The 57,671-nt window shown below is 55.9% G+C and carries 52 protein-coding genes, 1 pseudogene and 1 riboswitch (1 of these 54 only partly in view); of the genes and pseudogenes, 31 read left to right on the top strand and 22 right to left on the bottom strand.

All coding sequences use genetic code 11. The features are described from left to right. Positions 1-1,552 carry the 5' portion of a TonB-dependent vitamin B12 receptor BtuB gene (btuB, locus tag K2184_RS23595; RefSeq protein ID WP_163525546.1) on the bottom strand. 317 nt of this gene lie to the left of the window's left edge, so the window shows 1,552 of its 1,869 coding nt (coding positions 1-1,552); its start codon is at positions 1,550-1,552; its stop codon lies beyond the left edge, outside the window. Positions 1,553-1,619: 67 nt separating this feature from the next. After that, positions 1,620-1,800, bottom strand: a riboswitch (cobalamin riboswitch). A gap of 116 nt (positions 1,801-1,916) precedes the next feature. Between btuB and trmA the strand changes: the two genes are divergently transcribed. Beyond that, a complete protein-coding gene (gene trmA / locus K2184_RS23590) occupies positions 1,917-3,017 on the top strand; it encodes a tRNA (uridine(54)-C5)-methyltransferase TrmA (protein WP_047720468.1) in 1,101 nt (366 codons plus the stop codon). Between the two features lie 46 nt (positions 3,018-3,063). Here the strand turns inward: trmA and K2184_RS23585 are convergent, their stop codons facing one another. Then, positions 3,064-3,423 carry a YijD family membrane protein gene (locus tag K2184_RS23585; protein ID WP_004107583.1) on the bottom strand — a complete coding sequence of 120 codons (360 nt, stop codon included), beginning with the start codon at positions 3,421-3,423 and terminating at the stop codon, positions 3,064-3,066. Between the two features lie 15 nt (positions 3,424-3,438). Further along, complete coding sequence (gene fabR, locus K2184_RS23580) at positions 3,439-4,074, bottom strand: HTH-type transcriptional repressor FabR (protein WP_004107582.1); 636 nt, start codon at positions 4,072-4,074, stop codon at positions 3,439-3,441. 196 nt (positions 4,075-4,270) lie between these two features. Here fabR and sthA point away from each other — a divergent pair, with 196 nt between their 5' ends. After that, the gene (sthA, locus tag K2184_RS23575) at positions 4,271-5,671 is read left to right on the top strand and encodes a Si-specific NAD(P)(+) transhydrogenase (RefSeq protein ID WP_004116922.1); all 1,401 of its coding nucleotides are present in this window, start codon (positions 4,271-4,273) and stop codon (positions 5,669-5,671) included. Here sthA and oxyR read toward each other — a convergent pair. The 4 genes from oxyR to argC all read right to left on the bottom strand — a co-directional run bounded on the left by oxyR (position 5,654) and on the right by argC (position 10,077). Continuing rightward, positions 5,654-6,571, bottom strand: coding sequence for a DNA-binding transcriptional regulator OxyR (gene oxyR / locus K2184_RS23570; RefSeq protein WP_004107578.1), 918 nt, complete (start codon positions 6,569-6,571; stop codon positions 5,654-5,656). The genes sthA and oxyR overlap by 18 nt on opposite strands. Before the next feature lie 267 nt (positions 6,572-6,838). Next, positions 6,839-8,212, bottom strand: a complete 1,374-nt coding sequence (argH, locus tag K2184_RS23565) for an argininosuccinate lyase (protein ID WP_004116920.1) — start codon at positions 8,210-8,212, stop codon at positions 6,839-6,841. Positions 8,213-8,289: 77 nt separating this feature from the next. Further along, positions 8,290-9,066 carry an acetylglutamate kinase gene (gene argB / locus K2184_RS23560; RefSeq protein WP_094298910.1) on the bottom strand — a complete coding sequence of 259 codons (777 nt, stop codon included), beginning with the start codon at positions 9,064-9,066 and terminating at the stop codon, positions 8,290-8,292. Positions 9,067-9,072: 6 nt separating this feature from the next. Beyond that, on the bottom strand, positions 9,073-10,077 hold the full coding sequence (gene argC, locus K2184_RS23555) for an N-acetyl-gamma-glutamyl-phosphate reductase (RefSeq protein WP_004116918.1): 1,005 nt from the start codon (positions 10,075-10,077) through the stop codon (positions 9,073-9,075). Positions 10,078-10,261: 184 nt separating this feature from the next. Between argC and argE the strand changes: the two genes are divergently transcribed. Then, positions 10,262-11,413, top strand: coding sequence for an acetylornithine deacetylase (gene argE, locus K2184_RS23550; protein ID WP_004107566.1), 1,152 nt, complete (start codon positions 10,262-10,264; stop codon positions 11,411-11,413). Between the two features lie 254 nt (positions 11,414-11,667). Further along, the gene (gene ppc / locus K2184_RS23545; RefSeq protein WP_004107564.1) at positions 11,668-14,319 is read left to right on the top strand and encodes a phosphoenolpyruvate carboxylase; all 2,652 of its coding nucleotides are present in this window, start codon (positions 11,668-11,670) and stop codon (positions 14,317-14,319) included. A 98-nt stretch (positions 14,320-14,417) separates the two neighbouring features. On the opposite strand, the gene zinT is transcribed toward ppc, so the two are convergent. Next, a complete protein-coding gene (gene zinT / locus K2184_RS23540; protein ID WP_163525544.1) occupies positions 14,418-15,065 on the bottom strand; it encodes a metal-binding protein ZinT in 648 nt (215 codons plus the stop codon). Between the two features lie 594 nt (positions 15,066-15,659). Here zinT and K2184_RS23535 point away from each other — a divergent pair. The 5 genes from K2184_RS23535 to K2184_RS23515 all read left to right on the top strand — a co-directional run bounded on the left by K2184_RS23535 (position 15,660) and on the right by K2184_RS23515 (position 20,156). Then, complete coding sequence (locus tag K2184_RS23535) at positions 15,660-16,067, top strand: DUF1090 domain-containing protein (RefSeq protein WP_142478905.1); 408 nt, start codon at positions 15,660-15,662, stop codon at positions 16,065-16,067. Positions 16,068-16,369: 302 nt separating this feature from the next. After that, positions 16,370-17,233: a helix-turn-helix transcriptional regulator gene (locus K2184_RS23530; protein WP_163525542.1), complete on the top strand. Its 864-nt coding sequence runs from the start codon at positions 16,370-16,372 to the stop codon at positions 17,231-17,233. Between the two features lie 204 nt (positions 17,234-17,437). After that, complete coding sequence (gene fsa, locus K2184_RS23525) at positions 17,438-18,100, top strand: fructose-6-phosphate aldolase (RefSeq protein ID WP_004107558.1); 663 nt, start codon at positions 17,438-17,440, stop codon at positions 18,098-18,100. Between the two features lie 56 nt (positions 18,101-18,156). Next, positions 18,157-19,260 carry a bifunctional L-1,2-propanediol dehydrogenase/glycerol dehydrogenase gene (gene gldA / locus K2184_RS23520; protein ID WP_004107557.1) on the top strand — a complete coding sequence of 368 codons (1,104 nt, stop codon included), beginning with the start codon at positions 18,157-18,159 and terminating at the stop codon, positions 19,258-19,260. Between the two features lie 128 nt (positions 19,261-19,388). Then, positions 19,389-20,156, top strand: a complete 768-nt coding sequence (locus K2184_RS23515; protein WP_142478904.1) for a DeoR/GlpR family DNA-binding transcription regulator — start codon at positions 19,389-19,391, stop codon at positions 20,154-20,156. Positions 20,157-20,186: 30 nt separating this feature from the next. Here K2184_RS23515 and K2184_RS23510 read toward each other — a convergent pair whose 3' ends face one another. From K2184_RS23510 to K2184_RS23500, 3 genes are all read right to left on the bottom strand, one after another. Beyond that, positions 20,187-21,083, bottom strand: a complete 897-nt coding sequence (locus K2184_RS23510) for a DMT family transporter (protein WP_004107555.1) — start codon at positions 21,081-21,083, stop codon at positions 20,187-20,189. Positions 21,084-21,227: 144 nt separating this feature from the next. Then, complete coding sequence (metF, locus tag K2184_RS23505; protein WP_004107554.1) at positions 21,228-22,115, bottom strand: methylenetetrahydrofolate reductase; 888 nt, start codon at positions 22,113-22,115, stop codon at positions 21,228-21,230. Positions 22,116-22,281: 166 nt separating this feature from the next. Next, the gene (locus K2184_RS23500) at positions 22,282-23,187 is read right to left on the bottom strand and encodes a LysR family transcriptional regulator (protein WP_163525540.1); all 906 of its coding nucleotides are present in this window, start codon (positions 23,185-23,187) and stop codon (positions 22,282-22,284) included. Positions 23,188-23,278: 91 nt separating this feature from the next. On the opposite strand from K2184_RS23500, the gene K2184_RS23495 reads away from it, so the two are divergent. Then, complete coding sequence (locus K2184_RS23495; protein ID WP_004107552.1) at positions 23,279-23,680, top strand: carboxymuconolactone decarboxylase family protein; 402 nt, start codon at positions 23,279-23,281, stop codon at positions 23,678-23,680. Positions 23,681-23,685: 5 nt separating this feature from the next. Here K2184_RS23495 and K2184_RS23490 read toward each other — a convergent pair. Continuing rightward, positions 23,686-24,222: pseudogene (locus tag K2184_RS23490) on the bottom strand (5'-nucleotidase C-terminal domain-containing protein); the annotation flags it as partial. 22 nt (positions 24,223-24,244) lie between these two features. On the opposite strand from K2184_RS23490, the gene K2184_RS23485 reads away from it, so the two are divergent. Then, positions 24,245-25,381, top strand: coding sequence for a hypothetical protein (locus K2184_RS23485; RefSeq protein WP_053064499.1), 1,137 nt, complete (start codon positions 24,245-24,247; stop codon positions 25,379-25,381). Here K2184_RS23485 and K2184_RS23480 read toward each other — a convergent pair. Together K2184_RS23480 and metB are read right to left on the bottom strand one after the other, a co-directional pair. Continuing rightward, positions 25,356-27,788, bottom strand: coding sequence for a bifunctional aspartate kinase/homoserine dehydrogenase II (locus K2184_RS23480; RefSeq protein ID WP_004107549.1), 2,433 nt, complete (start codon positions 27,786-27,788; stop codon positions 25,356-25,358). The genes K2184_RS23485 and K2184_RS23480 overlap by 26 nt on opposite strands. Positions 27,789-27,790: 2 nt before the next feature. After that, positions 27,791-28,951: a cystathionine gamma-synthase gene (gene metB / locus K2184_RS23475; protein ID WP_049128819.1), complete on the bottom strand. Its 1,161-nt coding sequence runs from the start codon at positions 28,949-28,951 to the stop codon at positions 27,791-27,793. 265 nt (positions 28,952-29,216) lie between these two features. On the opposite strand from metB, the gene metJ reads away from it, so the two are divergent. The 3 genes from metJ (at position 29,217) to K2184_RS23460 (ending at position 30,660) form a co-directional block, all read left to right on the top strand. Continuing rightward, the gene (gene metJ / locus K2184_RS23470) at positions 29,217-29,534 is read left to right on the top strand and encodes a met regulon transcriptional regulator MetJ (protein WP_004107547.1); all 318 of its coding nucleotides are present in this window, start codon (positions 29,217-29,219) and stop codon (positions 29,532-29,534) included. A 64-nt stretch (positions 29,535-29,598) separates the two neighbouring features. Then, positions 29,599-29,970 (top strand): YiiX/YebB-like N1pC/P60 family cysteine hydrolase, encoded by a 372-nt coding sequence (locus K2184_RS23465; RefSeq protein ID WP_053064498.1) that lies wholly within the window; start codon positions 29,599-29,601, stop codon positions 29,968-29,970. Positions 29,971-29,994: 24 nt separating this feature from the next. Next, on the top strand, positions 29,995-30,660 hold the full coding sequence (locus K2184_RS23460) for a TIGR02117 family protein (RefSeq protein ID WP_049128818.1): 666 nt from the start codon (positions 29,995-29,997) through the stop codon (positions 30,658-30,660). 43 nt (positions 30,661-30,703) lie between these two features. Here the strand turns inward: K2184_RS23460 and rpmE are convergent, their stop codons facing one another. After that, a complete protein-coding gene (gene rpmE, locus K2184_RS23455; RefSeq protein ID WP_004107543.1) occupies positions 30,704-30,919 on the bottom strand; it encodes a 50S ribosomal protein L31 in 216 nt (71 codons plus the stop codon). Positions 30,920-31,149: 230 nt separating this feature from the next. On the opposite strand from rpmE, the gene priA reads away from it, so the two are divergent. The 7 genes from priA (at position 31,150) to rraA (ending at position 39,259) form a co-directional block, all read left to right on the top strand. Then, the gene (priA, locus tag K2184_RS23450) at positions 31,150-33,345 is read left to right on the top strand and encodes a primosomal protein N' (protein ID WP_032729193.1); all 2,196 of its coding nucleotides are present in this window, start codon (positions 31,150-31,152) and stop codon (positions 33,343-33,345) included. Positions 33,346-33,495: 150 nt separating this feature from the next. Beyond that, on the top strand, positions 33,496-34,524 hold the full coding sequence (cytR, locus tag K2184_RS23445) for a DNA-binding transcriptional regulator CytR (protein ID WP_004107539.1): 1,029 nt from the start codon (positions 33,496-33,498) through the stop codon (positions 34,522-34,524). A gap of 91 nt (positions 34,525-34,615) precedes the next feature. Further along, entirely contained in the window at positions 34,616-35,584 is a 969-nt protein-coding gene (gene ftsN / locus K2184_RS23440; RefSeq protein ID WP_071530263.1) for a cell division protein FtsN, read from the top strand. A 91-nt stretch (positions 35,585-35,675) separates the two neighbouring features. Beyond that, entirely contained in the window at positions 35,676-36,206 is a 531-nt protein-coding gene (hslV, locus tag K2184_RS23435; RefSeq protein WP_004107530.1) for an ATP-dependent protease subunit HslV, read from the top strand. A 9-nt stretch (positions 36,207-36,215) separates the two neighbouring features. After that, positions 36,216-37,550, top strand: a complete 1,335-nt coding sequence (hslU, locus tag K2184_RS23430) for an HslU--HslV peptidase ATPase subunit (protein ID WP_004107529.1) — start codon at positions 36,216-36,218, stop codon at positions 37,548-37,550. Positions 37,551-37,754: 204 nt separating this feature from the next. Beyond that, positions 37,755-38,681, top strand: coding sequence for a 1,4-dihydroxy-2-naphthoate polyprenyltransferase (gene menA / locus K2184_RS23425; protein ID WP_004107525.1), 927 nt, complete (start codon positions 37,755-37,757; stop codon positions 38,679-38,681). Between the two features lie 92 nt (positions 38,682-38,773). Continuing rightward, positions 38,774-39,259 carry a ribonuclease E activity regulator RraA gene (gene rraA / locus K2184_RS23420; RefSeq protein WP_105889438.1) on the top strand — a complete coding sequence of 162 codons (486 nt, stop codon included), beginning with the start codon at positions 38,774-38,776 and terminating at the stop codon, positions 39,257-39,259. 58 nt (positions 39,260-39,317) lie between these two features. On the opposite strand, the gene pfkA is transcribed toward rraA, so the two are convergent. From pfkA to cpxP, 3 genes are all read right to left on the bottom strand, one after another. Beyond that, positions 39,318-40,280 (bottom strand): 6-phosphofructokinase, encoded by a 963-nt coding sequence (pfkA, locus tag K2184_RS23415; RefSeq protein WP_004107521.1) that lies wholly within the window; start codon positions 40,278-40,280, stop codon positions 39,318-39,320. A gap of 202 nt (positions 40,281-40,482) precedes the next feature. Then, the gene (gene fieF / locus K2184_RS23410; protein WP_004107519.1) at positions 40,483-41,379 is read right to left on the bottom strand and encodes a CDF family cation-efflux transporter FieF; all 897 of its coding nucleotides are present in this window, start codon (positions 41,377-41,379) and stop codon (positions 40,483-40,485) included. Positions 41,380-41,528: 149 nt separating this feature from the next. Then, positions 41,529-42,032, bottom strand: coding sequence for a cell-envelope stress modulator CpxP (gene cpxP / locus K2184_RS23405; RefSeq protein WP_004107516.1), 504 nt, complete (start codon positions 42,030-42,032; stop codon positions 41,529-41,531). A 149-nt stretch (positions 42,033-42,181) separates the two neighbouring features. Between cpxP and cpxR the strand changes: the two genes are divergently transcribed. After that, positions 42,182-42,880: an envelope stress response regulator transcription factor CpxR gene (gene cpxR / locus K2184_RS23400; protein WP_004107514.1), complete on the top strand. Its 699-nt coding sequence runs from the start codon at positions 42,182-42,184 to the stop codon at positions 42,878-42,880. Further along, a complete protein-coding gene (cpxA, locus tag K2184_RS23395; protein ID WP_004107505.1) occupies positions 42,877-44,250 on the top strand; it encodes an envelope stress sensor histidine kinase CpxA in 1,374 nt (457 codons plus the stop codon). The genes cpxR and cpxA overlap by 4 nt, the downstream gene beginning before the upstream one ends. A 92-nt stretch (positions 44,251-44,342) precedes the next feature. Here the strand turns inward: cpxA and yiiM are convergent, their stop codons facing one another. Together yiiM and sodA are read right to left on the bottom strand one after the other, a co-directional pair. Then, positions 44,343-45,017 (bottom strand): 6-hydroxyaminopurine reductase, encoded by a 675-nt coding sequence (yiiM, locus tag K2184_RS23390; protein WP_004107502.1) that lies wholly within the window; start codon positions 45,015-45,017, stop codon positions 44,343-44,345. Between the two features lie 71 nt (positions 45,018-45,088). After that, complete coding sequence (sodA, locus tag K2184_RS23385) at positions 45,089-45,709, bottom strand: superoxide dismutase [Mn] (protein ID WP_004107495.1); 621 nt, start codon at positions 45,707-45,709, stop codon at positions 45,089-45,091. Positions 45,710-46,000: 291 nt separating this feature from the next. Here sodA and rhaT point away from each other — a divergent pair, with 291 nt between their 5' ends. Continuing rightward, positions 46,001-47,035: an L-rhamnose/proton symporter RhaT gene (gene rhaT / locus K2184_RS23380; RefSeq protein ID WP_004107493.1), complete on the top strand. Its 1,035-nt coding sequence runs from the start codon at positions 46,001-46,003 to the stop codon at positions 47,033-47,035. A 5-nt stretch (positions 47,036-47,040) separates the two neighbouring features. On the opposite strand, the gene rhaR is transcribed toward rhaT, so the two are convergent. Then, positions 47,041-47,889 (bottom strand): HTH-type transcriptional activator RhaR, encoded by an 849-nt coding sequence (gene rhaR, locus K2184_RS23375; protein WP_004107490.1) that lies wholly within the window; start codon positions 47,887-47,889, stop codon positions 47,041-47,043. Between the two features lie 73 nt (positions 47,890-47,962). Then, a complete protein-coding gene (gene rhaS, locus K2184_RS23370; protein WP_004107487.1) occupies positions 47,963-48,799 on the bottom strand; it encodes an HTH-type transcriptional activator RhaS in 837 nt (278 codons plus the stop codon). Between the two features lie 311 nt (positions 48,800-49,110). Between rhaS (K2184_RS23370) and rhaB the strand changes: the two genes are divergently transcribed. From rhaB to K2184_RS23335, 7 genes are all read left to right on the top strand, one after another. Beyond that, positions 49,111-50,577 carry a rhamnulokinase gene (gene rhaB / locus K2184_RS23365; RefSeq protein ID WP_064344072.1) on the top strand — a complete coding sequence of 489 codons (1,467 nt, stop codon included), beginning with the start codon at positions 49,111-49,113 and terminating at the stop codon, positions 50,575-50,577. After that, positions 50,574-51,833 carry an L-rhamnose isomerase gene (rhaA, locus tag K2184_RS23360; RefSeq protein ID WP_023321844.1) on the top strand — a complete coding sequence of 420 codons (1,260 nt, stop codon included), beginning with the start codon at positions 50,574-50,576 and terminating at the stop codon, positions 51,831-51,833. Before rhaB ends, rhaA begins: the two co-directional genes overlap by 4 nt. Before the next feature lie 135 nt (positions 51,834-51,968). After that, positions 51,969-52,799, top strand: a complete 831-nt coding sequence (gene rhaD, locus K2184_RS23355; protein WP_004107477.1) for a rhamnulose-1-phosphate aldolase — start codon at positions 51,969-51,971, stop codon at positions 52,797-52,799. Between the two features lie 81 nt (positions 52,800-52,880). After that, complete coding sequence (gene rhaS / locus K2184_RS23350; protein ID WP_004107475.1) at positions 52,881-53,867, top strand: rhamnose ABC transporter substrate-binding protein; 987 nt, start codon at positions 52,881-52,883, stop codon at positions 53,865-53,867. A gap of 137 nt (positions 53,868-54,004) precedes the next feature. Beyond that, entirely contained in the window at positions 54,005-55,516 is a 1,512-nt protein-coding gene (locus K2184_RS23345) for a sugar ABC transporter ATP-binding protein (RefSeq protein ID WP_163525538.1), read from the top strand. Next, positions 55,516-56,520, top strand: coding sequence for an ABC transporter permease (locus tag K2184_RS23340; RefSeq protein ID WP_004107471.1), 1,005 nt, complete (start codon positions 55,516-55,518; stop codon positions 56,518-56,520). Before K2184_RS23345 ends, K2184_RS23340 begins: the two co-directional genes overlap by 1 nt. Next, on the top strand, positions 56,517-57,521 hold the full coding sequence (locus K2184_RS23335; protein WP_064373348.1) for an ABC transporter permease: 1,005 nt from the start codon (positions 56,517-56,519) through the stop codon (positions 57,519-57,521). The genes K2184_RS23340 and K2184_RS23335 overlap by 4 nt, the downstream gene beginning before the upstream one ends. The last annotated feature ends 150 nt before the right edge of the window (positions 57,522-57,671 follow it).

Genomic DNA, 57,671 nt, shown 5'->3' with positions numbered 1-57,671 from the left:
CATCGTTACGCGGATCAACATACTGCAACGTTACGCGATGGCTAAAAATACCGGTATCAATACTTCCCGTCCATTCCACGCCTTTAATCGTGGCGGCATTGATATTGTCGTACTCCCCCTCATAGGTAACAGGATCGGAGTAATAGGTAATCAGATTACTAATCTTGTAATGGTACGCGGATAAGCGCCAGTCAACAGGGCCGGTAAGCCCCTCCAGCCCCGCCTCCCACTGTTTCGACTCTTCAGGTTTCAGATTAGGATTCGCGTTGATACCAAATCGGGTTGAGCCAAACTGTTGTCCTAAAGAAGGCGCAAGGAAGCCGGTACCGTAACCGATAGTCAGGCGATAATTTTCAACAAACTCCCATCCTGCGGTAGTCTGCCAGGTACCGTGCCAGCCAAACTGCTCATCGTGATCTTCACGTCCGGAAGCTTCGAGGGTGACATCACCCACTTGCTGCTGGCCCGTCAGATACAGCCCCGTGTTATCACGCTTGTAGGTATCCGACAGCGCCGTATCTGACGACGTTAAACGCTGCTGCTGCCAATCGACCCCTGCGCTGACCGAGCCGTGACCGACAATAACGTTATTGCCCCATTGAAGATTACGCTGCGTCATCCTGTCGAGCGTCGTCCCATCATTATAACGACCATAAATACTGCTGTAGTTATAGTCCTTTACCTTCTGATAGCTGGCGATAAGCTGAGAGGAGTAAATACCGGAATTGAAGTTCAGCCCGGCATCCCAGCTTTGGTTATAGAGCTGGTTTTCATCTGCGCTGTTGGCCGGACTATACGGCGGGCTTCCAAGATCGTAATCAGAGTTGTTGGTGTAGCTGTGTCCGCGGAAGAAACCGTCAAAATTCTCGTTAAATTTATGCTCAAGACCGCCCCAAAACGTTTTATTACGGAAACCATCGCGATCGCCGTCGTGATCCCAGGTTGAATCAGGCTGAACGTTAAAGCCTTTATTGCCCTCATAAGAGCCCGCAACTGTCGCGACCGTATCGCCAAAGCGATGGCGCAGAGTACCGTCATATTGTTGGTACCCTTTAGAACCCACCCCAGCGGTAATTTTGGATTGTTCTTTATCGGAATGCGTAATGACGTTAATCACGCCGCCCATTGCGCCGGAACCATAAATCGCCGAACGCGGGCCGCGGATATATTCAACTCTCTGCACCAGCGATAGCGGAATCTGGTTCAGGTCAGGATTATTGGTGATACCCGGTCGAGCCATGGGAACGCCATCAACCAGAACCAGCACCTGTTTGGCTTCAGTACCACGGATGAAGAGCGAGGAAGATTGTCCCATCCCCCCATTTTGCGCGACGTCCACGCCAGGCAATCGGCGCATTACATCGTTCAAATCTTTCGCCTGCCAGCGATCGATCTCTTCCCGCGTCACAACATCGGTCGGCGCAAGGACCGTGTTGACCGGTTGTTGAAAACGATTTGCTGTCACCACTAACGTATCTGAATTGCTGTCCTGCGCCCAGCCGGAAAAAGCCGTGACGGAGAGCGCCGTCATCAGCGAAGCTTTTTTAATCATTTTAAAAGCATCCGTAATATGCAAAGGATGCCGCCGGCTCTATCAATAGCACGCGATGATAGAAACCAAATGCGACGTATTCCGGCAGGTCTTCGGGCTTGGGGTGTTTAATGGATGAGGACTTCCCGCTAAATAACTGCAGTGTCTGCACTATGCGCTCATCCCACTTTTCCTTACCGCTGCGCGTCAGCTCCAGATTTGCACTGGATTCCCTATTAACTCATAGGACCGGTAACACGATGCTATAATTAGAAACATATAGATGTCCAGACTTCTACGGTGATATTTCCTGATATCATCAGGGCTGGACATCCCCAGCGCTTTCCCTACAATCCCCGCGTACTTATTTTATTCAGGATACATCATGACCCCCGAACACCTTCCTACCGAACAATATGAAGCGCAGCTGGCAGAAAAAGTCGTCCGTTTGCAGAAAATGATGGCGCCTTTCAGCGCCCCGGTTCCGGAAGTGTTTCGTTCGCCGGTCAGCCACTATCGCATGCGCGCAGAGTTCCGCCTGTGGCACGATGGCGATGACCTGTACCACATTATGTTTGATCAGCAGACCAAATCCCGTATTCGCGTCGATACCTTCCCGGCCGCCAGTGAACTCATTAATCAATTGATGACTGCCGTGATTGCCGGCGTACGCGATAACCCGGTACTGCGCCATAAACTGTTTCAGGTGGATTATCTGACCACCCTAAGCAACCAGGCGGTGATATCGCTGCTGTATCATAAAAAGCTCGACGACGAGTGGCGCCAGCAGGCGGAGCGTTTGCGCGATGCGCTGCGGGGGCAAAACCTGAATGTGCATCTGATTGGCCGCGCAACGAAGACGAAAATCGAGCTGGATCAGGATTATATTGATGAACGCTTACCGGTTGGCGGGCGTGAAATGGTCTATCGCCAGGTAGAGAATAGCTTCACCCAGCCGAACGCAGCGATGAACATCCAGATGCTGGAGTGGGCTATTGATACCACGAAAGGCGCAACCGGCGACCTGCTTGAGCTGTATTGCGGCAACGGCAACTTTTCGCTGGCGCTGGCGCGTAATTTCGATCGCGTGCTGGCAACAGAGATTGCTAAACCATCCGTCGCAGCAGCGCAATACAACATTGCCGCGAACCACATTGATAATGTGCAGATTATCCGCATGTCGGCGGAAGAGTTTACTCAAGCGATGAACGGCGTGCGGGAGTTTAATCGCCTGCAGGGCATCGATCTGAAGAGCTATCAGTGCGAGACGATTTTCGTCGATCCGCCGCGCAGCGGGCTGGATAGCGAAACGGAGAAAATGGTGCAGGCGTATCCGCGTATTCTGTATATCTCCTGCAATCCGGAGACCCTATGCCAGAACCTGGAAACGCTCAGTGATACCCACGAGGTCACGCGCCTGGCGCTGTTCGACCAGTTCCCGTATACCCACCATATGGAATGCGGCGTACTGTTAACGAAGAAGTAAAGCTGCGGCAGGAAACCCGGCAACAGCGCTGTTGCCGGGCGATAGATTATTCAGCGATCGCGCTCTTGCGGTTGCGCACTTTGTAGCCAATCCAGAACACCATAATCACCGACAGAACCGCCGGGAAGAAGTTAGAGCCGATGTCCGGATATTCCGCGCGCACAACGGTGCTATAAACCAGCACGCCGAGAATAAAACAGGCGGCGGCAAGCCCCGGCAGACCCACGGGCATACTACGATTTTGATAGCGCTGATGCAGACAGTAAACCGTCAGCACCAGCGACAAAACAGGGAAAATGGAAAAAGGGACAATTGAACTGAATAGCGCAGCGAAGGTTCCATTAATGGATAAACCTGCGATCAGCGCCAGCAGCAGCGTGCCTCTATCTTGTACTGAGTGTTTCATTGCTCGTCCTTCACGTTATTCGGAATGATTTGAAATTTTTTCTTGTTCACGGCGATACCAATAATACGCGCCTTTCGAGATCATTCTGAGCTGCAGCACCAGGCGCTCTTCCAGCTGCCGACGCTGCTCCGGACCTACATCCAGGGCCTCGGCGCCGGCGCTAAATACGATGGTGACCATAGCTTCAGCCTGCGCTTCGGTAAAGGCGCGCGGCATATGGTTTTCGATTTCTAAATAGTCGGCAAGTTCCGCGATGAAATGCTGAATTTCACGCGCCACGGCGGCACGAAACGCCGCGGATGTACCGGAGCGTTCACGCAGCAGCAGACGGAAGGCATTCGGGTTGTTACCGATGAATTCCATAAAGGTGGAAACAGAGGTACGAATGACGCTACCCCCTTTGGCGATACGCTGCCGCGCCTGACGCATCAGCTGACGCAGCATCAGCCCGCTTTCATCCACCATGGTCAAACCCAGCTCATCGACATCGCGGAAATGGCGATAGAAGGACGTTGGGGCGATCCCGGCTTCCCGCGCCACTTCGCGCAGGCTCAAGCTGGCAAAACTTCGTTCAGCACTTAGCTGGCTAAATGCTGCTTCCACCAGCGAACGCCGGGTTTTTTCTTTTTGTTGCGCTCTTACGCCCATCACGTTGTCTGAATCCTTCCATAAGCCCTTCCGGCACTATACCAGAGATTAGAACCAATCGGTTTACACTGGATTGTGAATGATTGTTTACGAGCTGATTCTGCTTTTATGCCGCAAAAAAGCACAACGATAATTGGGTTAAAGCGCGGCGAATGTTATCATCGTGTTTATTTTATGTATAAAACAGGTGAGTAATGCCATGTCACACTCTTGGGATTATGATGCAATTGTGATTGGTTCCGGTCCGGGCGGAGAAGGTGCCGCCATGGGGCTGGTGAAACAGGGAGCACGCGTTGCCGTCATCGAGCGCTACCATAACGTCGGCGGCGGTTGTACCCACTGGGGTACCATCCCGTCAAAAGCCCTCCGCCATGCCGTCAGCCGTATTATCGAGTTTAACCAAAACCCCCTCTACAGCGACCATTCCCGTCTTCTTCGTTCTTCCTTCGCCGACATCCTGAACCATGCCGACAGCGTCATTAACCAGCAAACCCATATGCGTCAGGGTTTCTATGAGCGCAACCACTGTGAAATCCTGCAGGGCAACGCCCATTTTGTCGATGAACACACTATCGCGCTGGAATGCCACGACGGTACCGTGGAGACGGTGACGGCGGAAAAGTTCGTCATTGCCTGCGGTTCACGCCCCTATCACCCGGCAGACGTCGACTTTCATCATCCGCGCATTTATGACAGCGACTCGATCCTCAGCCTGCATCACGAACCGCGCCATGTGATCATTTATGGCGCCGGGGTGATCGGCTGCGAATATGCGTCGATCTTCCGCGGGATGGAGGTCAAAGTGGATCTGATCAACACCCGCGATCGTCTGCTGGCGTTTCTCGATCAGGAGATGTCTGATTCGCTCTCCTATCACTTCTGGAACAGCGGCGTGGTGATTCGTCACAACGAAGAGTACGAAAAGATTGAAGGCGTTGATGACGGCGTCATCATGCATCTGAAATCCGGCAAAAAGCTCAAGGCGGACTGCCTGCTCTACGCCAACGGCCGTACCGGGAATACCGACTCTCTGGCGCTGGAAAATATCGGTCTGCAGACCGATAGCCGCGGTCAGCTAAAGGTCAACAGCATGTACCAGACCGCCCTGCCGCACATCTATGCCGTCGGCGATGTGATTGGCTATCCGAGCCTGGCCTCCGCCGCGTACGATCAGGGGCGCATTGCGGCCCAGGCGCTGGTGAAAGGCGAAGCATCTGCGCATCTGATTGAGGATATCCCTACCGGGATTTACACCATTCCGGAAATCAGCTCGGTCGGCAAAACCGAGCAGCAGCTGACGGCAATGAAGGTGCCTTATGAGGTCGGGCGCGCGCAGTTCAAGCACCTGGCGCGAGCGCAGATTGTCGGTATGAGCGTCGGTACGTTGAAGATCCTGTTTCATCGCGAAACGAAAGAGATCCTCGGCATTCATTGTTTCGGCGAGCGCGCGGCCGAAATTATTCACATCGGCCAGGCGATAATGGAGCAGAAAGGCGGCGGTAACACCATTGAGTACTTCGTTAACACCACCTTTAACTATCCGACAATGGCGGAAGCCTATCGGGTAGCTGCGTTGAATGGCTTAAACCGCCTGTTTTAACGCCGCGTCGAAATGGCCATCCATTTTACTGCGGATGGCCTCCGCCAGATGTTCATAACGGCTACGCAGCGGAGAACCCGGGCGATAAACCAGCCCAACGGTACGTCTCGGTTCCGGCTTAATGCAAGGCACATAGACCACGCCATCGCGCTTTCTCTCCTGCGGCACGGCTAAGGCGGGCAACAGGGTGATGCCGCTACCGGCAGCCACCATGTTACGCAGCGTTTCGAGACTGGTCGCGCGGAAGTGGGTGTCTTCATCGGCGCCGGCTTCAAAGCAAAAGCCCATCGCCTGATCGCGCAGGCAGTGGCCATCTTCCAGCATCAGCAGTTTTTCACCGGCCAGATCCGACATCGGCACGCACTCGCGGTTTGCCCACGGATGATCTTCATAGATAGCCAGCATCATTGGCTCATCAAACAGCGGCACCTCAATAAAAGCTTCGCTCTCTTTGACCAGCGCCAGAATTGCGCAGTCGAGCTTACCGCTATCAAGCTGGGCCAACAGCTGATGGGTTTGCGCTTCATGCAGATACATTTCCAGCTTCGGAAAGGTCTGGTGCAGCATGGGGATAATCAGCGGCAGCAGATAAGGGCCAATGGTCGGGATCAGTCCGATATGCAATGGCCCGGACATGGTCTCTCCCTGCTGGCTCGCCATTTCCTTAAGCACTTTGACTTCGCGTAGCACGGTACGCGCTTGATCCACCAGCAGCAGCCCTGCCTGGGTGAACAGAACCTTACGGCTGGTGCGCTCCAGCAACATCACGCCGAGTTCATCCTCCAGCTTACGGATCTGCCCGCTAAGCGTAGGTTGACTGACGTGGCAAGAATCCGCCGCACGGCGGAAGTGGCGGTGTTCAGCTAGCGCTACCAGATATTCAAGATCGCGAATATTCATTATTCATCCTCCATCGCCACGATAGTCCATGGCGATAGATAGAATAGCAACGAACGATTATCCCTATCAAGGTTTCTGTTCAATAATAAACCCATAAATGAGGAAAACTGCAGAAAATCATTGAGCTTCCTCATCAGTTCTCTACCCGGATAACTAAAGCCAACGTGAACTTTTGCGGACCTTGTGTCCGCTTTTTTTTTGCATAAAAAAGCCCGGAGTTACCCGAGCTTCCTTTATTTAATACCTTTCAGGCAGCGAACAGATAGCTCAAACCAGGCGCGATTTAGCGTCGGCAATCGCCTGAGCAACCTGCTGCGGAGAAACGCCGCCTTTAGCCGCTCGCTTATCCAGACACGACTGCAGCGAAAGAATCGGATAGACGTCATCAGCAATAACGCCGCTAAATTTTTGTAAATCGGCCAGAGGGAGATCTTCCAGCGGTTTGCCCTGGGCAATGGCTTCTACTACCGCTTCACCCACAATATGGTGCGCCTCACGGAACGGTACGCCTTTAGCTACCAGATAGTCCGCCAGCTCGGTGGCATTCGCGTATCCCTGCTGCGCGGCTTCTTCACAGCGCGGGCGTTTCACCTGAATACCGTCAAGCACCAGCGCCGCCATATGCAGGCAGTCGAGCCAGGTATCAAGCGCGTCAAACAGGCCTTCTTTATCTTCCTGCATATCTTTGTTGTAGGCCAGCGGCAGCCCTTTAAGGGTCATCATCATGCCGGTCAGGGCACCCTGCACGCGGCCGCATTTACCGCGGATCAGCTCCAGCGCATCCGGGTTTTTCTTCTGCGGCATCAGGGATGAACCCGACGTCACGCGGTCAGAAAGCTCCACAAAGCCCGCTTCGCCGGTATTAAAGAAGATCAGATCTTCGGCAAAACGCGACAGGTGGACCATGCCGATTGAGGCATCGGACAGCAGTTCCAGGACGTGATCGCGATCGGACACGCTGTCCAGGCTATTGCGGGTCGCCGTTGCGAAACCCAGCCAGCCGGCAAGCTGTTCGCGATCGATTTCATAGGCGGTCCCCGCCAGCGCGCCGCAGCCCAGCGGGCTGACGTCCAGACGCTTCAGCGCATCCTGCAGGCGGCTTTCATCACGCGCCAGCATTTCGACATAGGCCAGACACCAGTGAGCGAACGTCACCGGCTGCGCGCGCTGCAGGTGAGTATAGCCCGGCATGACCGCGTCCTGATTAGCCTCCGCCGTCTCAACCAGCGCGCTTTGCAGCTGACGATTCGCCGACAGCAGCTCCACCACGGTATCTTTGCACCACAGCTTCAGGTCCGTTGCGACCTGGTCATTACGGCTGCGCCCGGTGTGCAGCTTTTTGCCCAGTTGGCCAACCTTGTCGATCAGTTTACCTTCTACCCAGCTATGAATATCTTCCGCATCGCTTTCGAGGATCTGCTGCGGATTAGCCCGTACTTCTTCCAGCAGAATGTTCAGCGCCTCTTCCAGCTTCTGCTGTTCATCAGCGGTCAGTACGCCCACCGTCACCAGCGCTTTGGACCAGGCAACAGAGCCAACGATATCCTGCTCCGCCAGGCGATAGTCAAAGCGCAAAGAGTCGTTGAACTGTTTGAACCGCTGATCCGCTGCCTGAGTAAAACGCCCACCCCAAAGTGCCATAACATGCTTCCTTAATATCTTTGAATTTTATTGCCCGGCGGCGCTGCGCTTACCGGGCCGACAAAATGATAAATTGATTATGCCAGAATACGCGTGCCGATCGGCGTACCGTTAAACAGTGCAGGGAGCTGCTCTGCGTGCCGCCAGGAGGCGATATCGACCGGGCGGCCTAATGTCCGCGCCGCGTCCAGAGCCGCATTCACTTTGACGATCATTCCGTCGGTGATAATGCCCTGCTCGATCAGTTGTTCAGCTTTCCCGGCGGTCATTTCAGCAATACGCTGACCTTTGCCATCGAGAATGCCGCTCACGTCTGACAGCAGAATCAGGTCTGCGCCAAGCGTTGCCGCCAGCGCGGTCGCCGCCTGGTCGGCGTTGACGTTCATTAACTTACCGTCATCGGTAACGCCGATGGAGCTGACAACCGGCAGATAACCGCCCGCCAGCAGCGTGTTAATCAGCGCCGGAGAACCCGGCTGAGCAAATCCGACATGGCCAAGCTCTTCATCAAGCTGCGTCACTTTGACGCTATCGCCATCGCCGAGGAATAGCCCAACGGAAGCCAGGCCGTGTTTCTTCGCCCACGCCAGCAGCGTTTTATTGGCGGTTCCCGCCAGCGCGCCGGTAATAATGTCGATCTGATCCGCCGGGGTGACCCGCAGACCATTTTTCTTGTTCACCGGCAGATTAAGCTGCTTCATCAGTTCATCCACCACGCAGCCGCCGCCGTGCACAATAATTAGCGGGCGCTGATGTGATTCACGGTAGTTCACCAGGGCAGTAAACAGGCGCTCCAGCGCTTCTTCGCTGTCCAGCAGGACGCCGCCGAGTTTGATAATTAAAGGATTCATCATCACACCTTAAATAAGAGACTGCGTCTCAGCGAAGCCGAAACGAATGTTAGCGCACTGTACGGCCTGCGCGGCCGCACCTTTCAGCAGGTTATCTTCCGCCGCCACCACGATGATATGTTCATCCTGGACTGCAAAACCGATATCACAGAATGGCAGACCCACGACATTTTTCAATGCAGGGACCCCGCGATCGTATAAACGTACCAGCGGTTTATCCGCATAGGCCTGCTGGAACACCGCCGCGACCTGTTCTTTACTGACGCCGGGCTTCAGACGGCAGGTAATGGTTTCCAGAATCCCACGCTTAAAATTGCCCAGATGCGGGGTAAAAATAACGTCCGCGCCCAGGTGGGTGGAGATTTCCGGGTGATGGCGGTGATTGAAAACGCCGTAGGGTTGCAGGCTGACTTCGCAGAAGCTGTTACCGAGAGAGGCTTTACGCCCGGCGCCGCTGACCCCGCTGGTCGCGTTGATCACCGGCCACTGGTTAAGATCCAGCAGTCCCGCATCGATCAGCGGTTTTAACGATAGCTGAGCCGCCGTCGGGTAGCAGCCGGGTACGGCAATCAGATTTGCTTCTTTTAGCTTTTCGACGCTCCACTCGGCCAGGCCGTAAACCGCCTGTTCAAGCAGTTCAGGGTGCTGATGAGTGAAACCATAATATTTTTCATAGAAGGCGCCGTCATTCACGCGGAACGCCCCGGAGAGATCGAACACCACGCAGCCCGCCGCGAGAAACTGCGGCGCCAGATCGTGGCTCACTTCATGGGCGGTAGCCAGAAAAACGACATCGACTCCGGCGCTAAACTCGCTGATATCAGACATCGGCTGCAGCGGCAGATCGACAATCCCTTTCAGTTGCGGATGCAAATCGGAAACTAATTTTCCCGCATCATTGCTTTGCGCGGAGACCGTCAAAGCGGTTATGGTCATATGAGGATGGCGATTTACATAGGCCACTAGCTCTGCGCCGGCATAACCGCTGGCGCCCACAATCAGCGTGTTCAACATTGGGGCTCTTCACCTTCTTGCTTACGTATATTTGCCCTGGAAGACCGTTGCCTTCCCCACCCTGTTGAGCCGTAAGCGCATCATCCTTACGTTCGATGGGTTTCCTTACGCTCAACGATAATGTATTTTTATTCACAAATAATGCATGAATATTGATACTATCACGACCCGAGGTGTGTCAACAATGAAAAACAATTTACCGCCCTTTATCGAGATTTACCGCGCGCTGATCGCCACACCTTCCATCAGCGCAACCGAAGAGGCGCTGGATCAAAGCAATGAGTCTTTAATCAATTTACTGGCGGGCTGGTTCCGTGATATCGGCTTTAATGTTGAAGTTCAGCCGGTGCCGGATACGCGTAATAAATTCAACCTGCTGGCGAGTACCGGCCACGGCGCAGGCGGCCTGCTGCTTGCCGGGCACACCGATACCGTCCCGTTTGATGATGGCCGCTGGACTCGCGATCCTTTTACCCTGACCGAGCACGACAATAAGCTATACGGCCTGGGCACTGCGGATATGAAAGGCTTCTTCGCCTTTATTCTCGATGCCCTGCGCGACGTCGATGTGGCTAAACTGAAAAAGCCGCTCTATATTCTGGCGACGGCCGATGAAGAGACCAGCATGGCCGGCGCGCGCTATTTCGCCGAAACGACCCAACTGCGGCCGGACTGCGCCATTATCGGCGAACCGACTTCGCTGCAGCCGGTACGCGCGCACAAAGGCCATATGTCTACTGCCGTTCGCGTTCAGGGGCAGTCTGGCCACTCCAGCGACCCGGCACGCGGCGTCAACGCCATTGAGCTAATGCACGATGCCATCGGCCGCATCATGCAGCTGCGCGATGACCTGAAAGAGCGTTATCACTACGCCGCATTTACCGTCCCGTATCCCACACTTAACCTTGGGGCCATTCACGGCGGCGATGCCTCCAACCGCATTTGCGCCTGTTGCGAACTGCATATGGATATTCGCCCGCTGCCCGGAATGACCCTCAACGATCTTAACGGGCTGCTGAACGAGGCGCTGGCACCGGTGAGTGAGCGTTGGCCTGGTCGCCTGACCGTTGCTGAACTGCATCCGCCGATCCCTGGCTACGAATGCCCACCGGACCATAAGCTGGTTGAGGTAGTCGAAAAACTGCTCGGCGCGCAGACCGACGTGGTCAACTACTGCACCGAAGCGCCGTTTATTCAGACCCTCTGTCCGACGCTGGTATTAGGCCCGGGCTCGATTAACCAGGCCCACCAGCCGGATGAGTATCTGGAAACGCGCTTTATTAAGCCAACCCGCGAGCTCATTACCCAGGTGGTCCACCATTTCTGCTGGCATTAAAACGCGCGCCCTCTGGTGATTTTTTTCCGCACGAGAGGGTGACAATTATCACGTTTTCATAAGCAACACTTATCAAGCGACCTCTGAGTTAAATTTCGCAAATTGCCGCTATTTATTCGTTTGCTGAAGCGATTTCGCAACAATTGACGCGGGGGGTTTTACGTGGCTTTATAAAAGACGGTTGCTTATCCACTGCTCAAATTTTCGAGCGCCGGATATAACAAAATAAAATGAGATGGGGTGTCTGGGGTAACATGAACGAACAATATTCCGCTTTGCGTAGTAATGTCAGTATGCTCGGTAAGGTGCTGGGCGACACCATCAAGGATGCGCTAGGAGAAAACATTCTTGATCGTGTCGAAACTATCCGTAAGTTGTCCAAATCTTCTCGCGCTGGCAATGAAGCCAACCGCCAGGAGCTGCTCACCACGCTGCAAAACTTGTCCAACGACGAGCTGCTGCCGGTGGCGCGCGCCTTTAGCCAGTTTCTGAACCTGGCTAATACCGCTGAGCAATACCACAGCATTTCGCCAAAAGGCGAAGCGGCCAGTAATCCTGAAGTGATTGCCCGCACCCTGAGAAAGCTCAAAGAGCAACCGAATCTCAACGAAACGATTATTAAACAAGCCGTTGAATCCCTGTCGCTGGAACTGGTGCTGACCGCGCACCCGACAGAAATCACGCGTCGTACGCTGATCCACAAGATGGGCGAGATCAACAACTGCCTGAAGCTGCTCGATAATAACGATATTGCTGACTATGAGCGCCACCAGGTCATGCGCCGTCTTCGCCAACTGATTGCCCAGTCCTGGCATACCGATGAAATCCGTAAGCATCGCCCTACCCCGGTGGATGAAGCCAAATGGGGCTTCGCGGTTGTCGAAAATAGCCTGTGGGAAGGTGTACCAAACTACCTGCGTGAGCTGAATGAGCAGCTGGAAGATAACCTCAACTATCGGCTGCCGGTGGATTTTGTCCCGGTCCGCTTTACCTCGTGGATGGGCGGTGACCGCGACGGCAACCCGAACGTAACCGCCGACATTACCCGCCACGTCCTGCTGCTCAGCCGCTGGAAAGCCACCGATCTGTTCCTGAAAGACGTGCAGCTGCTGATTTCCGAGCTGTCAATGGTCGAGTGTACCGACGAGCTTCGTGAACTGGCAGGCGCGGAAGGCGCGCAGGAACCCTATCGTTACCTGATGAAAAAACTGCGCACGCAGCTGATGGAGACGCAGGCCTGGCTGGAAGCGCGCCTGAAGGGGCAGAAGCTACCGAAACCGGCGGGCCTTATCACGCAAAACGAGCAGCTATGGGAACCGCTCTACGCCTGTTACCAGTCGCTCCAGGCCTGCGGTATGGGGATTATCGCCAACGGCGAGCTGCTCGATACCCTGCGCCGCGTAAAAGCCTTTGGCGTACCGCTGGTGCGTATCGATATCCGTCAGGAAAGCACCCGTCACACCGAAGCGCTGGGCGAGATGACCCGCTACCTCGGCATCGGCGACTATGAAAGCTGGTCAGAAGCTGACAAACAGGCCTTCCTGATCCGCGAACTGAATTCCAAACGTCCTCTGCTGCCGCGTCAGTGGGAGCCGAGCGAAGAAACCCGCGAAGTGCTTGAGACCTGCAAAGTCATCTCCGAAGCGCCGCGCGGCTCTATTGCAGCCTATGTGATTTCGATGGCCAAAACGCCGTCAGACGTCCTGGCAGTACATCTGCTGCTGAAAGAAGCCGGTATCGGCTTTGCGCTGCCGGTCGCTCCGCTGTTCGAAACCCTGGACGACCTGAATAACGCCGACGACGTTATGACCCAACTGCTGAATATCGACTGGTATCGCGGCTTTATCCAGGGCAAGCAGATGGTCATGATCGGCTATTCCGACTCGGCGAAAGATGCGGGCGTAATGGCCGCCTCCTGGGCGCAGTACCAGGCGCAGGACGCGTTAATTAAAACCTGTGAAAAGGCCGGCATTGAGCTGACGCTGTTCCACGGCCGCGGTGGTTCTATCGGTCGCGGCGGCGCGCCGGCGCACGCGGCCCTGCTCTCTCAGCCTCCGGGAAGCCTGAAAGGCGGCCTGCGCGTCACCGAACAGGGCGAGATGATCCGCTTTAAATACGGTCTGCCGGAAGTCACCATCAGCAGCCTGTCGCTCTACACCAGCGCGATTCTGGAAGCCAACCTGCTGCCGCCGCCAGAGCCAAAAGCGCAATGGCGCGACATCATGGCCGAGCTGTCCGACGTCTCCTGCGAGATGTACCGCGGCTACGTGCGTGAAAATAAAGATTTCGTTCCTTACTTCCGTTCCGCTACGCCGGAGCAGGAGCTGGGTAAACTGCCGCTGGGCTCGCGCCCGGCCAAACGTCGCCCGACCGGCGGCGTCGAGTCGCTGCGCGCCATTCCGTGGATCTTCGCATGGACGCAAAACCGCCTGATGCTGCCAGCCTGGCTGGGTGCCGGCGCTGCGCTGCAAAAAGTCGTCGAAGGCGGCAAGCAGAGCGAGCTGGAGAGCATGTGCCGCGACTGGCCGTTCTTCTCTACTCGTCTCGGCATGCTGGAGATGGTCTATTCAAAAGCCGATCTGTGGCTGGCGGAATATTACGATCAGCGTCTGGTGAAGCCCGAACTGTGGAAGCTGGGCGAAGAGCTGCGCGAACTGCTGTCTGCTGACATCAACGTGGTGCTGGCCATCGCCAACGATTCCCACCTGATGGCCGACCTGCCGTGGATCGCGGAGTCCATCCAGCTGCGTAATATCTATACCGACCCGCTGAACGTACTCCAGGCCGAACTGCTGCATCGTTCACGCCTGGCGGAAGAGAAAGGTGAAAAACCGGATCCGCGCGTTGAACAAGCGCTGATGGTCACCATCGCAGGCGTTGCGGCTGGTATGCGTAACACCGGCTAATTCGCCTTGAGAAACCTGTAGCCCGGCTAAGCGTGCGTAGCGCGAGCCGGGTTAAAAACCTCGGCCCCGGTAAGCATCGCGTTTACCGGGGCTTTTTATTAGTGATGCAGCATTTCGTCGACAATCTGCTCTTTATGCAGCGCGTAAGGGTAGTAGGTCGGCCAGTTATCCATCTCTTTCAGCAGCGCTTCCTGCGACTCATTGCCCATAAAGATATGGAAATGTTGGGATTTGCGCGGCGCAATGGTGTGATCGCTAAACTGGACGAACTTTGGCGCTTTTGAATCCGCCTGCTGGCATTCAAAGAGGTAGCGCACGCCTTTTTTACCGGATGCGTAGGTCAGGATTTTGTAACCGGAATAGGCGTACTTACAGGTATTCACGGTTTTTCCGATGTGAAACTCCATGATGTTATCTTCGATACCAATCTGGTCCAGATCGGTGGCATAGCCCTTCTTATAGTATTCCCGATATTCCGCCACGCTTTTACCGGCTTTTTTGGCCTTCTGCTCCAGCACGGCATCTAAATCGCCGTTCAGCAGATAGGGATTTACCGACTGCCAGATACCGTCCCAGTCGCTCAGCGCCCTGTCCTTTACATCCTGGTCGGCAAAAATGCCTTCACTCGCCTTTTGCTCTGCTTCGGTCAGCGCCGGGCCATGACTATGGTGGCCGTGGGCAACAGCCTGGCTGCTCGCCAGGACCAGGCTCATACCAAGCATAAGCGCGGAAATCTTTCGGGTCATCACTCTCTCCTGAGTTTAGGTTAGCAATAATATGTTACGGTATAACATAACATTAATATTATGCAACACACTTTCATACCCTGACTTCCCCTTTTCGGGATACCCATTGTGCCGAAAAGAAGCCGCTTTGGTCAGAAAATAATCCCTGAGATCTGTTTTAGCAGATGGGTTTTCAGTGGCCAGATAAAAAAACAGCAGATATCATGAAAAAACCTATGGCCTAATTTATCCATCAATAGTGGTTGTGCGTTTTCTTGCAAAAGGGCAAAACATCGACAAACAAATAAACCTCATAGATATCAATATTTCTAAAAAAATAAAGTGAGTGATTTATTAAAAAACCATCATCTGAATGTCCGCGCACCTTTTACTTTATATTTTACCAGCGAGGTAGCCACACGCAACTCAACGGGATTGTTGTATTTCATATTTTTGATTATAAATCATAAAGTTAACAATTAACTTTACATCATATAATTATAAGAGAAATCCTGGTCTATGGTTATTGACCGGGTCTCTTTTCTCAAATAACATTCAATATTAAATAACTACAAAACTCTCGCCCTTACTGTTTAAATTGATAAAGGACTTATCATGAAGTTTATAATTAAATCACTTACCTATTTTATATTACTTAGCCCTTTTGTTTCTGCCGCAGCCACTGCATCCGATAAATGGTCTGGTTGTGCGCAAAAAGAATATCAAATTCAAAAACAGCTGGAGTATGCCAAAGCTTACGGAAATATACATAGAATCAGGGGGCTGGAAAGCGCGCTGACAAAAGTACAACGCTACTGCACAGACGGTAAACTTACTTCTGAGTGGCAAGAGAAGGTTGCAGACAAGGAGAGTAAGGTCCGCGAGCGCATGGAAGAACTACGCCACGCCCAGGCTTCAGGCGATCCTGAAAAAATCAGAAAAAAAGAGAAGAAGCTACAAGAAGCCAAAAATGAGCTTATGGAAGTACAATCTGGCCTCAATCAGTCACTGACCTGGCAATAAAGAAAAGAGACTGGACTAACCTCCTGGTTAAGCCAGCTCTCTTTCCGTAAGCTGATTGTCGACAAGATATTCCCCCCGCTCACTCCCATGTTAAGTAATGAAAAATCCTGATATGTGATGCCGCCAGAAGCAATCCGCCATACGCAGAAATAACTTGTAAGCACATGATTGCAAAAATATAAAAACAGACAGAGCCGAAGAATAATCCTGCTTCGATGGAGTATCTTATGCCACCCTCTGGTATTCTGCCTTTTCCACGATGTTCGGTATGATGCAGATAAAGCATGTTTTGCGGAGCGATAATGGATAACGGCATCAATCAGGTTATTGATTCTTTTATTAAAGGTCAGGCGGTAATCGGCAAAGTCCATTTTTCCACAGAGTCCAGACCGGCTTCTGAAAAAGCGCTATGCGTCGATTTTGCGCGCCTCGAAATCATGCTTGAGGGTCAGCTTCAGGATCCGGCGATTAAAGCCGATTGCGCCCGGCTCATGCCGCACGATGTGCTCTATATTCCGGCTGGTGGATGGAACGCTCCTCAATGGCTGGTGCCCTCCACGCTGTTAACCATCCTGTTCGGTAAACAACAGCTGGAATTCGCCCTGCGCCGCTGGGACGGCGGCGCGCTTAGCGTGCTGGATAAACAGCAGGTTCCGCGCCGCGGCCCCCGGGTCGGCTCTTTTCTTCTGCAGGCGCTAAATGAAATGCAGATGCAGCCGCAGGAACAGCACACGGCCCGCTGTATCGTCACCAGCCTGCTCAGCCACTGCGCCGATCTGCTGGGCAGTCAGGTGCAAACGTCATCGCGCAGCCAGGCGCTGTTTGAAGCGATTCGTAAGCATATTGATGCCCACTTTGCCGACCCGTTAACCCGGGAGTCGGTGGCGCAAGCGTTTTATCTCTCGCCTAACTATCTTTCCCATCTGTTCCAGAAATGCGGGCCAATGGGGTTTAACGAATACCTGAATCATATTCGCCTGGAACAGGCCAGAATGCTGTTAAAAGGCCACGATATGAAAGTGAAAGATATCGCCCATGCCTGCGGTTTTGCCGACAGCAACTACTTCTGCCGCCTGTTCCGCAAAAACACCGAACGCTCGCCGTCAGAGTATCGCCGTCAGTATCATAGCCAGTTGACGGAGAAAACCGCTTCGCCGGAAAACTAGATTTTTGTGTGTTAAACCTGACTTTTGTACGTAGTTTTATCCCACTGTTGATCCTGCTCTCGAGATAAATGTGATCTAAATCACCCTTAGTCGTAATGCGTACATTTATCCAGTTTTTGGCAAATTTGTCATCTGGCGACCCTTCGAGTGAAAGCCGTATTCTTACCTCAACGACACCACGAATTAAGCACTGAGGAAAGCATTATGGAACTCTATCTGGACACCGCAAACGTAGCAGAAGTTGAACGCCTGGCCCGTATTTACCCGCTGGCAGGCGTGACCACCAACCCGAGCATTATCGCCGCAGGCAAAACGCCGGTTTGGGATGTTCTGCCGCGCCTGCAAAAAGCCGTCGGCCCGGAAGGTATTTTGTTCGCCCAGACCATGAGCCGCGACGCGCAGGGCATGGTGGAAGAAGCCAAGCGCCTGAGCAACGCCGTTCCCGGTATTGTGGTAAAAATTCCGGTGACTGCCGAAGGCCTCGCTGCGATCAAACTGTTGAAAAAAGAAGGTATCCCCACGCTTGGCACGGCGGTCTATAGCGCATCTCAGGGCCTGCTGGCTGCGCTGGCCGGGGCAAAATACGTTGCACCTTATGTAAACCGCGTCGACGCCCAGGGCGGCGACGGCATCCGCATGGTCCAGGAGCTGCAATCTCTGCTGGAGCTGCATGCGCCGGAAAGCAAAGTGCTGGCCGCCAGCTTTAAGACGCCGCGCCAGGCGCTGGATTGCCTGTTAGCCGGTTGCGAAGCTATTACCCTGCCGTTAGATGTAGCGCAACAAATGCTCGGCACCCCTGCGGTAGAGTCAGCCATTGAGAAGTTTGAGCAGGACTGGAATAACGCTTTTGGAACTCTGAACCTGTAACCCGATCGGCGGACCGCCCCAGGAGGCGGCATCCCGGTCATCCAGGAGGAATAGAAATGGATCGCATTATTCAATCACCCGGTAAGTACATTCAGGGCGCGGACGCAATTTCTCGCCTTGGCGGATACCTCAAACCGCTGGCTGAGCGCTGGCTCATCGTTGGCGATAAATTTGTACTCGGTTTTGCCGAAGAAAAACTGCGTAAAAGCCTGGCGGATGCCGATCTGGTTGGCGAAATCGCGCCGTTTGGCGGCGAATGCTCACACAATGAAATCAACCGCTTGCGTGATATTGCCGGTTCCGCCCGCTGCACAGCCGTGCTGGGTATCGGCGGCGGCAAGACGCTGGATACCGCAAAAGCATTAGCACACTTTATGAATCTGCCGGTGGTGATTGCCCCGACGATTGCCTCCACCGATGCCCCCTGCAGCGCGCTCTCTGTCATCTATACCGATGACGGCGAGTTTGATAGCTACCTGATGCTGCCGCGCAATCCGAACATGGTCATTGTCGATACGCAAATCGTTGCCGGAGCCCCGGCGCGCCTGCTGGCGGCCGGTATCGGCGACGCGCTGGCGACCTGGTTTGAAGCGCGTGCCTGCTCCCGCAGCGGCGCCACCACCATGGCGGGCGGCAAATGTACTCAGGCAGCGCTGGCGCTGGCTGAACTGTGCTACAACACGCTGATTGAAGAAGGTGAAAAAGCGATGCTGGCGGCAGAGCAGCACGTTGTGACGCCAGCGCTGGAGCGGGTGATTGAAGCCAACACCTACCTGAGCGGCGTCGGCTTTGAAAGCGGCGGCCTGGCGGCTGCGCACGCTATCCACAACGGCCTGACCGCGATCCCGGATGCTCACCACTACTATCATGGTGAAAAAGTAGCTTTCGGTACGCTCACGCAGCTGGTACTGGAAAACGCGCCGGTAGAAGAGATCGAAACCGTAGCGGCGCTGTGCCATAGCGTCGGACTGCCTATCACCCTGGCGCAGCTGGATATTAAAGCCGATATCCCAGGCAAAATGCGTACCGTAGCGGAAGCCGCCTGCGCAGAAGGCGAAACCATCCATAATATGCCCGGCGGCGCAACGCCGGATCAGGTTTATGCCGCGCTTCTGGTTGCCGACCAGTACGGTCAACGCTTCCTGCAAGAGTGGGAATAACCCCTCCCGACATACCCGCCAGCAGGCGGGTATCTTCTTTTCACCCGCCATTGCCCGCCAAAACGATGTATTTTATAGTGCGATTTTCCTTTGGGTGAGTCGTAGATATGCAGTCATCAGATCGAAGAATGAGCATTTACTCTATTCTGCAGCAGGACAAAAAAGTCGTCGTCAATGAGCTCGCCGCAAAGTTCGCTGTCACTAAAATGACCATCCGTCGCGACCTCTCCTTCTTTGAAAAACAAGGTATTGTTAAAACGACCTACGGCGGAGCCTATTTGACCAGCGGCGCCAGCGCCGGTCACAGCTTTCTGCTGAACTCGATTCAAATGGATGATGATAAGCATCTCATAGGCCAGAAAGCCGCCGAACTGATTGAAGATGGCGATACCCTTATTATCGACTGCGGCGCCACGCCGCTGGCGCTCGCTCAGTTTATTTTAGATAAAAGAATCATGGTGATAACCAATTCCTTCCCGGTCGTTAATCTGCTGAAAGGGCGTAAAAATATTAAATTGATCGTAGCGCCTGGCGAATATGACGAGGAGGCTCAGGGAATGATTTCTTTCAGTACCGCCGACTTCTTTCATAACATCCATGCCGACAAGGTCTTCCTTGGCACTCAGGGAATCAACGACGAGGGCGAGCTGACGGTAGCAACCATGGCCGGCGCGCACGTCAAGCAAACGCTGATGCGGGCCGGAAGACAGAAAATCCTGCTGGCGGACAAAACGAAATTTGGCCAAACGTTTCTTGCGGGTTACGGTCGTCTGGCAGACCTTGACTTCGCCGTTTGCCAGTCCGGTCTTTCCGCCGATATTCTCTCTCTGATGGACAGGCAAAACGTACAGCTACTGCTGGCTGAAATCGCTTCTGATGGCCCGGCGTCCGCATAGGGGTAATTGAGCGTTTTGCGTTGATAATACTTATGCGTCCTGCCCCCGAGCGTCACGCTTCTTGAGGCTGATTAGGGTCAGCGCGAGGACAATCAGCACAATACCGGCGCCTTCAACCGGACCCGGGTTTTCCCCTAAGAGCCACCATGAAAACAGGACTCCGCAGACCGGGACCGCCAGGGTGCTCAGCCCCGCGACGCTGGCGGGCAAATTACGTAACACAAATAACCAGAGGCACCAGGCCAGCGCCGTGGCCAGAATCGCGCTATATCCCAACGCCCAAAAAACCCCAGGCTGCCAGTCAATGCTGCGCTGCGGCACCAGCCAGGCGACGGCGCTCATCACCAGCGCGCCATACAGCATTTGCCAGCTGGTCAAGGCCAGTAAATCCACGCGCGGATAGCGAGCATACATCCGCTTAACCACAATCGCGCTGGCCCCCCAGCTTATGCCAGAGAGGATTGCCAGCAGGGCGCTTTTCATCGACGAAAAATCGAGCTGCCACGGCTGCAGCACCAGCAATAAACCCAGCGCCGCCACGCCTATCGCGGCATACTGCAGCCGCCGCATGCGTTCGCCTAAAAATAGCGCCGCCATCATGACCACCCAAAACGGCATGGTATAGCTTAGAACCGCAACCTTCCCGGCCCCGCCGCTGACCAGCGCCCACTGGGCAAGCCCAACCATCCCGCAGGTCTGCAGCAGGGCAATCGCCAGTGTGTAGCCAAATGGCGTGGGCCGCATTCCGCGACCGCGCAGCAGCAAAACGATAAACAGCAAAGCCGCCCCCAAAATACAGCGCAGCGCGGTAAAATCGAACGCGCCGATATAGAGCGTCACCTGCTTCATCGCAATCCAGCTGTAGCTCCAGATAAGCGTCAGCACAATCAGGCCGCCGAAGGCCAACGGGCTATTTTTCCCTGCCATAATCATCATCCAACCATCATGAATATTTTGCGGGCACTATACTCGCTTTGCTGGCGGGACGATAAACCAAAAGCAGCGGCGTCGAATGCGTTTTCGGCACCGCAGAGAAAAGAAGGAAGATAAGGGGAGGAAACTGAATCTTGTTTACGCCGGACGCACGCCCAGCGTGTGGCAAATCGCGTAGCTCATTTCCGCGCGGTTCAGGGTATAGAAGTGGAAATCTTTCACCCCTTCACGACTTAAAATCTTCACCATATCCATTGCGATATTCGCCCCTACCAGCTGGCGGGTTTCGGGGTCATTGTCCAGACCTTCAAACATTTTCGCCATCCACGTCGGGATACGCACGTTGGTCATGTCGGCAAATTTTTTCGCCTGCTTAAAGTTAGAGACCGGCAGAATACCCGGAATGATTTCGACATCGATGCCCGCGGAGACGCAGCGGTCGCGGAAACGCAGGTAGCTTTCCACATCGAAGAAGAACTGGGTAATCGCGCGGTTTGCTCCGGCTTCGACTTTACGCTTCAGGTTGAGCAAGTCTGCCTGCGCGCTTTTAGCTTCGGGATGAACCTCCGGATAAGCCGCGACGGAAATATCAAAATCCCCGACCTCTTTCAGCAGAGTCACCAGGTCAGCGGCATACATATCCGGCTTTCCGCTGCCCGGCGGCAAGTCGCCGCGCAGCGCAACAATATGGCGGATCCCGCTATCCCAGTAATCTTTGGCAATGGTACGCAGCTCATCACGGCTGGCATCGATACAGGTCAGATGCGGCGCGGCCTCAAGCCCGGTACGCTCCTTAATACCTTTGATAATGCTATGGGTACGGTCACGTTCACCGGAGTTGGCGCCGTAGGTTACGGAGACAAACTTCGGCTTCAGGCTGCTGAGGCGATCGATGGATTTCCAGAGGGTTTGCTCCATTTCACTGGTGCGCGGCGGAAAGAATTCAAAGGAGACGTTAATCTGGCCCTGTACTTCCGCCAGGCTCTGATTCAGGGCTTCCCGCTGATTGGCGTGAAAAAAGCTCATACCTTACCTCATCAATCGCATTTTATTGTTTGTTGTATCGCGAACTTCTATACGTTTAGACGTCCAGATGTAAAAATGACGGAAAAGGACACTGGCGTCAATAGAAAAATCAGCGTAAACAGTGAGGAATATTCAGCCTGGATGAAATTAATTCATCTCCTCTGTACTAAGGCAATGATTTTTCAAGTACTGCGGTCAACTCTTCCAACAACATCTTATTTGTCGGCATCGTGACCACGCCCAGCCTGAGCGGAAGCTGCTGACTGGCATCCTGAAGAGGACAGAAAACCACACCCTGACGCTGAATAGCAGAAAAGGATGCCGGCAGTAAAATCATCCCTTCCCCACGCGCAATCCGCGCCAGCAGAACATCGTGCTCGGCGGGCTCCTCCACGTAGGAGGGCGTATAGCCAGCCCGGTCAAAAATACGTCGCGTATAGTCAAAAAAATCGGGATTACGCTCGCGTTTAAACCAAAACAGCGGCCGGTGATTGAGCGCGCTTAACGCCAGATCCGCCTGACCGACCTCTGGCCAGGCTGCCGGTAGGGCCGCGATGAGCGGTTCATAATACGATAAAGCGCGCAGGTGAAGGCCATCGGTATTCAGCGGCAGGGCGATCAGCGCCGCATCGAGTGTACCCTTGCGCACCCGCTGAGCCAGCGCCGGCGAGGGCTGACGGGTAATATGCAAAGCGCGGTTATGTTCGCCCAAAGCAGCTTCTGCGGCGGCGAAAACTCCTTGTTCAAAAGCGGTCGTCAGGCCCAGACGAAGAGGCTGCTGCGAGTGTGCCGAGAGCTGGCTCAGCGCTGCCAGAGTGCGTTCCTGAAGCGCCAGCAGCGGCCGGACCATGTCCAGCACTCGCCTTCCCTCTTCGGTAAGAATCAGGCCTTTGGTATGGCGCAAAAATAACGTCAGCCCCAGCTGCGCCTCGAGATGGCGGATATGACGGCTCAGCGGCGGCTGCGAAATAAATAGCCGCTGCGCCGCCCGGCTGATGTTGTTTTCCTCCGCAACAACGGCGAAGTAGCGCAGCAGGCGAATATCCAGATTCTTTAAACGTGAATTTGTCATACTGAAAAGGTATCACGAAAAGGGTATTACTCAAGCCCGGTAAACTTCCCTAACCTTCATCGCTATGCACAATCACACTGAGGAAAAAGCGATGACCAGCGAACGTTTTACTATCGGACAAGAAATGCTACAGCGCGTGGATGGCAAAGGCGGTGATGCCGTCGTCAATAGCCTGAAGGATATTGCCCCCGATTTCGCCCGCTATCTGATTGAGTTTCCCTTCGGCGATATTTACGCCAGGCCAGGGCTCGATTTACGCAGCCGGGAAATCGCGACCATCGCGGCGCTTACGGCTCTCGGCAACGCCGCGCCGCAGCTAAAAGTGCATATCGCCGCCGGATTAAATGTCGGTCTGACGCAAGAAGAGATGACGGAAGTTATCATGCAAATGGCGGTCTATGCCGGATTCCCGGCGGCCCTGAATGGCCTGTTTGCCGCTAAAGAAGTTTTCGCAGCGCAGCGATCGGCAGGCCGGACTAACCGCCCGGCCTGAAACGACTATTTCTTCACATCGACGACACGCATGTCGTTAAGCTGCTCGTCCGTCACCTTATTTCCGGCTTTGAAGTAGTCCACTACCGCATTTGAAACGTAGTAGCCGCCGGAAGTATTACGCGCTTGCCCTTGGGTAAACGCGGCAAAACCATCGCCGCCATCGGCAAGGAAGCTGTTGGTGGCAATATGATAAACCGTGGCATCTTCAATCGGCTGACCATTGAGCAAAAACGATACGACGCGCTGGCCCACCGGTTTACTGCTGTCGTACTTCATTTCCAGGCCTCTGGAGACCTGCAGCACGCCGTTGCTTAATCCCGCGCCATGCTCCATCAGGCTACGTAGCTGCTTCCCGGTTAAATCCATGGTGACCAGCTCGTTAGGGAACGGGAAGGTACTGATAACGGCTCCCATGCTCACTGCCCCGGCGGGAATTTCATTACGAATACCGCCTGAGTTAGTTAACGCCAGCTGCGTCTCCTTACCTGCCACCTGCATCAAGGCATCCGCGGCAAGGTTGCCCAGCGGTGAAGAGACGCCAATCGTTGGTGCTGGCCCGCTCGTGGAGACTCTTTTTACCATTAACGCCTGTAAAACCTACGGTTGCCGTAACCTGGGTTTATCCTCTGCGGCCGACTACCGTTTTCCGGACTATCGGCTGGGTTATCCCGCGCTGTACTGCGCAGCCTGCGGCAGCTATCCACCGCTGTTTAATGATGATGAGTTCCGACCCTGGCTGGCCGCCTATCTGACGGATAACGCCCGGCGCTCTGGCTATTTTTGCCCGGCCTGTTATCGGCGAGATATAATTCGCTATGGCTACAACCCGAAGGGAACCCAGCGGCTTCAGTGCCGCCGCTGTGAAAAAGTCTGGACGCCAAAACATCACCATAGCCCGGTAATGGAGTACCCGCAGCATATCTGCAGCGTACCGTTGATTGTGCCGTTTCAGGGTCATGAGGCCGGGCAGAAACTCTATCTCTTACTCAGCTTCGACGCCGTACGCGGCAATGTTCTCCATCTTTCGTCGAACTTCACGCCTTTTCCGGTTGGCGCATCACTACGCTATCGCTGGCGGGGAAGAGAAGCGCCTCAGGGCATTGCGGGCGATATCGTTCAGCGAATCTCTCAGACCGAAGCGGGCTTTTTACAGCGCAGTCAATTCGATGAGATACAGTACGGCAGCGCCGCGCCAAAGCGTCATTCCCGCGGCGCCATTCTGCGCCCGGTCATCGCCGCACACGGTCATTTCAAGCTGCTCAGCCATCGTTTTCCAGCGATAAAAACGCACATCATTGCTCATGAATGTTTTTTACGCGGCGCGGCGATCGTTGCCTGGGCGCCTCTGTTTCGCCAGCGGAAAGGAGAGCTGTGGTATGTGGAGGAAGAGATAAACAACCCCGCCAGTTCGGCACCGTGGCGGCTGCAGGGCAAAACGCATCATGGCTGGTGGCAAAATCCGTGGCAGCTCTGGACGCAGGGAGAGAACCGAAAAATGGTCTGCCAGCTTGCCGGAACGCCGGACGAGAACGCCTCGCCCCCTGACCTCGCGGCCAGCCGACGCTTCACAACCTGGCTGGAAAAGAGACCCGAGTTCACGCAAAGCGCCCTGTTTTCAGCAGGGCGGGTGACGCAAATACTGGTCTCATTGGCTCAAGAGTATAACGCGACGCTTACAGCAGCTGCGCCAGACGATTGATATCCGACTGTATCGCCCCGGCGGTCACATCGCGACCAGCGCCCGGGCCGCGGATCACCAGCGGGTTATCGCGATACCAGCGGCTCTCAATGGCAAAGACGTTATCACACGGCAGCAGCGCCGCCAGCGGGTGCTCTTCGCGCACCGCTTCCACGCCGACGCGAGCTTTACCGTTGGCGTCAAAACGCGCCACGTAGCGCAGCACCAGCCCCATCTCGCGCGCTGCTTCCAGACGCTGCAGCATCTGGTCGTTCAGCGCTTCACCGTTCTCGAAGAAGTGATCCACCGAACCTTCTTCACAGTGGGCGGGCACCAGCGATTCTACGCGCACCTGATCCGGCTCGATGTCGTAGCCCGCTTCTCGTGCCAGGATCACCAGCTTACGCATGACGTCTTTCCCGGAAAGATCGACGCGCGGGTCCGGTTCCGTCAGCCCCTGCTGCCAGGCCTGATCGACCAGATCAGTAAACGGTACGGTGCCGTCAAACTGCAGGAACAGCCACGAGAGAGTGCCGGAGAAAATACCGCTCAGCGCCAAAATGGTATCGCCGCTATCAATCAAATCGCGCACCGTATGGTTGACCGGCAGACCGGCGCCGACGGTGGCGTTGTACAGCCAGTGGCGCCCGGTTTTCTCGAACGCATCGTGGATCTGGCGATATTTACTGCTGCTACTGGCGCCAGCCAGCTTATTCGCGCTGATAACGTGGAAGCCATGGCTGGCAAAATCGAGGTACTGATCGGCCAGCTGCTCGCTGGCGGTTACATCCAGCACCACTAAATCATCATACGGATGCGCGCGCATCCATAAGAACAACGACTCTTCATCCTGCTCAACGGCCTCATCATTAAAGAAAGCCAGCGCGCGACTGGCGTCTAGCCCTTCATAATTGAGCAGACTGCGGCGGCTATCCACGACGCCGGCAAGGATGAATTCAAACCCGGTGCGGGCGGAAAGCGTGGTCTGCTCGCGAGCAAACAGCTCCAGCCAGCGGGAACCAATGTTGCCTTTACCAAACAGTATCAGACCAATGCGTTTTTCCGCGCGGAACAGCGACTGATGCAGGCCCTGGATAAGGCTTTCTGTCGGCCCGGCGCGCAGCACCGCGACCAGGCTAATCCCCTCTTCTGATTGCCAGGTGAACTCTACCGGCTGGCCTTTTAGCTGCTGCCAGAAGCGGTGGCAGTGCAGCGGGTTACGGGTCACGCCAGCGCCGACCATCGCCACCAGCGCCAGCTTCTGACGCAGGCGCAGCTCGCCCGGCAACCCCGCTTCGTCGAGCAGCTTCAGGGCGCTGTCGGCGACTTCAGAGGTGTAGCAGAACTGCAGCAGCTTACGGTCGGCATGTACGCCAACCGCCAGTGGACGCAGCTGAGCGCGTTTTAAAATCGCGTCCAGCTCTTTATGCGCCAGTTTGAAATCCTGGCCGCCGGGCACCTGGAACTCAATCAGGCAGACATCATCATGGCTGGTAACGATTCGCGCGCCGGTACCGGAAGCCAGTACGCGTTCGATGCGCGTAGAGCCCTGATCCGGGGTGTAGCTACAGCGTAATTGTAAATCGATATCGCTGCCGGAAACCGGCTGCAGCGTACGGGCGTGCAGTACCGGAGCCGCCAGACGGGCCAGTTCGCTGGCTTCATCAAGACGCAGCAGCGGTAACAGGCAGGCATCTTTCACTTTGCGCGGATCCGCGCTGTAGACCCCGGCCACGTCGCTCCAGATAGTGACGCGGGACGCCCCGGCCAGCGCGCCGATCTGGGTGGCGGAATAGTCGGAACCGTTACGCCCGAGCAGTACGGTTTCCCCGGCGTTGTTACGCGAGATAAAGCCGGTTACAACCAGGCGTTTATTCGGATGCTGCGCTATCAGCTGCTGCAAAAGCGGGTAGGATAAACCTTCATCCACCTGCGGCTGTGGGGAGCGCTCGGCGCGTAAGAAGCTACGCGCATCCAGCCAGGCGGCTTCTACGCCCAGGTGATTCAACACCGCCGCCATCAGGCGGGCCGACCAGATTTCGCCGTGGCCGACGACTTCGGCATAGACCGCGTCCGTTACGCCGCCATCAAGCAGCCCGGCAAGGCGTTCAAGATCCAGAATAAACGTGGCGATTAGCGCGTCGGCAGCGTCCGGAGCAAGCAGTCCGGAAATCAGCTCCATCTGATAACGACGAAGCGATTGTTGCACCTGATGCGCAGAGAGGCGATCGGTCTGGCTGAGCTTCAGCCAGCTGATCAACTGGTTGGTGGTACTGCCGGCGGCGGAGACGACCATCATATCGCCCGCCTGCGAATACTCCGTCATGATACCCGCGACGCGCAGGTAACATTTCGCATCCGCTAAACTACTCCCACCAAATTTGTGCAGCTGACGACCCTTCGCCCCTGCCTGCGCAATCACACTCATGTTTATTCCTCGTTTGCTGCCCGGAAGCCATTTTCCAGGTCGGCAATTAAATCTTCACCATCTTCAATACCGGTCGAAATACGCAGAAGCGTTTCTGAGATCCCGGCGGCCGCACGCGCTTCAGGCGCCATGCCCGCATGGGTCATCGTCGCGGCGTGAGAAATCAGGCTTTCCACGCCGCCCAGCGATTCCGCCAGCGTAAACAGCGATAACCCGCTCAGGAAACGACGCAGCGTCTGCTCATCGCCATCCAGCTCGAAGCTTAACATCGCCCCAAAGCCTTTTTGCTGACGCGCCGCAATCTCATGCCCCTGGTTTTCCGGCAGGGACGGATGGTACAGTTTTTTCACCAGCGGCTGGGTTTTCAGGTAGTCGACAATCGCCAGCGCGTTGCGCTGCGCCACTTCCATACGCGGAGAAAGCGTACGTAAACCGCGCAGCAGCAGATAGCTATCAAACGCCCCGCCGGTGACGCCGATATTATTCGCCCACCATGCCAGTTCGGTGACGGTCGCCGGATCTTTGGCGATAACCACCCCGGCCACCACATCAGAATGACCGTTCAAATATTTGGTGCATGAATGCAACACCAGATCGGCGCCCAGCGCCAGCGGATTCTGCAAAGCCGGGCTCAGGAAGGTGTTATCAACCACGCTGACCGCTCCAGCCTCACGCGCCAGACCGCAGATTTTCGCAATATCCACAACTCTCAGCAATGGATTACTTGGGCTTTCGACCAGAACCAGCTTCGGTTTTTCCGCCAGTGCGGCGCGCAGCGCCTGTTCGTCATTCTGATCGACAAACAGCACGCGATAGCAGCCACGCTTCGCCAGGCTATCAAACAGACGGTAGCTGCCGCCGTAGCAGTCGTGAGGCGCCACCAGCAGATCGCCCGGTTTCAGGAAGACGGTAGTCACCAGCAGAATTGCCGACATCCCGGTATTCGTCAGGACCGATCCTGCGCCGCCCTCCAACTCCGCCAGCGCGCGCTGCACAACATCACGTGTCGGATTACCGCGACGAGAGTAGTCGTGGGCGCGCGGTTCGTTAAATCCGGTGAAGTTATAGGTGCTGGAAAGATGAATGGGCGGGACAACGCAACCGTACTGCTCGTCGTCATTTAAACCGCTACGCACTGCGATGGTGGCCTGTTTACGCGTCATGTTGGGGAGTTCCTGGCTGAGTCGGTGAAAAGTCAGGTGTCAGAGTAATCATTGTTATAATAGACGTCAATACATCTGGACATCTAAACTTCTTTGCGTATAGATTGAGCAAACCGGAAATAGCCGTTAAAATTATATGCATTAGCGCACATCCGTGGCGGCTTGTTTGGTGTCAGACGCGCCCCTCTACGGTAAACTACGCGCAATTATGGCCGGGACCCACGTTCAGGCCCTTAACTAATGAATAGAGGATTAAAGGTAACTCATGGCTGAATGGAGCGGCGAATATATCAGCCCATACGCTGAGCACGGTAAGAAGAGTGAACAAGTAAAAAAAATTACGGTTTCCATTCCTCTGAAGGTGTTAAAAATCCTCACCGATGAACGCACGCGTCGTCAGGTGAACAACCTGCGTCACGCGACTAACAGCGAACTGCTGTGCGAAGCGTTCCTGCATGCCTTTACCGGTCAACCGTTGCCTAACGATGAAGACCTGCGTAAAGAGCGCAGCGATGAAATCCCGGAAGCGGCAAAAGAGATTATGCGCGAACTGGGCATCGACCCGGATACGTGGGAATACTAAAATCACTCAGGGCGGCGGGGCAAACCAGCCGCTCTTTTTAGTTGGATAACAAGGATGTTATGCCATGAAATACTGCGTACTGGCGCTGAGCCTGGCGTCGGCCTTTCCGGCGCACGCCTGGGTGCCGCAAACCGGCGATATCGTTTTTCAAATCTCCCGCTCATCGCAAAGCAAAGCCATTCAGCTGGCGACCCATTCCGCTTACAGCCACACCGGTATGGTGGTGATCCGTCATAAAAAACCTTACGTCTTTGAAGCCATCGGGCCCGTGGTTTACACGCCGCTGCAAAAGCTGAGCGAATTCGACCTCAGATCCCCGCTCGTTCGTGCCAGACTCAGAGAGCGTTACGGTCAGGCGATCCCGATGGACGAAACCGTCATCTCGCCGCAGGCGCTATTTGACGCGCCGCAGCTGGAAACCGTTGAAAAAAACTGACCTCTGTTCCCGAGGTAATTGATCGTGAAAAATCTGCTTGTTGCCTGGATAGTCCTCCTGCTTTACGGCTGCGCCACCTATCCTCAGGCCATCAAACCGACGCCAGAAAAACCGTCGTCCGGGCCAGAAATCTATATCGTCAATCACGGCTGGCACACCGGGATTATCCTGGCCGCCAATGACGTGAACAAAATTCTGCCGCAGCTTAACGTACGCTTTCCTCAGCGGGAACAGTGGTATGAAATCGGCTGGGGCGATAAAGGTTTTTATCAATCGCAGGAGATAACCACCCGACTTACGCTGCAGGCTATGTTCTGGTCATCCGGCGCGGTAATGCACGTAGTCGCCTTTTCAGGAGCGCCCGAAAGCTATTTTTCCGCAAGCGCAATGACGGCATTAAGCCTTACCCCGGGCCAGAATAATAGCCTGCTGCGCTACATCGGTCGCAGCTTTGCCCGTAATGAACGAGGGGAGCTGATACCGTTGAAAAAAGGGATCTACGGCGACAGCCAGTTTTACGCAGCAAACGGCCGCTACGGGATATTTAATACCTGTAATAAATGGACGGCAAAGGGACTGGAAAGCGCGGGAATGGCCATGAACACTTCGTTAAAACTGACGGCGGGAAGCGTGATGAAGGCGGTAGAAGAGAATAAAAGCTGTCTGAATCGATACTGCTATCCTCTGTAAAGCAGAGACAAAAAAGCCGCCCTGAGGCGGCTTCTTCAGCAAATTACTTGCTGGTACCCGGTACGCTGAAACGCTTGTTAAAGCGGTCAACACGACCACCGGTAGCAACATCACGCTGTTTGCCAGTGTAGAACGGGTGGCATTTACCGCACACGTCGAGGTTCAGGTCGTGACCTACGGTAGAACGGATTTTCATGACGTTACCGCAAGAGCAGGAAGCAGTAACTTCTTCGTATTTCGGATGAATATCTTTTTTCATGGGAGAACCTCAGTTAAGGCCGCGTCGCTCTTCCAGCCCTAACGCCAGACACCACGCGATGTTAATAATTCCCGGAGCGATTACACTACCGGGTAATAGATTTTGATGCTGCACGAAGCACATCAAAGGCGGCGAATCATACAGAATTTGACCAGCATATGCAAACTGATCCGCGAGCCCTTATCACAATGTGTATACTAACCCGCCAGATTTCAAGTCAGGAAGATTAAATGCCCGTCGCTCATGTTGCCCTGCCCGTTCCGCTGCCCCGCACTTTTGACTATTTGCTGCCTGAAGGTATGCCGGTCAAAGCGGGCTGTCGCGTGCGCGTTCCGTTCGGCAAGCAGGAGCGGATAGGTATCGTGACGGCAGTCAGCGAACGCAGCGAGCTGCCGCTTGACGAACTCAAGCCGGTGGCCGAAGTTCTTGATGCCGAGCCGGTCTTCTCCTCTTCGGTCTGGCGGCTGCTGCTGTGGGCGGCGGACTATTACCACCACCCCATCGGCGATGTACTGTTTCACGCGCTACCGATCATGCTGCGCCAGGGGAAACCCGCCAGCGCGGCGCCAATGTGGTACTGGTTTGCCACCGAACAGGGGCAAGCGGTTGATATCAACAGCCTTAAGCGCTCGCGCAAACAGCAGCAGGCGCTGGCGGCGCTGCGTCAGGGAAAAATCTGGCGCCATCAGGTTGCCGAACTGGAATTTAACGATGCCGCGCTGCAGGCGCTGCGGGGTAAAGGCCTTGCCGAACTCGCCAGCGAAGCGCCCGCTATCACCGACTGGCGAACAGGCTTCTCGGTGCCCGGAGAGCGCCTGCGGCTTAATACCGAACAGGCCACCGCCGTTGGCGCGATTCATAGCGCCTCGGACCGTTTTTCCGCCTGGCTGCTGGCCGGGATCACCGGCTCCGGCAAAACGGAAGTTTATCTGAGCGTCCTTGAAAACGTGCTGTCGCAGGGGCGCCAGGCGCTGGTAATGGTGCCGGAAATCGGCCTGACGCCGCAGACAATCGCCCGTTTCCGCCACCGTTTTAACGCCCCGGTAGAGGTCCTGCACTCCGGGCTGAACGACAGCGAGCGCCTCTCCGCGTGGCTAAAAGCCAAAAACGGCGAAGCGGCGATTGTGATTGGAACCCGCTCGTCGCTATTTACCCCTTTTAAAGACCTCGGGGTAATCGTGATCGATGAAGAGCACGACAGCTCTTACAAACAGCAGGAGGGCTGGCGCTACCATGCGCGCGATCTGGCGGTCTGGCGCGCCCACAGCGAGCAAATCCCGATCATCCTGGGCACGGCAACCCCGGCGCTGGAAACGCTTCATAACGTCCGCCAGGGCAAGTATCGCCAGCTCAAGCTGACCAGGCGCGCGGGAAATGCGCGGCCGGCTCAACAGCATGTCCTGGATTTAAAAGGCCAGCAGCTGCAGGCCGGGCTGTCCCCGACGCTGATTAGCCGCATGCGCCAGCATCTGCAGGCCGATAACCAGGTCATTCTGTTTTTGAACCGCCGCGGATTCGCGCCGGCGCTGTTGTGCCACGACTGCGGCTGGATAGCAGAGTGCCCGCGCTGCGACAGCTACTACACGCTGCATCAGGCTCAGCATCATCTGCGCTGCCACCACTGCGACAGCCAGCGTCCGATCCCGCGCCAGTGCCCCTCCTGCGGCTCTACGCATCTGGTGCCGGTAGGTTTGGGCACTGAGCAGCTTGAACAGGCGCTGGGACCGCTGTTCCCCGATATCCCGATTTCCCGTATCGACAGAGATACCACCAGCCGCAAAGGCGCGCTTGAGCAATATCTTGCCGATGTTAATCGCGGCGGCGCGCGCATTCTTATCGGCACACAGATGCTGGCGAAGGGTCACCACTTCCCGGATGTCACCCTGGTTTCCCTGCTGGACGTTGACGGTGCGCTGTTCTCCGCCGATTTCCGCTCGGCGGAACGCTTCGCTCAGCTTTATACCCAGGTATCGGGCCGCGCAGGCCGTGCCGGCAAACAGGGCGAGGTGATCCTGCAGACCCATCATCCTGAACATCCGCTGCTGCAAACGCTCCTCTATAAAGGATACGACGCGTTTGCTGAGCAGGCGCTGGCGGAGCGGCAAAGCATGCAGCTGCCGCCGTGGACCAGCCACGTGCTGATTCGCGCCGAAGACCATAACAATCAGCAGGCGCCGCTCTTTTTACAGCAGTTGCGGAATTTACTGCAGGCCAGCCCGCTGGCGGATAGCAAGCTCTGGGTGCTCGGTCCGGTTCCGGCGCTGGCGCCAAAGCGCGGAGGCCGCTGGCGCTGGCAAATACTCCTGCAGCATCCGTCGCGTAGTCAGCTACAGCATATCGTCAGCGGGACGCTGGCGTTGATCAACACGCTGCCGGAAGCGCGAAAAGTGAAATGGGTTCTGGATGTCGATCCTATTGAAGGTTAAGGCTTCTGTTGCGAGGCGGATCGAAAAATTCAACCACCATCACGTTTTTCATGAAAATTCTGTAACTCTCTGGATGTACTATCTGTTAAAAATGTGGCTGATGTCAGAACGCCAGGGATGTGTCTGCGCAAGCCAGCGAGGAGAAAACAGGTGAAGCCCAAAAAACAGATCGTTGCCGCCACCATGAAAGACGTCGCCCAGAAGGCAAACGTCTCTACGGCAACCGTATCCCGAGCGTTAATGAACCCGGATAAGGTTTCGCAGAGCACGCGCAACCGGGTTGAACAGGCCGCGCTTGAAGTCGGCTATTTACCGCAATCGCTCGGGCGCAACATGAAACGCAACGAGTCGCGCACCATTCTGGTGATAGTGCCGGATATCTGCGATCCCTTCTTTAGCGAGATTATTCGCGGCATTGAAGTCACCGCGGCGGAGCAGGAGTATCTGGTACTGATTGGCGATTGCGCCCATCAGAATCGTCAGGAAAAGACCTTTATTGACCTGATTATTACCAAGCAGATCGACGGCATGCTGCTGCTGGGCTCTCGTCTGCCCTTCGATGCGGGCGTAGAAGAACAGCGCAATCTGCCGCCGATGGTCATGGCCAATGAATTCGCTCCCGAGCTGGAGCTGCCGACGGTGCATATCGACAACCTCACCGCCGCGTTCAACGCCGTTAACTATCTGCACGAACTGGGGCATCGCCGCATTGGCTGTATCGCCGGTCCGGAAGAGATGCCGTTATGCCATTACCGCCTGCAGGGCTATGTCCAGGCGCTACGCCGGAGCGGAATAACCGTCGATCCGCACTATATCGCCCGCGGTAATTTTACCTATGAAGCCGGCGCCAACGCCCTGGAGCAGTTGCTGACGCTCCCGGAACCACCGACGGCGATTTTCTGCCATAGCGATATCATGGCGCTGGGCGCATTATCGCTGGCGAAGCGTCGCGGCCTGAAAGTTCCTGAAGATCTGTCTATTATTGGTTTTGATAACATCTCTTTGTCTGAATTTTGCGATCCGCCATTGACGACGGTCTCGCAACCACGTTTTGATATTGGCCGCGAAGCGATGCTACTTTTACTGGATCAACTGCACGGCCACAGCGTCAGCAGCGGGTCACGATTGCTCGACTGCGAGCTTATCGTTCGCGGCAGTACGCGCAAAATCCGAACATAATCTTCAGGCTTTCGGGCCTGCTCTTCTGGTCAAAGGCCCGCCGCTTAAGTAACATGGCGGGCTGAAAAACGAATAAGACAGCGAAACGATAGTGGCACAACGAGATTATGTACGCCGCAGCCAACCGGCTTCTTCGCGGCGCAAAAAGAGCAACTCCCGAAGCTCAAGGAACAAGCAAGGCGGCCTTTCGGCGGTTTCACCTGCTATGGTGGCGATCGCCGCGGCGGTGCTGGTGGCCTTTATCGGTGGACTGTACTTCATCACGCACCACAAGAAAGAAGAAGCTGAAGCGCTGCAGAATCGCCAGGCGGCGGGCAATGGCTTGCCGCCGAAACCCGAAGAACGCTGGCGCTATATTAAAGAGCTGGAGAGTCGCCAGCCCGGCGTCCGCGCGCCTACGGAACCCACGGCAGGCGGTGAAGTCATGAAACCGGAGCAGCTGACGGACGAGCAGCGCCAGCTGTTAGCGCAAATGCAGGCTGATATGCGTCAGCAGCCTACGCAGCTGACCGAGGTGCCGTGGAATGAACAAACCCCGGCGCAGCGCCAGCAAACCCTACAGCGTCAGCGTTTAGCGCAACAGCAGGTGCAGCAACAGCAGTTAGCGCAGGCCCAGACGCAGGTACAGCAACCGCGTACGCAGCCTCGGGCCGTCGAGCAAGCCAAACCGGTACAGCAGCAGCCGAAGCAAACGGCATCGAATCAGCAGCCGTATCAGGATCTGCTGCAAACGCCGGCGCATACCAGCACCGCCCAGCCAAAAACGCAGGCCGCCGCGCCGGTAACCCGCGTTGAAGAAGCGCCTAAAACCGCTACCGCGGAGAAAAAAGACGATCGCAGCTGGATGATCCAGTGCGGGTCCTTTAAAGGCGCAGAGCAGGCGGAGACCGTTCGCGCGCAGCTGGCGTTTGAAGGCTTCGCCTCGCATATCACCACCAATAACGGCTGGAACCGCGTAGTGATTGGGCCGCTGAAGGGCAAAGAAAACGCCAGCAATATGATTGAACGGCTGAAGATGGCCGGACACGCAAACTGCATTCGTCTCGCCGCCAGGGGTTGAAACCCTTAAAAACCCCCCCATCTATAATTGCATTCTGCCCCGCGTAAACCGCGGGGCCCCTATTCCGCTTTTGCAACCAAGGGGTCTGCTCGTGACTACAATTGTAAGTGTTCGCCGTAATGGCCATGTCGTTATTGCCGGTGATGGCCAGGCTACGCTGGGCAACACCGTAATGAAAGGCAACGTGAAAAAAGTGCGCCGCCTGTACAACGACAAAGTGATCGCCGGCTTTGCGGGCGGCACCGCTGACGCCTTCACGCTGTTCGAACTGTTTGAACGTAAGCTGGAAATGCATCAGGGCCATCTGGTGAAAGCCGCCGTTGAGCTGGCGAAAGACTGGCGTACCGACCGCATGCTGCGCAAGCTGGAAGCCTTGCTGGCCGTGGCTGACGAAAACGCATCCCTCATCATCACCGGTAACGGTGACGTGGTGCAGCCAGAAAATGATTTGATTGCTATCGGCTCCGGCGGTCCTTACGCCCAGGCCGCGGCTCGCGCCCTGCTGGAAAATACCGATATGGGCGCACGCGATATCGCAGAGAAAGCGTTGAATATTGCAGGTGATATCTGCATTTATACCAACCACTTCCATACCATCGAAGAATTACCGTCTAAAGCGTAAGGATCTCCCATGTCTGAAATGACCCCACGCGAAATTGTCAGCGAACTGGACAAACACATTATCGGCCAGGACGCAGCCAAGCGCTCCGTCGCCATCGCTCTGCGTAACCGCTGGCGTCGTATGCAGCTCAACGAAGAGCTGCGTCACGAAGTCACGCCAAAAAACATTCTGATGATCGGTCCGACCGGCGTCGGTAAAACAGAAATCGCCCGTCGTCTGGCAAAGCTCGCCAACGCGCCGTTCATCAAGGTGGAAGCCACTAAATTCACCGAAGTGGGCTATGTTGGTAAGGAAGTGGACTCGATTATCCGCGATCTGACCGATGCGGCGATCAAAATGGTACGCATGCAGTCCATCGATAAAAACCGCTACCGTGCCGAAGAGCTGGCGGAAGAGCGCATCCTCGACGTGCTTATCCCACCGGCGAAAAACAACTGGGGCCAGGCTGAACAGCCTCAGGAACCCTCCGCCGCGCGCCAGTCTTTCCGTAAAAAACTGCGCGAAGGGCAGCTCGACGACAAAGAGATTGAGATCGACCTCGCCGCCGCGCCGATGGGCGTAGAAATCATGTCCCCTCCGGGCATGGAAGAGATGACCAGCCAGCTGCAGTCGATGTTCCAGAACCTGGGCGGACAGAAGCAAAAGCCGCGTAAGCTGAAAATCAAAGACGCGATGAAGCTGCTGATCGAAGAAGAAGCGGCTAAGCTGGTCAATCCGGAAGAGCTGAAGCAGGATGCCATCGACGCCGTTGAACAGCACGGTATCGTGTTTATCGATGAGATCGACAAAATCTGTAAGCGCGGCGGCAACTCGTCCGGTCCTGATGTCTCTCGTGAAGGCGTACAGCGCGATCTGCTGCCGCTGGTTGAAGGCTGCACCGTTTCCACCAAGCACGGCATGGTGAAAACCGATCACATCCTGTTTATCGCCTCCGGCGCGTTCCAGGTAGCCAGCCCATCCGACCTGATTCCTGAATTACAGGGGCGTCTGCCGATTCGCGTTGAGCTGAAAGCGCTGACCACCCACGACTTCGAACGTATTCTGACCGAGCCGAACGCGTCCATCACCGTACAGTATAAAGCGCTGATGGCCACCGAAGGCGTCAATATCGAATTCACGGATGACGGCATCAAGCGTATCGCGCAGGCTGCCTGGCAGGTCAACGAAACCACCGAGAACATCGGCGCGCGTCGCCTGCATACCGTCCTGGAGCGTCTGATCGAAGATATCTCCTACGATGCCAGCGAAATGAATGGCCAAACCGTCACCATTGATGCGGAATATGTCGGTAAGCATCTGGATGTTCTGGTGGCAGATGAAGATCTGAGTCGTTTTATCTTATAATCCGGTTCAATATATTTTCATCACTATAGATGGGGCTATAGATACCCTAAATAATTCGAGTTGTCACAAGGCGGCCTTTGGCTGAGTGCCCTCATTTTTCCCGGCAGTGTACCTGAGTACATGGCTGGGTTGAATGAGCGTAGCCAACGCACCTGCAGCTTGACGTATCAAGGGTAGAGCCCCATTTTTTATTGGCCGGGACTTATGACCGAACACGCTATCACTCGCACTCAGGCCTGGCTGGAAAGCCTGCGCCCCAAAACGTTGCCTCTGGCCTTTGCCGCCATTATTGTCGGCTCCGCTCTGGCCTGGCATCAGGGAAGTTTCGATCCCTGGGTTGCCCTGCTGGCAATCATTACCGCCGGTTTACTGCAAATCCTCTCCAATCTGGCCAATGATTATGGCGACGCGGTAAAAGGCAGCGATAAGCCCGACCGTATCGGCCCCCTTCGCGGCATGCAGAAAGGGGCAATTACCCAGGCGCAGATGAAACGCGCGTTGATACTCACCGTAGCGCTGATTTGCCTTTCTGGCCTGGCGCTGCTGTTCCTGGCCTGGCAAACCATGGCCGACTTTATCGGTTTTATGGTGCTTGGCGGACTCTCAATCGTTGCTGCAATTACCTATACCGTCGGCACCCGTCCTTACGGCTACATCGGCCTTGGCGATATTTCAGTGCTGATTTTCTTCGGCTGGCTGAGCGTCGTGGGAAGCTGGTATCTTCAGGCGCACAGCGTGGAAGCGGTCATTTTCTTACCCGCCACTGCCTGCGGTTTGCTGGCGACGGCGGTGCTGAATATTAACAATCTGCGTGATATCGACAGCGATCGTGAAAACGGTAAAAACACCCTTGCGGTACGCCTCGGGCCGGTTAACGCTCGTCGCTATCATGCCTGCCTGCTGCTTGGCGCGCTGCTATGCCTGGCGCTGTTTAATCTGATCTCACTGCATAATCCGTGGGGCTGGCTGTTCCTGCTGGCCACCCCGCTGCTGGTTAAGCAGGCGCGTTATGTCATGCGCGAGCGCGATCCGGTCGCCATGCGCCCAATGCTGGAAAGAACCGTAAAAGGCGCCCTGTTAACCAACCTGCTGTTTGTTATCGGAATTATTTGCAGCCGACTCGCGGCTTAACTGACAAATATCAATTAACAATTGATGATTTTGCCAACAGCACGATTCACGAGATATACTGAAAATTCTCGCAGCAACTGAACGTTAAGCCTATGAAATACGATACTTCCGAGCTTTGTGACATCTACCAGGAGGATGTCAACGTCGTGGAACCTCTGTTCTCCAACTTTGGGGGGCGCTCGTCGTTTGGTGGACAAATCATCACGGTAAAATGTTTCGAGGATAACGGGTTGCTCTACGATATGCTCGAACAGAACGGCCGTGGCCATGTCCTGTTAGTTGACGGTGGTGGTTCCGTTCGGCGCGCATTGATTGACGCTGACCTGGCGCGTCTGGCCGTACAAAACGAGTGGGAAGGGCTGGTCGTCTATGGCGCAGTGCGTCAGGTTGACGACCTGGAAGATCTGGATATCGGTATCCAGGCGCTGGCCGCCATTCCCGTTGGCGCCGCAGGGGAAGGCATCGGCGAAAGCGACATTCGCGTCAACTTCGGCGGCGTCACCTTCTTTTCCGGCGACCATCTCTACGCCGATAACACCGGGATCATCCTTTCGGAGGATGCTCTGGATATCGAGTAGCGTCCCGCCCATAAAAAAGGCCTTCTCTCTGAGAAGGCCTTTTTGTTTGCGTCTGAGCTTAGTACAGCTTCTTAGCGCAATCCAGCCAGTCGCTTTTAAACGGACGCTTCATGTTTTCGATAGCGTCGATGATGTCGTGGTGAACCAGCTTCTCGTTCTGAATACCGACGCAACGGCCGCCGAATCCCTGCAGCAGCAGGTCAATCGCGTACGCGCCCATGCGGGATGCCAGAATACGGTCATAAGGAACCGGGGAGCCGCCGCGCTGAATGTGGCCCAGTACGGTTGCGCGAGTTTCACGGCCGGTCTCTTTCTCAATATAGTGAGCCAGCTCGTCGACGTCGCACATATGCTCGGTGATCGCCACAATCGCGTGTTTTTTACCTTTCGCGATACCCGCCTTGATTTCAGCAACCAGATCGTCGCGAGTGTACTCAACCTCAGGAACCATGATGAATTCGCAGCCGCCGGAGATGGCTGCCGCCAGGGTCAGGTCGCCGCAGTAACGGCCCATCACTTCAACAACGGAAATACGCTGGTGAGAGGAAGAAGTATCACGCAGGCGGTCAATAGCCTCAACCACGGTGCTCAGAGCGGTAAAGAAACCGATGGTGTAGTCGGTGCCTTTAATATCGTTGTCGATGGTGCCCGGCAGACCGATGCAAGGGAAGCCCATCTCAGTCAGGCGTACGGCGCCCATATAAGAACCGTCACCGCCGATGACTACCAGCGCATCGAGGCCGCGCTTTCTCATATTTTCAATCGCGACGGCGCGAATATGTTCTTCGCGGAATTCTGGAAAACGCGCCGAACCCAGGAAGGTGCCGCCGCGGTTGATCATATCGGAAACGCTGTAGCGGTCGAGCTGAACCATGCGATCTTCATACAGGCCGAGGTAACCGTCATAGATTCCAAAAACTTCCAGACCTTCCGTTAATGCCGCGCGCACAACGCCGCGAATTGCTGCGTTCATGCCCGGGGCATCACCGCCACTTGTCAACACACCGATTTTCTTAATCATGACTACCTCTGAACTTAGGAAGCAAAAAATAATCCTGTTGCCTGAAGCGCCCCTCACCAGGAGTGCACAACGATAATTGCAATAGTATATCAAACGCTTCTGGCTGAATTGATTCAGGTCAGACCAAATGGCGGTAATTTATACAAATAATGCCGATCCGCCCCACATTTTTACATCGAGTTTACAGATAACAACTTAAAGATCATAAAACACCCTGCTGCGCTAACGGCACCACCGAACAGGGGTCCTGGTGGATAATCACATCGGAACCCGGGAATCGGAGCAACAGCGCCTGCTCCACCTGATCGGCAATCACATGTGCCTGAACCAGCGGGAGATTATCTTCCATTTCCAAATGAATCTGAATAAAGCGAGTCGGCCCTGACTGCCGCGTACGTAGATCGTGCGCCCCGCTGACGCCTGGCCATGCGGTCACGATATTGATAATTTCCTGGCGTTCCTCATCAGGTAACGCGCGGTCTAATAACGACTGAACGGCGTCATAACCCATGCGCAGCGCGCTATATAAAATATAGACGCCTATACCTAATGCAAACAGCGCATCAGCACGATGCCAGCCGTACCATGAGAGAGCCAGCGCCACCAGAATTGCGCCGTTCATCATAACATCAGACTGATAATGAAGCATATCCGCCCGCACCGCCTGACTTTGCGTTTTTCTCACTACCCAGCGCTGAAAGGTCACCAGCACCAGCGTGCTTATCAGCGCAACCAGCGTCACTACCATCCCGACACCCGCCGCGTTCATCGGCTCAGGCCGCACGAGGTGCTGGATACCAGTCAAGAACAGAAACAGTGCCGATCCAGAAATAAACATGCTTTGCGCCAGCGCGGCCAGCGATTCCGCCTTGCCGTGACCAAAGGTATGTTCTTCATCGGCGGGTTGTAGCGAATAACGCACCACCAGCAGGTTGGTTAACGAGGCGGCGATATCCACCAGCGAATCAACCAGCGCCGCCAGAATACTCACTGAGCCGGTATACCACCACGCAAAAATCTTAATTAAAAGTAACGCAGAGGCCATCACCGTCGCCGCAATCGCCGCGCGACTCACCAGCTGCCCATAGGATTGATTCATAAACGCTCCTTACTTCGCGATGCGCTTAGTATAACCCGATAATTTACCGCGACGGGGAGCCGGGAAGAGGCTGAATAACAGGCAAAAAAAACCCCCACATCATGTGGGGGAAGACAGGGATGGTGTCTATGGCAAGGAAAACAGGGTTGTTACTGGGGTTGCAGGGTATTGCTACTACTCGAAAGCATCATCGCTGAGCCTTTTTGCATCCTTGCAACCTCACGCAACTGGTTCATTCGTTGCTGGTGCTTAGCGTTTAAAACCGCTTGCTGCTCTGGCGTTAACAGGTGGTACATCTGGTTGCGAACTTTTGCCATTTCAACCTGGCGGGCAACCTGTTCCTGCGCCATCTTATCTGCCTGAGCGCGTACAGCGTTTTCATCAAAATTTTCTGCGGTGACAAGGCGATGCATTGTCTCCATTTCGCTAACATTAACGGGTGGCCTTTCGTGGCGTGCCCGCTGCATAAGATCTCGTAACTGTTGCCGTTGGTGTTCAGTTAAACTTATGCCGTCAAACATATGGCTCTGGCTGCTGCGCTGGACCCCTTCGTCTCCGGGGAGCCAGTTAACGCTGGTGACGACTTCAGCGGCTTGGCTATATGCACTTAGCGCCAGCGTTGAGGCCATGACGGCAGCGATAACATTGCGCATCACATACTCCCAAAACGTTTGTGTCGCGATTCAACGATAGAGAGTTTACGATGCAGGCTGCAAACATGCGTCAGGGGGTGTAAAACAACGTAAAGTCATGGATTAGCGAGCCTTGATGACGTAATTTCTGCCTCGGAGGTATTTAAACAATGAATAAAATCCTGTTAGTAGATGATGACCGGGAGCTCACCTCCCTGTTAAAAGAGCTGCTCGATATGGAAGGTTTTAATGTGCTCGTAGCCCATGACGGGGAACAGGCGCTGGCCCTTCTGGACGACAGCATCGATTTACTTTTGCTTGATGTGATGATGCCGAAGAAAAACGGTATCGATACACTCAAAGAGTTGCGTCAGACGCACCAGACCCCGGTTATCATGCTAACGGCCCGCGGGAGCGAGCTGGATCGCGTTCTCGGCCTCGAGCTGGGCGCGGACGATTATCTGCCTAAGCCGTTCAACGATCGTGAGCTGGTAGCGCGTATACGCGCTATTCTGCGCCGATCGCACTGGAGCGAGCAGCAGCAGACAACCGAAGCCGGTTCACCGACGCTGGAAGTGGATGCGCTAAGCCTTAACCCCGGTCGCCAGGAAGCCAGCTTCGATGGCGTGACCCTGGAACTGACCGGCACCGAGTTCACCCTGCTCTATCTTCTGGCGCAGCATCTTGGCCAGGTGGTATCGCGTGAACATCTTAGCCAGGAAGTATTAGGTAAACGCCTGACGCCATTCGACCGCGCAATCGATATGCACATCTCCAACCTGCGGCGTAAGCTGCCGGAGCGCAAGGACGGCCATCCGTGGTTTAAAACGCTGCGCGGACGCGGCTATCTGATGGTATCGGCTTCATGATTGGAAGTTTAACCGCACGCATCTTCGCTATTTTCTGGCTCACGCTGGCGCTGGTGTTGATGCTGGTTCTGATGCTGCCCAAGCTGGACTCGCGCCAGATGACCGAGCTGCTGGAGAGCGAGCAACGTCAGGGCATCATGATTGAACAGCACGTCGAGGCCGAACTGGCGAACGATCCGCCGAACGACCTGATGTGGTGGCGTCGTCTGTTTCGCGCTATCGATAAGTGGGCTCCGCCGGGCCAGCGTTTGCTGCTGGTCACCAGCGAGGGTCGCGTCATCGGCGCGGAACGCAACGAAATGCAGATTATCCGCAACTTTATCGGCCAGGCGGATAACGCCGACCATCCGCAGAAAAAACGCTATGGTCGTCTGGAAATGGTCGGGCCTTTTTCCGTCAGGGATGGAGAAGATAACTACCAGCTCTATCTGATTCGCCCTGCTAATACCTCACAATCAGACTTCATCAATCTGCTGTTCGACCGGCCTTTGTTGCTGCTCATCGTCACGATGTTAGTCAGCGCCCCGCTGCTGTTATGGCTGGCGTGGAGCCTGGCGAAACCCGCGCGTAAGCTCAAAAATGCCGCCGATGAAGTCGCCCAGGGCAACCTGCGTCAGCATCCGGAGCTGGAAGCCGGTCCGCAGGAGTTTTTAGCCGCCGGGACCAGTTTTAACCAGATGGTGACCGCGCTGGAGCGCATGATGTCCAGCCAGCATCGTCTGCTGTCCGATATCTCGCACGAACTGCGCACGCCGCTGACCCGCCTGCAGTTAGGCACCGCATTGCTGCGCCGCCGCAGCGGGGAAAGCAAAGAGCTGGAGCGGATTGAGATGGAAGCGCACCGGCTGGATAGCATGATCAACGACCTGCTGGTGATGTCGCGCAATCAGGCGAAAACCGCGCTGGTCAGCGAGACGGTGAAAGCCAACCAGCTGTGGGGCGAGGTGCTGGATAACGCCGCCTTTGAAGCCGAACAGATGGGGAAATCGTTCACCGTCGAGTATCCGCCGGGGCCCTGGCCGCTGTACGGTAACCCCAATGCGCTGGAAAGCGCGCTGGAGAATATCGTGCGTAACGCGCTGCGCTACTCGCATACCAAAATTTCGGTAAGCTTCTCGGTGGATAAAGATGGCATCACGGTTAACGTCGATGATGACGGCCCGGGCGTAAGTCCGGAGGATCGCGAGCAGATTTTCCGTCCGTTCTACCGTACCGATGAGGCGCGCGATCGCGAGTCTGGCGGTACCGGGCTGGGGCTGGCGATTGTCGAAGCGGCAATCCAGCAGCATCGCGGTTGGGTGAAAGCCGACGACAGCCCGCTGGGCGGCTTGCGCTTAACCCTGTGGCTGCCGCTGTACAAGCGTACCTGATTCTCCCGGCCTGCGCTTCGCCAGGCCGGGTTCGAAACGGGTAGCCCGGATAAGGCGCAACGCGCCGCCATCCGGGAACGCGCACGGAAGCGCTATTTCCCCCACAATCTCCGCGAATTATTTTCGATCTTCCCGCTCAGGCGCCGTTTCTGCATGGTACGGCTCCAGCTTACCGACAGCCCCGCCGCCGATAGCAGGCGGTGATACTGCTCGTCATCGAACGGCATTTGCCAGGCAATAGCTCCCGCCTCGTGAACGCTAACGTCGCTGAGGCGGGAAACCAGCGCCAGCGGCGCATCGCCGGACACTCGTCCGCCCGCCACTACCCGATACAGCCAGCCGGTTTTGCCGCTATTCTGCATAAGCTGCGCCATGTCGCTGACGGCAAAATGGTAGTTAAGCTTGAAGCACGGCGATCGCGGCTGCGTCACCTGAATCAGCGCCTCTCCCCAGCGGAAGATATCGCCAATATAGACATTTTTTTCCGTCAGCCCTTCGGTCGAGAGATTTTCGCCAAACGCCGGGGCGCAGAAAAGATCCGCCTGCTGCGGAAGTTCACGGGCCCAGTGGGCATAGTGTTCACGGGGATAGTGGCACAGCGCGCGGTCCGGCCCGCCGTGAATTTTCTTCTCCGCCTGCTCATCGCCCTCCAGCCCCAAATCGCCGAGGGTCAGTTCACCGTCGATCTGAATTTTACCGATGGCGCTTGGACGGCTGCCGTCGTAATCCCTTACCTTGCCCACAAAGACATTCACCGGATAGTGCATCGCTGCTCCTTTGCTGCGGATATAAAAAAAGCGAGTCATCAGACTCGCTTCTCGCTCAGCACAATGCAACCTTATTTTTTGGCGGCAAAACGCGCTGCGGCTTCGTCCCAGTTCACCACGTCCCAGAACGCTTTAATGTAGTCCGGACGACGGTTCTGGAATTTCAGGTAGTAAGCGTGTTCCCATACGTCCAGGCCCAGAATCGGGAAGCCGGAAGCGCCGGAGATTGCTTCGCCCATCAGCGGGGAGTCCTGGTTAGCGGTAGAAACCACCGCCAGCTTGTCGCCTTTCAGCACCAGCCACGCCCAGCCGGAGCCGAAACGGGTAGCAGCCGCTTTTTCAAATTCCGCTTTAAAGTTATCAACGGAACCGAAATCACGCTCGATAGCCGCTTTCAGGTCGCCCTGCAGGGTGGTACCTGTTTTCAGGCCTTTCCAGAACAGGCTGTGGTTAGCGTGGCCGCCGGCGTTGTTACGCAGCACGGTTTTTTTGTCTGCCGGCAGCTGATCCAGTTTGGTAATCAGCTCTTCTGCGGACAGGTTCGCGAATTCAGGCAGGCTTTCCAGCGCTGCGTTGGCATTATTAACGTAGGTCTGGTGGTGTTTAGTGTGATGGATTTCCATCGTCTGCTTGTCAAAATGCGGTTCCAGGGCGTCATAAGCGTACGGCAGGGCAGGCAGTGTATAACTCATAATCATCTCCATTATTGTCGAGCGGCGGAAAGTGTTAATGCCGCGTAAGCAGTTGGTTCATTATAGTTAATTAAATGATATTGAAAACGCTTATCAATGCCGTATTTTTAATAAGGTTATAACAAGGGGGAATAGATGTAGTTTTGTGATACAGAACAACTAATTAAGTTTTTGGTTGCCAGGTTCCGCCTTCTGGTGGCAACAGCTTAAAGGCGGAAAAACTGACCGATTTTTACACTCATCGGGTCGGAAGAAGATTTATCCGATAAAAAATAGATGAGGATAAAATCAATGAATCACGCGATTACGATGGGTATTTTTTGGCATTTGATAGGTGCAGCCAGTGCAGCCTGTTTCTATGCCCCGTTCAAGAAAGTTAAACATTGGTCCTGGGAAACAATGTGGTCAATCGGCGGGATCGTCTCCTGGCTGATCCTCCCCTGGGCCATCAGCGCCATGCTGCTGCCCGACTTCTGGGCCTATTACGGTTCTTTTAACGCCTCCACGCTTCTGCCCGTTTTCCTGTTCGGCGCCATGTGGGGCATCGGTAATATTAACTACGGCCTGACGATGCGCTATCTCGGCATGTCGATGGGGATCGGCATCGCCATTGGTATTACGTTGATTGTCGGTACGCTCATGACCCCGATTCTCAATGGTCAGTTTGATGTTCTCATTAACACTAAAGGCGGCCAGATGACGCTGCTCGGCGTGCTGGTTGCGGTGATTGGCGTGGGCATCGTCACCCGGGCAGGCCAGTTGAAAGAACGCAAAATGGGCATCAAGGCCGAAGACTTCAATCTGAAAAAGGGCCTGCTGCTGGCGGTGATGTGCGGCATCTTCTCCGCAGGTATGTCGTTCGCCATGAACGCCGCCAAGCCGATGCACGAAGCCGCCGCCGCGCTCGGCGTCGACCCGCTTTACACCGCGCTGCCAAGCTATGTGGTGATCATGGGCGGCGGCGCGCTGGTTAACCTCGGCTTCTGCTTTATCCGGCTGGCAAAAGTGAAAAATCTGTCGATAAAAGCCGACTTCTCGCTGGCAAAACCGCTCATTATCAGCAATATCCTGCTTTCCGCGTTAGGCGGCCTGATGTGGTATCTCCAGTTCTTCTTCTACGCCTGGGGCCACGCCAGCATCCCGGCGCAGTACGACTACATGAGCTGGATGCTGCATATGAGCTTCTATGTGCTGTGCGGCGGGCTGGTAGGCCTGATCCTCAAAGAGTGGAACAACGCCGGTCGTCGTCCTGTGGGCGTCCTCAGCCTCGGCTGCGTGGTGATTATCATCGCCGCCAATATCGTCGGTCTGGGAATGGCGAACTAGCGTCGTCAGGCGGCGGCGCGACTGCGCTGCCGCCACTGCCCCGGCGTCATGCCTATCTCGCGGTTAAACACCACCGAAAAGTAATTACTGTCTTCAAACCCGCACTGCATCGCCACTTCGCCAATCAGCCGTTCGGTATGCTGCAGCAGATACTGCGCGTGGCAAATACGCAGCTGGCGCAGGTAGTGGTTGATAGTCATCCCCGTCTGCTGACGAAACTGCTGGCGCAGCGCGCGCTCGCTGCACCCTTCCCGCTCGCAAAAACGGTCAAGAAAGAAGGGACGATTGAGGCTGCCCGCCAGCTCGGTGAGCAGCTTATCGAGCAGCGCTTCGCTTTGAGTTGCCGCCAGATTATCGGTGGCGTAGCGATAGCGCTGAAGAATAAGCACCAGCTGCGCAAACAGCAGTTCGGCCATATTATTGGCCTGCGCATCGCTACGACAGCTCTCATGCTCCAGCTGGGTAATCACCTGTCTGACCTGCGCCATTCCGCTGCTGCCAATTCGCCAGTGCGGAACCCACGGGGTGCCGAACAGACCCGGAATGTGCGCCGCCCAGTCAAAGTTAAGCCGCAGCCGATCCGGGCAATAAATGACGTTTTGCAGGACAAGATCGTTTACCGAGGCGTAGGAGTGCTTATCTTCCGCGCGGATATAGAACAGATCGCCGCGGGTAATGCGCCACGGGCGATCGTTAAGAACGTGCAGGCCGTTTCCCCGCCACACCAGCACCAGTTCGCAGAACTCATGGGTGTGCTCGGCGAAGACGTTTTGCGGATAGCGATCCGCTACCGCCACCGCCTGAGCGGGGGAGGCAAAAAATTCATCTTTGCGAAGAATCAGCTGACCTGCCACGACATCAACTCCGAACATAAATAACGTTTCATTATTCGCGTTTATGTCTGCTAAAACGTTGACTGCTCTCCCGTTACTGAAGAATGGCGTCGCGCCCCTGGCGAATATCGCGCGGAGACCAGTCAAATTCACGGCGAAAAAGCGTCGAAAAGTGGTTACTGTCGCCGAATCCGCAGCGATAGGCGATATCGGTCACGCTGTCATCGCTGTGGCGCAGCAGATGGCGCGCTTTCATCAACCGCACCCGATTCAGGTAGCGCTGCGGCGTCAGTCCGGTTTGCTGTTTTAACTGACGATGCAGAGTTCGCAAAGAGAGCGAAAACCGCGCCGCCACCTCTTCCCAGCAGATATCTTCGGCAAAATGATCTTCCAGCCAGGCCATTAAATGGTTGAGCCGCGCGTCATTGTTGGCTGCGCCTTCGGCGAGGCTGCTTTTACGCAGGTGCACCAGCAGCTGCATAAATAAAATCTCGCGGCTGGCGATGGCGTGCATATCCGCATCCGCGCCAACGTTCTCCATCTGCTCCACAATCTGCCGCACCTGCTGCAATGCATTCTGATTCACCCGCCAGTGTGAGAGATAGTTCCCCTCCTGCTCCTGCGGCAACAGTTCGTTCAGGCCGGACAAAAAGCGAAATGCGTCCGGCGCGCGATAGAGCACATTAGTCAGGCATAAATTATCCGTGTGCTCGTAGAGATGACGATCGTGATCGCGGATAAAGCACACTGATCCGCCACTGATGGTATAGGGCTGGCCGTTGAAAACGTGAATCCCGGTGCCGTGCTCCACAATAACAATCTCATGAAAATCATGATGATGCTCAGGAAAAGCGGATTGCGGGAGCCGCGGCTCAATGGCGACAGCTGAAACGCCGGACTTAAAGAAATCCACACTGTGCAACATAGTCATAGCCGCTCCTCGAAATGAGAAAAGTTATCAATCAGTGGAGCAAATAGTAATTAAGGGGCGGCGATCCGGCCTTCAATTTTTGACCGCAAAATTCGTAAAGCCTGCCGCTTTTTCAAGAAATGGCGGGAAAGATCGGGAACTGCGGACAACATCACATCCCTCCATCCAGCGCAGATAAAACGAAACTGTGACCTCTCTCACGGTCACCTTTGCTTTCTTGCCAGCGGCCAATTTTCCCTGTCAGTAACAAGAAGGTGAGCCTGAGGCGACTTTTTTAGACTGCATGCAATGATTTTCACAAGGATCTTCCCATGAGTTTTCGTCATTGTGTCGCCGTTGATTTAGGCGCCTCCAGCGGGCGGGTGATGCTCGCCGGTTATCAACCCGGGCAGCAAACGCTGGCGCTGCGTGAAATTCACCGTTTTACCAATAGCCTGCAGAAGGTGGATGGTTTCGACTGCTGGGATCTCGATAGCCTGGAAGGGGAAATTCGCCGCGGTCTGGAGAAGGTCTGCGAACAGGGCATCCTGATCGACAGCATCGGCATCGATACCTGGGGCGTGGATTATGTCCTGCTGGATAAAGCGGGCCAGCGCGTCGGCCTGCCGGTTTCCTATCGCGATTCTCGTACCCAGGGGCTGATGCGCCATGCCGAAGAGCAGCTGGGCCGGGCGGAGATCTACCGCCGCAGCGGCATTCAGTTTCTGCCGTTTAACACCCTTTACCAGCTCCGCGCGCTGGTTGAACAACAGCCGGAACTGGTCAGCCAGGCCGCGCATGCGCTGCTGATCCCGGACTACTTTAGCTTCCGCCTGACCGGCAACATGAACTGGGAGTACACCAACGCCACCACCACGCAGCTGGTCAACATTAACAGCGATAACTGGGATGAAGAGCTGCTGAACTGGAGCGGCGCGCCGCGCGAATGGTTCGGTACGCCGACGCACCCCGGCAACGTTATCGGCCACTGGATATGTCCGCAGGGCAATAACATCCCGGTGGTCGCCGTCGCCAGTCACGATACCGCCAGCGCGGTTATCGCCTCGCCGCTGGCCAGCAAAAACGCCGCGTATCTCTCTTCCGGCACCTGGTCGCTGATGGGCTTTGAAAGCAAAACCCCCTGCACCAGCGATGCGGCGCTAAAGGCCAATATCACCAACGAAGGCGGGGCCGAAGGCCGCTATCGGGTACTGAAAAATATTATGGGTCTTTGGCTGCTGCAGCGGGTGCTCAAGGAGCAAAACGTCAGCGACCTGCCGGCGCTGATCGCACGCACCGCTGCGCTTCCGGCCTGCCGCTGCGTTATCGACTGTAACGATGACCGCTTTATCAACCCGGACAACATGAGCGCGGAAATCCAGGCCGCCTGCCGCGAATCCGGGCAGCCGGTTCCTGCCGGCGACGCCGAGCTGGCCCGCTGCATTTTCGACAGCCTGGCGCTGCTCTACGCTCGGGTGCTTAACGAACTGGCGGCGCTGCGCGGTCAGCCGTTCAGCCAGCTGCATATTGTCGGCGGCGGCTGCCAGAACGAACTGCTCAATCAGCTTTGCGCCGACGCCTGCGGCATCACCGTGGTCGCTGGCCCGGTTGAGGCCTCCACCCTGGGCAATATCGGCATTCAGCTGATGACCCTGGACGAGCTGCACAACGTCGATGAATACCGTCAGGTCGTGCGGCAAAACTACGCCCTCACCACCTTTACCCCCAATCATGAAAGTGAAATTGCCCGCTTTAGCGCGCAGTTTCAGCCACAACAGACCAAGGAGCTTTGCGCATGACCACTCAACTTGAACAAGCCTGGGAAATTGCCAAACAGCGCTACGCCAGCGTCGGCGTGGATGTCGAGGAGGCCTTGCGCCAGCTGGACCGCCTGCCCGTTTCCATGCACTGCTGGCAAGGCGACGACGTCGTCGGTTTCGAAAACCCGGAAGGAAGCCTGACCGGCGGTATTCAGGCCACCGGCAACTACCCGGGGAAAGCGCGTAACGCCAGCGAGCTGCGCGCCGACCTTGAGCAGGCGTTGAGCCTGATCCCCGGGCCAAAACGCCTGAACCTGCACGCCCTCTATCTGGAATCCGACGCGCCGGTAGCGCGTAATGAAATTAAGCCAGAGCACTTTAAAAACTGGGTTGTGTGGGCGAAAGCCAACAAGCTGGGGCTGGATTTTAACCCCTCCTGCTTCTCGCATCCGCTGAGCGCTGACGGCTTTACGCTGTCGCACGCCAACGATGAAATCCGCCAGTTCTGGATCGATCACTGCAAGGCCAGCCGCCGCATTTCCGCTTACTTCGGCGAACAGCTGGGCACGCCGTCGGTGATGAATATCTGGATCCCGGACGGCATGAAGGATATTACCGTTGACCGCTTCGCGCCGCGCCAGCGCCTGCTGAACGCGCTTGATGAAGTGATCAGCGAGAAGCTGGACCCGGCGCACCATATTGACGCCGTAGAGAGCAAACTGTTCGGTATCGGCGCGGAAAGCTACACCGTCGGTTCCAATGAGTTCTATATGGGCTACGCCACCAGCCGCCAGACTGCCCTGTGCCTGGATGCCGGCCACTTCCATCCGACGGAGGTCATCTCCGATAAGATTTCCGCCGCCATGCTCTATATCCCGCGTCTGCTGCTGCACGTAAGCCGTCCGGTACGCTGGGACAGCGACCACGTGGTGCTGCTGGATGATGAAACCCAGGCCATCGCCAGCGAAATCATCCGCCACGATCTGTTCGACCGCGTGCATATCGGTCTCGATTTCTTCGACGCCTCGATCAACCGCATCGCGGCGTGGGTGATTGGTACCCGCAATATGAAGAAAGCGCTGCTGCGCGCTCTGCTGGAACCAACCGAGCAACTGCGTCAGCTGGAGCTCGACGGCGATTACACCGCCCGTCTGGCGCTACTGGAAGAGCAGAAGTGCCTGCCGTGGCAGGCCATCTGGGAAATGTACTGTCAGCGTCACGATACGCCGGCAGGCAGCCAGTGGCTGGATAACGTACGCGCTTATGAAAATGCGGTTCTGAGCCAGCGCGGGTAATGCCTGGACTTCCCCGGACGCAGCCGGGCTACGAACCGGTAGCCCGGATAAGCCATTTACGGCGCAATCCGGGGGCTCGCACATATTCAGGGCGAGGGGCCAACCCCGCGCCGAATCAACAGGAAAGACAAGACTATGCAGACCATTATCGACGCCTGGTTCGTCCAGGGCATGATTAAAGCCACTTCCGACGCCTGGCTGAAAGGCTGGGACGAGCGCAACGGCGGCAACCTGACGCTGCGCCTCGACGAAGCGGATATTGAACCCTACGCGGCGGATTTCCACGCTAAACCGCGCTATATCGCCCTGAGCCAGCCGATGCCAACGCTGGCCAACCAGCCGTTTATCGTCACCGGTTCCGGTAAATTCTTCCGTAACGTCCAGCTCGACCCGGCGGCGAACCTCGGCGTGGTGAAAGTCGACAGCGACGGCGCGGGATACCATATTCTTTGGGGTCTGACCAACGATGCGGTACCAACATCCGAGCTACCGGCGCACTTCCTGTCGCACAGCGAGCGTATCCGCCTGACCAACGGCAAAGACCGGGTGATCATGCACTGCCACGCCACTAACCTGATTGCCCTGACCTACGTGCTGGAGAACAACAGCGATCTGTTCACCCGTAAGCTCTGGGAAGGCAGCACCGAATGCCTGGTGGTCTTCCCGGACGGCGTCGGCATTCTGCCGTGGATGGTGCCGGGCACCGACGAAATCGGCCAGGCCACCGCTGAGGCGATGCAGAAACACTCGCTGGTGCTGTGGCCGTTCCACGGCGTTTTCGGCAGCGGCCCCAATCTGGATGAAACCTTCGGCCTGATCGATACCGCCGAGAAATCCGCTGAGGTGCTGGTGAAAGTCTATTCAATGGGCGGGATGAAACAAACCATCACCCGCGAAGAGCTGGTCGCTCTTGGCAAACGCTTCAACGTTCAACCGATGCAGTCCGCGTTAGACCTTTATCAATAACAACATCGCGCCCCGCTCACCGAGACGGGGCGAAACATCACCTGCAAACCCTACCAAACTGACTCTTGTGGAGTAAAAGCAATGAAAACAAAGACAAGCTTGATCCTCACCGTTGCCATCCTGGCGTTGTCCGGTTCCGCTTTAGCCGAAGTCAAAATCGCCCTCGTGGCGAAATCATTGGGAAATGGATTCTTCGAAGCAGCGAACGTCGGCGCGCAGGAAGCGGCCAAAGAGTTAGGCGATGTCAAAGTGATCTATACCGGCCCGACCACCACCACCGCCGAAGCACAGATCGAAGTGCTGAATGGTTTGATCGCCCAAGGGGTGGATGCGATCGCCATTTCCGCTAACGATCCCGATGCCGTGGTGCCGGTGCTGAAGAAAGCGATGCAGCGCGGCATTAAGGTGGTCTCCTGGGACTCCGGCGTCGCGCCGGCGGGACGCCAGATCCATCTTAATCCGTCCAATAACGCCTTGATTGGCGAAACCAACGTTAAGCTCGCCGCCGATGCGCTGAAGGCGCTGAACGTGGAAAAAGGCGATGTGGCGATTTTAAGCGCCACCCCAACCTCCACCAACCAGAACATCTGGATTGAGGAGATGAAAAAGGTGCTGCCGCAGTATCCGTCCGTCAATCTGGTGACCGTCGCCTACGGTGACGATCTGTCGGATAAAAGCTACCGCGAAGCGGTGGGCCTGCTGAAGTCATATCCTGACCTGAAAGTGATCGTTTCGCCTTCGTCGGTGGGGATCGTTGCCGCCGCGCAGGCGGTGAAAGATCAGGGCAAAATCGGCAAGGTCTACGTGACTGGCCTGGGGCTGCCATCGGAAATGGCGGGGGCGATTAAGTCCGGCGCCAGCAAAAGCTTTGCTATCTGGAATCCGATTGACCTTGGCTATGCCGCCACGTATCTGGCCGACGATTTAGTCAAAGGCACGGCGACCAAAACCGAAGCCAATATGGGCAAGCTGGGCAAAGTGAAGCTCGACGCCGACGGTAGCGGCGCGATGGCCGAACCGTTCGTCTACGATGCGAGCAATATCGATAAGTTCTCGAAGATATTCTAACCCTGCTTCCTCACCCCGGCCCGCTCCCGAAGGGAGAGGGAGAAAGCCAGGCCCTCTGCGCAATGCAGGCAGAGAGCACTGAACGGTTCCCTCGCCACTTTGGGGAGAGGGTTAGGGTGATTTTACGGAGAACTATCATGTCAGCATCCACCCCACTGCTGTCGCTTAAGGGCATCACCAAGGTTTTCCCCGGCGTGCGCGCACTTGAGAACGTACAGCTCGATCTCTGGCCCGGCAAAGTCACCGCCTTAATCGGCGAAAACGGCGCGGGCAAATCCACGCTGGTCAAAGTGATGACCGGTATTTATCAGCCCGAAGAGGGCGAGATTCTCTATAAAGCGATCCCTATCCAGCTGCCGACCCCGGAGTCAGCGCACAAGGTCGGGATCACCGCCATTCATCAGGAAACCGTGCTGTTCGACGAGCTGTCGGTCACTGAAAATATTTTCGTCGGCCAGTATCTGCATCGCGGTCTGCTGAAGAGGCTCGACTGGCCCGCCATGTACCGCAAAGCCAGCGAGATTCTCACCCGCCTGGAGGTGCAGATTGACCCGCGCGCGACGTTGAAAACCCTCAGCATCGCCCAGCGCCATATGGTGGCCATCGCCCGGGCGCTCTCCTTTGAAGCCCAGGTGGTGATCCTCGATGAGCCGACCGCCGCGCTCTCACAGCATGAAATTCTGGAGTTTTATCAAATCGTTGAGCGCCTGAAGCAGGACGGCAAAGCGATTCTTTTTATCTCGCATAAGTTCGATGAGATTTTCGAGCTGGCAGACTACTACACCATTCTGCGCGACGGCGTTTACGTCAGCTCCGGAGCGATAAACGACATCACCGAAGAGCGGATGGTGACGATGATGGTGGGCCGCGCGATTACCCAAACCTACCCGAAAGTTGACTGTACCCCAGGGGAAACGGTGCTGGAGGTGCAAGACCTCTGTCACCCCACCGAGTTTGCCCATATCAATTTCAGCCTGTGCAAAGGGGAGATTCTTGGCTTTTACGGCCTGGTGGGCGCCGGGCGCACCGAGCTGATGCAGGCGCTCTCCGGGGTCTCGACCCCCTCCTCCGGCAACATCGTACTGAAGGGCAAAGCGATGCGCTTTCGCCAGCCGGTCGACGCCATCAACGCCGGTATCGTCTGCGTGCCGGAAGAGCGGCAGAAACAAGGGGCGATTATCGCCCTGCCGATCGCCCAGAACATCAGCCTGCCGCAGCTCAGCAAACTCAACCCCAACGGCGTACTGAACGACGCCCGCGAATGGCGGCTGGCGGATGAGTACGCTTCGCGCTTACAGGTCAAAGCTTTTAGCTGGCGGCAGGCGGTGGAAACCCTTTCCGGCGGCAATCAGCAAAAAGTGGTGATCGGCAAATGGCTGGCGACCCATCCCGAGGTGATTATCCTCGACGAACCGACCAAAGGCATCGATATCGGTTCCAAAGCGGCGGTGCACCAGTTTATGTCCGAACTGGTCAGCCAGGGGTTGGCGGTCATTATGGTCTCTTCGGAGCTGCCGGAAGTGATGGGTATGGCCGACCGGATTATCGTGATGCACGAGGGGCTGATGGTGGCCGGGTATCGCGCCGGTGAAGCGACGGCGGAAACCATCGTCAGCGCCGCCAGCGGCGTGAATCAGGAGGCAGCGTAATGGGCAAACAGCTGCTTAAACACCGCGAAGCGCTGCTGGCGGCGGTGATCATTTTGATGATCGGCGCTATCGGCAGCCGGGCGCCGTCGTTCGTCTCGCCGGGCAATCTGGTGGAGATGTTTAACGACACCGCCATTCTGATCATCCTCGCCCTCGGGCAGATGATGGTGCTGCTCACCAAAGGCATCGATCTGTCGATGGCCGCCAATCTGGCGCTGACCGGAATGATCGTCGCTCTGCTCAACGCCCACTATCCGGGTATCCCGGTGGCGGCGCTGCTGGCGCTGGCGACCCTGCTTGGCCTGCTGATGGGGATGATTAACGGCCTGCTGGTCTGGCGGCTCGGTATTCCGGCCATCGTGGTCACGCTGGGCACCATGAGTATTTATCGCGGGATTATCTTTCTGCTTTCCGAGGGTAGCTGGGTTAACTCGCACCAGATGAGCGCCGATTTTCTCGGCCTGCCGCGCGCCTCGCTGCTGGGAATGCCGCTGCTGAGCTGGTGCGCCATCGCCGCGCTGCTGCTGGTAGGCTATTTCCTGCGCTACAGCCGCACCGGCCGGGCCTTGTACACCGCGGGCGGCAACGCGACGGCGGCGTACTACACCGGGATTAACGCCGGGAAGATGCAGTTTGTCAGCTTCTGCCTCTCCGGCGCGCTGGCCGGGTTCTGCGGCTATTTGTGGATCTCACGTTTCGCTGTCGCCTATGTCGATGTCGCCAACGGTTTTGAACTGCAGGTGGTCGCCGCCTGCGTCATCGGCGGCATCAGCACCATGGGCGGAACCGGTCGCGTGCTCGGCTGCCTGTGCGGGGCGCTGTTCCTTGGAGTGATTAATAACGCGCTGCCGGTGATCGGTATTTCGCCGTTCTGGCAAATGGCCATTTCCGGCGCGGTGATCGTCATTGCGGTGCTGCTTAACGAACGAGGCAATAAAGGCCACGGACGGTTAATCCTGCGCGACGCGGCATTAGCCCGACAGAAACAGGCGGTGAAATCATGAGCAAAATGATGATGTCTGAAGAGATGAAAAGCGTCCCGGCCGCGCCGTCGCCGCTGCGCCGCTTGCTGTGCTGGGAAGGTTTTCTGCTGGCGGTAACCCTGGCGGTATTTATGGTTAACGCCCTGGCATCCCCCTGGTTCCTTAATATCTGGAATCTGTCGGACGCCACGTTTAACTTCACCGAAAAAGCGATCATCGTGCTGCCGATGGCGATGCTGATTATCGCCAGAGAGATCGACCTTTCGGTAGCCTCGACGATGGCGCTGAGCTCAACGGCGATGGGCTTCTGCGCGGCAGCGGGTATGGATACGCCGCTGCTGGTGGCCGTCGGGCTGGGCGTGGGGCTGCTGTGCGGCCTGTTCAACGGTATCCTGGTGACGCGCTTTAACCTGTCGTCGATCGTGATCACCATCGGCACCATGAGCCTGTATCGCGGGATAACCTACATTCTGCTGGGCGACAAGGCGCTCAATCACTACCCGGACAGCTTCGCCTGGTTTGGCCAGGGCTACGTGTGGGGCGCGCTCTCTTTTGAGTTTGCGCTGTTTATCCTTCTTGCTGCCGCCTTTACCTTCCTGCTGCATAAAACCAACTTTGGCCGCCGGACCTACGCCATCGGCAATAACCCGACCGGAGCCTGGTTCTCCGGGATCAACGTCAAGCGTCACAACCTGGTGCTGTTCGCGCTGGTCGGACTGATGGCCGGCCTGGCGGCGGTTCTGCTGACCTCAAGGCTCGGCAGTACCCGCCCGACGCTGGCGATGGGCTGGGAGCTGGCGGTCGTCACGATGGCGGTACTCGGCGGCGTCAATATTCTCGGCGGTTCCGGCAGCATGGTGGGGGTGATTATCGCCGCTTTCCTGATGGGGCTGGTGACGTTTGGCCTGAGCCTGCTCAACGTGCCGGGCATCGTGATGTCGATCATCATCGGCGCGATGCTGATTGTGGTTATTTCGCTGCCGATTATTACCCGGCGGATTTTGCAACGAAGACGGATTTAATTTCCCCTTCACCCTAAATCCCGGAGGCGGTGCTACGCACCTGTCCTGGCTACCGGCCTGCAGACGCCAGTGAACCTGTAGCCCGGGTAAGGCGCCAGCCGCGACCCGGGAGCGGGTGAAGGGAAACGGATTACCCAAATCAACATTAAG

It is taken from the genome of Klebsiella sp. K5-306 (assembly GCF_051835185.1).
Taxonomy (GTDB): Bacteria; Pseudomonadota; Gammaproteobacteria; order Enterobacterales; family Enterobacteriaceae; genus Klebsiella; species Klebsiella oxytoca.
Note: the sequence above shows the minus strand (reverse complement) of the source record. Positions and strands in the feature narration are given on the sequence as shown.

Coding starts and splice junctions, on each gene's coding strand:
- trmA (WP_047720468.1), top strand. CDS start 1,917: ATGACCCCCGAACACCTTCCTACCGAACAATATGAAGCGCAGCTGGCA.
- K2184_RS23585 (WP_004107583.1), bottom strand. CDS start 3,423: ATGAAACACTCAGTACAAGATAGAGGCACGCTGCTGCTGGCGCTGATC.
- sthA (WP_004116922.1), top strand. CDS start 4,271: ATGTCACACTCTTGGGATTATGATGCAATTGTGATTGGTTCCGGTCCG.
- oxyR (WP_004107578.1), bottom strand. CDS start 6,571: ATGAATATTCGCGATCTTGAATATCTGGTAGCGCTAGCTGAACACCGC.
- argH (WP_004116920.1), bottom strand. CDS start 8,212: ATGGCACTTTGGGGTGGGCGTTTTACTCAGGCAGCGGATCAGCGGTTC.
- argB (WP_094298910.1), bottom strand. CDS start 9,066: ATGATGAATCCTTTAATTATCAAACTCGGCGGCGTCCTGCTGGACAGC.
- argC (WP_004116918.1), bottom strand. CDS start 10,077: ATGTTGAACACGCTGATTGTGGGCGCCAGCGGTTATGCCGGCGCAGAG.
- argE (WP_004107566.1), top strand. CDS start 10,262: ATGAAAAACAATTTACCGCCCTTTATCGAGATTTACCGCGCGCTGATC.
- ppc (WP_004107564.1), top strand. CDS start 11,668: ATGAACGAACAATATTCCGCTTTGCGTAGTAATGTCAGTATGCTCGGT.
- zinT (WP_163525544.1), bottom strand. CDS start 15,065: ATGACCCGAAAGATTTCCGCGCTTATGCTTGGTATGAGCCTGGTCCTG.
- K2184_RS23535 (WP_142478905.1), top strand. CDS start 15,660: ATGAAGTTTATAATTAAATCACTTACCTATTTTATATTACTTAGCCCT.
- K2184_RS23530 (WP_163525542.1), top strand. CDS start 16,370: ATGGATAACGGCATCAATCAGGTTATTGATTCTTTTATTAAAGGTCAG.
- fsa (WP_004107558.1), top strand. CDS start 17,438: ATGGAACTCTATCTGGACACCGCAAACGTAGCAGAAGTTGAACGCCTG.
- gldA (WP_004107557.1), top strand. CDS start 18,157: ATGGATCGCATTATTCAATCACCCGGTAAGTACATTCAGGGCGCGGAC.
- K2184_RS23515 (WP_142478904.1), top strand. CDS start 19,389: ATGAGCATTTACTCTATTCTGCAGCAGGACAAAAAAGTCGTCGTCAAT.
- K2184_RS23510 (WP_004107555.1), bottom strand. CDS start 21,083: ATGGCAGGGAAAAATAGCCCGTTGGCCTTCGGCGGCCTGATTGTGCTG.
- metF (WP_004107554.1), bottom strand. CDS start 22,115: ATGAGCTTTTTTCACGCCAATCAGCGGGAAGCCCTGAATCAGAGCCTG.
- K2184_RS23500 (WP_163525540.1), bottom strand. CDS start 23,187: ATGACAAATTCACGTTTAAAGAATCTGGATATTCGCCTGCTGCGCTAC.
- K2184_RS23495 (WP_004107552.1), top strand. CDS start 23,279: ATGACCAGCGAACGTTTTACTATCGGACAAGAAATGCTACAGCGCGTG.
- K2184_RS23480 (WP_004107549.1), bottom strand. CDS start 27,788: ATGAGTGTGATTGCGCAGGCAGGGGCGAAGGGTCGTCAGCTGCACAAA.
- metB (WP_049128819.1), bottom strand. CDS start 28,951: ATGACGCGTAAACAGGCCACCATCGCAGTGCGTAGCGGTTTAAATGAC.
- metJ (WP_004107547.1), top strand. CDS start 29,217: ATGGCTGAATGGAGCGGCGAATATATCAGCCCATACGCTGAGCACGGT.
- K2184_RS23465 (WP_053064498.1), top strand. CDS start 29,599: ATGAAATACTGCGTACTGGCGCTGAGCCTGGCGTCGGCCTTTCCGGCG.
- rpmE (WP_004107543.1), bottom strand. CDS start 30,919: ATGAAAAAAGATATTCATCCGAAATACGAAGAAGTTACTGCTTCCTGC.
- priA (WP_032729193.1), top strand. CDS start 31,150: ATGCCCGTCGCTCATGTTGCCCTGCCCGTTCCGCTGCCCCGCACTTTT.
- hslU (WP_004107529.1), top strand. CDS start 36,216: ATGTCTGAAATGACCCCACGCGAAATTGTCAGCGAACTGGACAAACAC.
- menA (WP_004107525.1), top strand. CDS start 37,755: ATGACCGAACACGCTATCACTCGCACTCAGGCCTGGCTGGAAAGCCTG.
- rraA (WP_105889438.1), top strand. CDS start 38,774: ATGAAATACGATACTTCCGAGCTTTGTGACATCTACCAGGAGGATGTC.
- pfkA (WP_004107521.1), bottom strand. CDS start 40,280: ATGATTAAGAAAATCGGTGTGTTGACAAGTGGCGGTGATGCCCCGGGC.
- fieF (WP_004107519.1), bottom strand. CDS start 41,379: ATGAATCAATCCTATGGGCAGCTGGTGAGTCGCGCGGCGATTGCGGCG.
- cpxP (WP_004107516.1), bottom strand. CDS start 42,032: ATGCGCAATGTTATCGCTGCCGTCATGGCCTCAACGCTGGCGCTAAGT.
- cpxR (WP_004107514.1), top strand. CDS start 42,182: ATGAATAAAATCCTGTTAGTAGATGATGACCGGGAGCTCACCTCCCTG.
- cpxA (WP_004107505.1), top strand. CDS start 42,877: ATGATTGGAAGTTTAACCGCACGCATCTTCGCTATTTTCTGGCTCACG.
- yiiM (WP_004107502.1), bottom strand. CDS start 45,017: ATGCACTATCCGGTGAATGTCTTTGTGGGCAAGGTAAGGGATTACGAC.
- sodA (WP_004107495.1), bottom strand. CDS start 45,709: ATGAGTTATACACTGCCTGCCCTGCCGTACGCTTATGACGCCCTGGAA.
- rhaT (WP_004107493.1), top strand. CDS start 46,001: ATGAATCACGCGATTACGATGGGTATTTTTTGGCATTTGATAGGTGCA.
- rhaS (WP_004107487.1), bottom strand. CDS start 48,799: ATGACTATGTTGCACAGTGTGGATTTCTTTAAGTCCGGCGTTTCAGCT.
- rhaB (WP_064344072.1), top strand. CDS start 49,111: ATGAGTTTTCGTCATTGTGTCGCCGTTGATTTAGGCGCCTCCAGCGGG.
- rhaA (WP_023321844.1), top strand. CDS start 50,574: ATGACCACTCAACTTGAACAAGCCTGGGAAATTGCCAAACAGCGCTAC.
- rhaD (WP_004107477.1), top strand. CDS start 51,969: ATGCAGACCATTATCGACGCCTGGTTCGTCCAGGGCATGATTAAAGCC.
- rhaS (WP_004107475.1), top strand. CDS start 52,881: ATGAAAACAAAGACAAGCTTGATCCTCACCGTTGCCATCCTGGCGTTG.
- K2184_RS23345 (WP_163525538.1), top strand. CDS start 54,005: ATGTCAGCATCCACCCCACTGCTGTCGCTTAAGGGCATCACCAAGGTT.
- K2184_RS23340 (WP_004107471.1), top strand. CDS start 55,516: ATGGGCAAACAGCTGCTTAAACACCGCGAAGCGCTGCTGGCGGCGGTG.
- K2184_RS23335 (WP_064373348.1), top strand. CDS start 56,517: ATGAGCAAAATGATGATGTCTGAAGAGATGAAAAGCGTCCCGGCCGCG.